A 56676-nucleotide genomic window follows, 5' to 3' on the forward strand; every position below is an offset into this window, starting at 1 on the left:
AAGCCGATCAGGGCAACGTCTTCGCCTTTCGCCACGCTGTTGGTGATCTCGTCGAGAATGACGTTCAGCACTTGGCCTGCCTTGTCCTTGGACAGGTCAGCGTTATCGGCGATGGCAGCGGCCAGGTCAGGTTTGCGCATAAAAGGGGTCTCCCTGATAGAAAAAATAAGCGTAACGCTTATGAGTGCGATTGAAAACGAACGAGTGTTTTAATTTTATCGCTCAAGCGCGATACGGGGGCTCGAGCGTCTCCGGGTTACGATTTAGCCTAGCAGCGCGGGCACCGCTCTGGAAAGCTCCACTTTCCTTTTGACCGCCTCGCCTGTCAACGCAAACCCGACTAATTGACCATCTTTATCGTCGGCAAGTGCGGTCAACGTATCGCCGTCACCCTCGACGCGCCACTGGGCGACCGGCGCGACCGGCGGATAGGCCACCACGGGTAGAAGCGGCGTTTTGACCACCACCGGCCAGGCGCCGAGGCGTACGCGGGTCGGCTGGCCGGTGAGGGTGGCGGCCAGCGCCTTGACGCTGGCCTGAAGCGGCGGGACGTACATGGCGTTGACGCCGTCGATGCACGCCGCATCGCCCAGGGCGTAGATGCCGGCATGGGAGGTCGCAAGCGTCCGGTCGACCCGAATGCCGCTCTCGCTGACACTGATGCCCGCCTCGCGCGCCAGCGCGCTTCGCGGCGCAAGCCCGGTGGCCATCAGCACCACATCGACGTGATGGGTGTCGTCGCTGTCCAGGCTCAAAACGATATCGTCGTGCTCGCCGGCGGCGATGCGGCTCACCGTGCGACCCAGCGCAAGTTCGATGCCGCCGGCCTCGAACGCGCGGCCCAGCGCCTGGCCAAGCGTTGCCGGCAGAAGGCGGGGCAGCGGCGTGGTCTCCGGGGCGATCAGCGTGACCTGGTGGCCGCCGACAAGCAGGTCGTTGGCGAATTCGCAGCCCACGAGCCCCGCGCCGACAACGGCGACGCGCGCGGGTTCTGGCGCCAGGGCGGTGTAAAAGCGACGGTAATCGTCCAAATCGTTGACGCTGAAAAAGCGCTCGGCGAGCCCCGCGGGAATGTCGAAGGCGTTTCGCGGGCCGGCACCGGTGGCCAGCACCAGCGTCTCGAAGCCCACATACTCGCCGTCTTCAAGGGTGACCCGGCGGCGGTCGCCATCGAGGGCGACGACCCGGGTGTTCGGCCAGAGCGTGGCGTCGAGCTCATTGGCAACGCTGGCGGCGCTTTTTTTGGCGAGCTTCTCCGGTGTCAGGCGCTTGCCAAAGCCCGTCGAGAGCAGCGGCTTGCTGTACTCATCGGCGCTGCCGACGCTTACCAGGGTAATCGAGCGGGTATCACCGAGCCTTCGCAGCTCGCGGGCAAGGCCGATGCCGGCCATGCCGGTACCGATGATGAGAAGATCCACCGGCGCATCGGCGTGAGAGAAAGAGTCGGCCATGCCTTCACCAGACGTTGAAATTCGGGGGCTCGAAACGCGGATGTTCTCGAGAAAAGCGCGTTGGGCCATCATGTTACACTAGCGCGAACGACTTGACCGCTCTGGAGATCGCGTGGCAATACACACTCAGCCGTTAGCGCTTTTTCCGCGCTGGCAACCCGTCGCGGCGTTTCGCCCGGCCATGAGCGCGCCCTGGTGGCAGTGGGTCGCCTCCACCGATTCGCTGACCGCACGGCTGGTCGCGGCGGGCGGGCGCCGCGCGTTTCGGGTACGGCTGCTGCGCCAGGGCGTCGGCGTACCCGAACGCGACGAAGCCCAGGCGCTTGGCCTTGCGCCGCGCCGGCTTGTTTGGTGTCGCGAGGTGGCGCTGTGCATCGATGACACCCCTTGGGTGGTGGCGCGCTCGGTGGCGCCGCTGGCGCAGCTCAAGGGGCTGCATCTCGAGCGTTTGGGTGAGCGTTCGCTGGGGAGCTGGCTGTTTCGCCAGCCAGATCTCGTGCGCGGCGCGCTTTACGCCACCGGCCAGCGTCCGGCGTTCGCTCATCGCCAGGCGCCAGAGCTTCCGAGCGTCTGGGCGCGGCGCTCGATCTTCTACCACGGCGGGCTGTCGCTTTTGGTGCAGGAAGCGTTTTTATCGACCCTGGCGGATGAACCCGATCTGGCTTCGCGCTAAGCTGGGCGCGCGATTTATCCTCGAGAGGTAAGCATGGACCGTTCTCTGCTGCGCCCGACCGGCTGGTCCCGGGCGCGTGATTTCATCACGCTGATGCGCCTCGATCGGCCCATCGGCACCTGGCTTTTGATGTGGCCGACGCTCTGGGCGCTGTGGATCGCCGCCGAGGGCGTGCCAGGACGCGGGGTGCTATTGATCTTTATCGCCGGCGTCTACTCCATGCGCGCGGCAGGATGCGTGGTGAACGACTACGCCGATCGCCACTTCGACGGCCACGTCAAACGTACCAAAAACCGGCCGCTGGCGACCGGGCGCATCGGGGAAGCCGAAGCCAAGGTGCTGTTCATCGCGCTGGTGGCGGTGTCGTTCATTCTGGTGCTGTTGACCAACTGGTTTACCGTGTTGCTGTCGGTGGGCGGGCTTTTGCTTGCCGCCGCGTATCCTTTCATGAAGCGCTATACCCACTTCCCCCAGGTGGTGCTCGGTGCGGCGTTCTCCTGGGCGATCCCCATGGCCTTTGGCGCGGTTCTGGGTCACGTGCCGCTCGAGGCGTGGGTACTATTTCTGGCCAACGTGCTGTGGACCGTCGCCTATGACACCCAGTACGCCATGGTGGACCGCGACGACGACTTGAAGATCGGCATCAAATCCACCGCAGTGCTGTTTGGCCAGGCCGACCGGCTGATCATTGGCCTGCTGCAGGCGGCCACGCTGTTACTGCTGGCCTGGGTGGGGTGGGCTATAAGTCTGGGAGGCTTTTTCTGGCTGGGCCTTGTGGCCATGGCGGCCACCTTCGTGCATCAGCAGCGCCTGATCGTTCACCGCGAGCGCGAGGCCTGCTTTCAGGCGTTTTTGAACAATCACTGGTCGGGGCTTGTGCTCTTCGCCGGGCTCGCCTTGAGCTTTTGGCCGGTGGCGGGCTAAGGTGGCAAAAGCGGGTGTCATAAAACTGTCACTCGCTCATGGTGTGATTGTCACCGATATGTCATCGACCACTTTGCCTGGACACCGTGAGGCCCGCCCATGACCGCCAAAACCGTTTTGATCGTCGACGATGAGGCGCCGATTCGCGAGATGATCGCGGTGGCGCTGGAGATGGCGGACTATCGCGTGCTCGAAGCCGATAACGCCCAGGATGCCCACGCGCTGGTGGTCGACAACCAGCCGGATCTGCTGCTGCTCGACTGGATGATGCCCGGTACCAGCGGCATCGAGTTGGCCCGTCGCCTCAAGCGCGAAGAGGCCACCGCCGAGCTTCCGATCATCATGCTCACTGCCAAGGGCGAGGAAGACAACAAGATCCAGGGGCTCGAGGCGGGTGCCGACGACTACATCACCAAGCCGTTCTCTCCCAGAGAGCTGGTCGCGCGCCTGAAAGCGGTGCTGCGGCGTACCACGCCGCGCGGCATGGAGGACCCGGTGGAAATCAACGGCCTGCTGCTCGACCCGGTAAGCCACCGGGTCAGCGCTCACGGCAAGGCGTTGGACATGGGGCCGACGGAATATCGACTGCTGCAATTTTTCATGACCCACCAGGAGCGCGCCTATACCCGCAGCCAGCTGCTGGATCAGGTATGGGGCGGCAACGTCTACGTCGAGGAGCGCACCGTGGACGTTCACATTCGTCGCCTGCGCAAGGCCCTGGGCGATGCTCATCAGAACCTGATTCAGACGGTGCGCGGCACCGGCTATCGCTTCTCCGCCCGGAGCTAGCGCGTGCACCTGTGGAGCCGGGAACTCTGGCGTATCGCCTGGCTTGCCACGCTCGGGGTGATCATGGGCTGGCTGTTTGGCGCGCCGGGGTTGGGCCTCGCCGCCGGGCTCGGCGTGTGTCTTTTCTACCACTTGCGCCAGCTGCGCGCGCTTTATCTATGGCTAACGCTTACGCCGAGCGAGGAGCCACCCGCCGGGCCCGGGCTCTGGGGCGAGCTTCTGGACCGGCTCTACCGCTACCAGAAAAGTCAGCGCATCACTCAGGGCCGCCTCAGAGCCACGCTTGCGCGTATTCAGGAGTCGTCGGAGGCGATGCGCGACAGCGTGGTCATGCTCGACCGTCACGGCGACCTGGAGTGGTGGAACAGCGCCGCCACAAAGATGATGGGGCTTCAAACCGCCCATGACCGCGGCCAGCACATCACCAATTTGTTGCGCGACCCCGCGTTTGTGCGCTACTTCTCGTCCCGCGAATACAGTGAGCCTCTAACGCTCACCTCACCCATCGACGAACGGCGCATTCTCGAGTATCAGATCACGCTTTACGGCGACGATGAGCGGCTCTTGATGGCACGTGATATCACCCGGCTGCACCGGCTGGAGCAGATGCGCCAGGATTTCGTCGCCAACGTCTCCCATGAGCTTCGCACGCCCTTGACCGTGCTCTCCGGTTATCTGGAAACCTACAGCGATCTGAGCGATCAACTGCCGCCAAGACTTGGCCGCAGCGTCGCTCAGATGCAGGCGCAAACCCTGCGCATGCAGAATCTGGTCGACGATTTGCTGCTGCTTTCGCGCCTCGAGATTGATCAGGGCGGCAAGGATCACCAGCCGTTGGCACTGGGGCCGCTATTGGAAAGCGTGTGTCAGGACGCCCGGGCGCTGTCCGGTCAGCAGCACGAAACGCCCCAGCAGATCGCGCTCGAGATCGAAAGCGACGCGCGGCTGATCGGCAGCGAGCAGGAGCTACGAAGCGCGGTGTCCAACCTGGTGTTCAACGCCGTGCGCTACGCCCCGGGGGGAAGTACGATTACGCTGCGCTACGCCGAGCTTGCCGAAGGCGGCGCCTGTATCGAGGTCAAGGACAACGGTCACGGCATCGACCCGGTACACATTCCACGGCTGACCGAACGCTTTTATCGCGTCGATAAAGGGCGCAGCACGGCCACCGGCGGTACCGGCCTTGGGCTTGCCATCGTCAAGCATGTGCTGATTCGCCACGACGGGCGGCTTTCAATCGAAAGTCGCCCGGGCTTTGGCGCTACCTTCCGCTGTATTTTCCCCGCCGCCCGCTTAAGCTGATCCTCTTTGAAACAACACCTGTACAAGTGTGTCAATATGGCATGTAAGAGTGGTACAGGAATGCTCATGTGTCATTTTTAGCCACTTTCAGAGCGCCTATACAGCCACATGAAACGCATTGTACAGGTTTTGTAATGTTTTATGTTATTGATTTTAAAGTAATTTAATTTTTTATTGGATTTATGGCACAGCCTCTGCAAAGATTTAAGTAAGAAAGACAGCTGCTTCAAAGTAGTCCGCCGCAAGGCACTCTTTCTTACTTTAAGCGGTACCACAGCAATTCAGGAGGTGGAATATGATGTCCAAGGAGCTACTCAAGAAAGCGGGTGTCGTAGGTATTGCGTTTGGTCTGTTGGCAAGCCCGATGGCCTTTGCACAAACCACCGAGCATCCGTCTATCGAAGAGAACCAGGATAGCATGGTCGAGCAGGATGAAACGCAAGATCATGGCGTCAATATGAACACCAATGAGAGCCCTGACTATACCCAGGAAGAGCTCACGACTGATCACCATACTCAAGGCCCGAACGATGAAACGATCGGCGAGCCGGACTCTACGGGCACCGCTCCGGATTCGATAGGCGATACCGATGAAGGCGCCGAAATGTCGCCGGAAGAAGTGGTCGAGAAAAACTCTGAGTCATAAGTAGTAGCTTTAAGTAACATTTGTTTGCAATTTCGGTACAAAGTATTACGCTTACGGAGTGAGCAAAAGAAGGGGCAAGGATGTCCCATTGCACGGATGCTCACCGATTCAAGGAATGAATCAAGCGAAGATCAAAACGTTTGTCAGGGTAGATTCCATGGTTGGAGACCCGCACAAGGATTGGAAGCTTACGTTACGTATCGAAATCGCTAAACGAGATCCAGACCCCGCCCTTTGCGGGGTCTAATTTTTTGTGGGTGCTACTTTCTTGTCGTAAGTATCGATAAGCGTGTGACGCTCTAAAAACCTTGAAACGTGTGACTGTCAGCCGCTTTCAACGGGCAGGCAGCCGTTCAAGATCACGGTAGTGAGCGTCCCACATCAACACTGCCCCGGCGACTGCTCCCGGTAGCAGGAAAAGATTGGCCAGCGGTATCCAGGTGATCAGCGTGACCAGACCCCCGTAGCTCATGCTGGGCCACCAGCGTTCGCCCAGCCGTCGGCGCATCTCCTTGAAGCTAACCTTGTTGTTATCCATCGGATAGTCCAGATAGGTGATCGCCATCACCCAAGCCGAAAACAGCGCCCATAAAAGAGGAGCCGCCAGATTGAGCCCGGGGATCCAGCTGAAGACGAACAGAAGCGCAACCCTGGGCAGGATGTAGCGCAGCTTTACGAGCTCGCGACCTACTGCGTCGAGCGCCGTTTTAGCCAGGCCGCGATCATCCAGCGGTTCTACCCCGGTGGCGGTGCGCTCCACGCGCGCGGCGAGAAACCCATAAAACGGCGCGGCGATAAAATGAGTCACCAGCGTGAACGTAAAAAAGATTGCCACCAGCAGGCTCAAAACGAACAGCGGCCAAAGCAGCCAGTCGAGCCAATCAAGCCAGCTGGGAATGCTCGCCATGGCGTGGTCCAGCCAGCCGGAAAAACGCCGTGCGGTGAAACTCACAAGGCCGATGTAGACGATAAGGTTGATGAGAATGGGGAGAAAGACGTAGCGCCGTTGCCCCTTTTGATACACCAGGCGCAGCCCCTGGCTCAGTGCGGAAACCGCAGTCAGCATGGTTGATCCTTTCGCAATACGCCCGACGAAAAGCGTGGGTGAAGAAGCCGGGCGTATTGCAGGATCAACGCGCTAAAAGGTCAAGGCTTTTTTAGCATCTGCTGGTCGACGCTGTCCGGCGCGCTGTGGCGAATATCGAGCCCCTTGACGAGGTAGACCACGTACTCGGCCAGGTTGTTGGCGTGATCGCCGACACGCTCCAGCGCCCGCAGCACCCACATGATGCTGAGCACCGGTGTGATCGAGCGCGAATCTTCCATCATGAAGGTCATCAGCGAGCGCATGGCGCTACCGTACTCGTCATCCACGGATTCGTCCTCGCGCACCACCTGCATGGCAAGCTCGGTGTCGAAGCGGGCAAAGGCGGTGAGCGCATCGCGCAGCATCTTGCGCACGTGCTCGCTGATGTGGCGCACCTCTACCAGGCCCCGCACGTTACTGGCGTTTTCTGAAAGTAGCAGCGCGTTGCGGGCGATCTTGCTCGCCTCGTCGCCGATACGCTCGAGATCCGAGGTGGCACGAATGACCGCCAGCACCAGGCGCAGATCCGACGCCGCCGGCTGGCGCCGGGCGAGCACGCGGGTGCACTCCTCGTCGATCTTCAGCTGCAGATCGTTGACTTGGCGGTCGTTGTCACGCACTTCCTCGGCCAAGTGGCTGTCGTTTTCCAGCAGCGCATGCACGGCGTTCTGGACCTGCTTTTCCACCAGTCCGCCCATGGCCATCAGGTGAGTTTTCAGCTCTTCGAGCTCCTGATTGAACTGGCGCGAAATATGCTGGCTATGGGTATCGCTTGTAATATCCATCGAGCCCTCCTGAGGGTCGGGTGGGTCAAATGACCCGGCCGGTAATGTAGTTTTCGGTACGCGGTCGTTGGGGGTTGGTGAAAACCTGGTCGGTCGGGCCGTATTCAACGAGCTCGCCGCTGTGCAAAAAGGCGGTGTAATCGGATACCCGCGCGGCTTGCTGCATGTTGTGGGTCACCAGGATCAGCGTCAGCTCGTTTTTGAGATTGCGTATCAGCTCCTCGATCTTGAGCGTGGAGATCGGGTCCAGCGCCGAGGCCGGCTCGTCGAGCAGCAGCACCTCCGGCTTGACCGCCAACGTGCGCGCGATCACCAGCCGCTGCTGCTGGCCGCCGGAGAGCTGCCACGCCGAGCGGTGCAGCTGATCCTTGACTTCGTCCCACAGCGCCGCGGCGGTGAGCGCCCATTCGATGATGTCGTCGCGCTGGCGCTTGGGCAGGCGCCGCTCCAGACGCAGGCCGAACGCCACGTTCTCGTAGATCGACATCGGGAAGGGGTTGGGGCTTTGAAATACCATGCCGACCCGGCGGCGAAGCTGGCTGACGTTGAGATTCGGCGCGTAAATGTCATCGCCTTCCAGCTGAATGCGGCCCTGGTGCGCCGCGTTTTCGTTGAGATCGTGCAGCCGATTGAACGCGCGCAAAAGCGACGACTTGCCACAGCCCGACGGCCCGATGAACGCAGTCACCCGGTGGCGCGGCACCTCGAGGGTGAGCGCCTTGAGCGCCGGCTTGTGACCGTAGGCCAGGCTAAACGCCTCGACGTTCAGGCAGCGCTGCTCGACGGGAAAGGTGACCACCGGCGGCGCGTCGTTCAGGGGCGCGTTCATGACTCTCCTCGCTGTCGGCGTAAATAATGACGCAGGAATATGGCAGTTAAGTTAAGCACCAGCACGATCAGCACCAGCAATAGCGCCGTGGCGTAGACCAGCGGAATCGCCGCCTCGACGTCGTCGCCGTGAAAGGCACTATCGAATAGATGATAGCCAAGGTGCATGAACTTGCGCTCAAGGTGCAGGTAAGGAAACTCCCCGTCCAGCGGCATTTGCGGGGCGAGCTTGGCCACGCCCACCAGCATCAGCGGCGCCACCTCACCGGCGGCGCGAGCCACCGCGAGGATCACACCGGTCAGCATGGCGGGGGTCGCCATGGGCAGCACGATGCGCGTGAGCATCTCCAGGCGCGTGGCGCCCAGCGCCACGGCGCCTTCGCGCTGGGCGTCGGGAATGCGCGCAAGCCCCTCTTCGGTCGCCACGATCACGACTGGCAGGGTCAGCAGTGCCAGCGTCAGCGACGCCCATAAAAGCCCGCCGGTGCCGAAGGTCGGCGAGGGCAATGCGTCGTCGAAAAACCACTGATCGAGCGAGCCGCCCACCCCATACACGAACACCCCCAAGCCAAACACGCCGTAGACGATCGAGGGAACGCCGGCGAGGTTGCGCACGCCGATGCGCACCAGCCGGGTCAAGCGGTTCTGGTGAGCGATCTCGTTGAGATAAACCGCCGCCAGCACGCCAAAGGGCGTCACGATCACCGACATCAATATGACCATCAACAGCGTGCCGAAAATCGCCGGCCACACGCCGCCGCCGGTATTGGCCGCGCGCGGGCCTTCGCTGAGAAAGCGCCACACGCCCTGACCCCAGATCGCAATTTTTTCCCCTATCGAGAGCGCATTCGGTGCCACGAAGGTGTTCACCCCGGACAGCGGCTGAACGAGCCCGCGCCCGCCTGGTGAGAGCAGCACCAGTTCGCCCTCGCGCTCAGAAGGCGGTAGCGCAAGCACCTGGCTAATGCGATCAAAAGCCGCGGCGCCGGTGAGACGCTCGCCGTCGAGCTCCAGCGCGATGAGCCGGCCGATGAAGTCCCCCCAGGGGCTACGCTCCAGACGAATCACGTCTGTCGGGGTCGCAACGCTTACGATCTCGTCAAGGCCTATCCAGCGCCAGTCGGCGCCGGTCAGTTCCCGGTTGCCGGTGAAATAAAGCCGCTCGGTGGCATTGCCGGTGGGCATCGGCGCCTCGCGCAGTGGCTGGCCGATCAGCTGCTCGCCGGAGCCCAGCGTGACCTCCTCGAGGGTTGCCGGCCAGAAATGGCCCAACCCCTTGACGGTGAGAAGTGTCAGCAGCGTGGCCAGCATGAACAGCGACAGCGCCACGCACCCGGCGCAAAGCCAGGCCCAGAGCGCGTCGCCGGGCCATCGGCGGCGGTGAGTAGGGCGCGACATCAGGCGCCTCCCAGCCGCTGATAGCGGCGGCGCAGGCGCTGGCGGACGACCTCGGCCAGAGTGTTGACCAAAAAGGTGAAGAGAAACAGGACCAGCGCCGCGAAGATCAGAAGATGGTAGGTTTGCCCATCCGGCGGCGCCTCGGGAAGCTCGATGGCGATCGCTGCGGAAAACGAGCGCAGCCCCTCAAAAAGGCTTGCGCTCATCAGCGCGGCGTTGCTGCTCGCCATCAGCACGATCATGGTTTCGCCCACGGCGCGCCCGGCGCCGATCATCACCGCCGAGAAAATGCCCGGCCCGGCCATGGGTAGCGCCACTTTCCAAAGCGCCTGCCAGCGGCTGGCGCCGAGCGCCTGGGCGCCTTCCATCAGTGGCCTGGGAATATCGTAAAGCGCGTCCTCGGCCAGCGAATAAACGCTCGGAATGATCGCAAAGCCCATCGCCAGCCCGACGATTAGCGTGTTGCGAGTGGTGTAGTCGATGCCAAAGCGCCGATCCAGAAACGTGGCCAGGTCACTACCCAGCCACTGCTGCTCCAAAAGCGGCGCCGCCCAAAGCGCCAGCGCCGCCATGGCGGCAATCCAGGGCAGCAGCCAAAGCCCCGCGCTTTCAAGCGACAGCGTCCGGCGCAGCGCCTTCGGCGCCAGGTGCCAAAGAATGCCAGCAAGACCCGCCGACAGCGGCAGCCACAATAACAGCGCAAGGGTGCTGGCGAGATGACGCTCGACCCAGGGCGCCAGCACCAGCCCGGCCACGAACCCGATCACCACGCCGGGTACCGCTTCCATCAGCTCAAGACTCGGCTTGATGCGCGCGCGCAGTCGGTCGGTCATGAACAGCGCCGAAAAAATCGCCGCGCCCAGCGCCACCGGCACCGCCAGTACCAGCGCGGCGATGGCTGCCTTGAGCGTGCCCCAGGCCAGGGGGGACAGCGTTTCCAGCGAAAGTGACTCGAAGCGGGTCAGAAGCGGCAGCGTCTCCCACACCAGAAACACGCCGATGGCGAGAATCGCCAGCAGCACGCCGATGCCCGCCGCGGTGATCAAGCCGGTGGCGATTCGATCCTTGAGCGTTCGAAGTGACGAGGGGGCCGGGGAAGGTGGCGTCATAACGACATCATAAAAGGGGGCAAGAGGGTATCGGTATGCCAACCAGGCATCCAACGTTGACTAGCGTAGGTCATTTTCATGTCAGTTTTGTGACACCTCGAGCGCCTCGTCCGCCAAGGGCACGAACCCCGCCGCGCGCACGATCTGCTGGCCCTCATCGGACAGGATCAGTTCGATGAAGGCGCGCTCGGCGGGGGGCAGCGGCGTGTCCGGCGCCGCGTTCACATACAGGTATAAATTGCGCGCCAGCGGGTACTCGCCGCTTTGAATCGTCTCCGGGGTGGGGGCGATGGCCTCACCTTCGGCGTTGACCAGGGCCAACGCGCGAACCATCGGCGTCAGGTGGTGATAGCCGCTGTAGCCCACCGCGTTCGGCGCGCTGCCTACCGCGGCGATGACCGCCGATGAGCCGGGGTACTCGCTGATGTCCGCGCGAAAGCGCCCGCCACACAGTGCGCGCTGGCGAAACAGATCGAACGTGCCGGAGGCCTGGTTGCGCCCGTGAAGCGCTATGTGGCCAAAGGGCCATTCGAGCGGCTGGGGGAGGTCGTCCCAGCGACGAATCGGCGCCTCGCCACCGCAGGCCAGCGTGCTGGAGAAAAGGGCATCCAGGGTTTGCCGCGTGATCGCGCGCAACGGGTTGTGGCGATGCACCACCACCACCAGCGCGTCCCGAGCCACACGAAGTTCCCGGGGCGGGTAGCCGTAGCGCTGCTCGAAGCGTTCGCGCTCGGCGCGGCTCAGCGGGCGCGACATGGGCGCCAGGCGCGTGGTCCCCGCCACCAGCGCCGCCGCGGCAATGGAGGAGCCGCCGGCCTGTAGCTGCATGGTGATGCCCGGATGACGCGCGGCCAGCGCCTCTCCCCAGCGCAGCACCAGACTCGCCATGGTGTCCGAGCCGGTCGCACCCAGGGTGCCGGTGATCGGCGCCGCCCAGGCGGCAGGCGTGGCGAGCCATAAAAGCCCACCCGTGAGAAGCGCCGCGACAATCCTGGCGGGCCTGCTTCTGCAACTCTTCAAACGCACCACCTCTTGTGATTAACTGACGCCGTTGAGTAACACATCATCTTTACCCTTTCCTGTTACAAACATACGTCACCACGATATGCCACGCGACATTCGACAACAACAAGCCCCCGAAGCGACCCGACCATGACACCCCTTGAACACGATCTGGACGATGTGCCTGCCCCGCTTGGGCAGCTGACGTTGAAGCTACTGGCGTCGCGCCAGGAGACCAATCTTTATGGCGATATTCCCGGCGGCTGGCTGGTCAATCAAATGGACCAGGCCGCGGAGCTTGCCGCTGGGCGCGAGGCCTGCGGGCGCACCGCGACGGTGGCGATCGAATCGATGGATTTTTTGAGCCCGGTGCGCGTTGGTTCTACCGTCAGCGTCTACACCCAGGTCAAGGAGATCGGCCACAGCTCGATCAAGATCGACGTCGAGGTGTGGGTCAGACCGCCCCTGGGGCGCACCCTCAATGAGCGCCAGAAGGTGACCGAGGCGCGCTTCGTCGTCGTCGCCCTTGACGACAACGGCCGCATTCGCGCGGTGCATGCGACCAACGAGCTTTAACGCGTCGCTTTTACCCTGAAAAATGCAAAAAGGGCGCCCTGGGCGCCCTTTTTGTCATAACGGAGAGTCGTAAGCGCTACGCACCGATGCTGTCGCGGCCCTTGAAGTAGGCGTACTCGCCGATGTCGCTGAACGGGCGCATCAGCTGTTGGAACGCCGAGTAGGATTCGTAGACGCGGCGCGACTCTTCGTCGTTTTCGGTCTGGGTCTGAATCACCTCGCGGGTCGCCTCATAAAGCGCCTGCATGACGTCGTCCGGGAAGGTGCGAAGCTCGACGCCGTGCTCGTCGACCAGCGTTTCCAGCGCCTGGGCATTATGGAAGGCGAACTCGGTGAACATGGCCAGGTTGGAGGCCCGCGCCGCTTCGCGAATGACCGCCTGCAGATCTTCCGGCAGCTCGTTCCAGGCATCCAGGTTGATGAAGCTTTCGACCAGCGCGCAGGGCTCGTTCCACACCGTGGTGTAGTAGTAGTCCGCCACCTGGTGCAGGCCGAAGGCCAGGTCGTTGTAGGGGCCGACCCAGTCCGCGGCGTCGAGCACGCCGGTTTGCAGTGATGTGAAGATTTCCGAGCCCGGCAGGGTCACGGTGCTCACGCCGATGGCGTTCATCGCTTCGCCGGCAAGCCCGGGCAGGCGCAGACGCAAACCCTGCATGTCCTCGAGCGAGTTAATCTCTTTTTTGAACCAGCCGGCCATCTGCGGACCGGTGTTGCCCACGGCGAAGGGCTTGAGGTTATGGTTGGCGTACACCTCGTCCCACAGCTCCTGGCCGCCGCCGTGGTAGATCCAGGCGTTCATCTCGGTGGTGGTCATGCCAAACGGCACGGCGGTGAAGAACTGCGACGCCGCCACCTTGCCGCGCCAGTAGTAGGGCGTGGAGTGGCCCATTTCGGCGGTGCCGGCGGACACCGCGTCGAACACCTCGAGCGCCGGCACCAGCTCGCCGGCGCCGTGCACGCGAATACGCATGCGCCCGTTGGAGAGCTCTTCCACTCGGCGGGCAAAATCGTTGGCGCCGGTGCCCAGCGCCGGGAAGTTTTTCGGCCAGGACGTGACCATGTCCCAGGTGTAGGTTTCCTGAGCCTGGGCGGTGCTCACGAAGGGAGCGGCGGCGACACCGGCGGCCCCGAAACCGGCGGTCTTGATGAATTGACGGCGTTGCATGAAGGAATTTCTCCACAGAATCTGTTTTTTTATAGTTGCACCTGAGCGCAAGCATCCCAGCCGAGTATGCGCCAAACCGGTTTTGCTGGGCAAGTTAGCCTAAAGGGGGGTGAGCTTGGCAAAGCCCAGTACCAGCCACTTGTCGCCTTCGCCTTCGAAGCTCACCTGCACCCGCGCCCGCGCCCCCTGACCTTCGGCGTTCAAGATCATGCCCTCGCCGAATACCGGGTGGCTGACGCGCTGACCGATATGCAGCTCGGGCAGCTCGCCTGCGGACTCAATCGAGGTTTGCGCGTAGCTGGGGCGCGCTTGCGCGGTCACCGGGCGCGAGACATGGCCGCGCAGGCGCACCTCTTCCAGAAGCTGCGCCGGCAATTCGCGCAAAAAGCGCGACGGGCGTGGAAACACTTCCTTGCCGTGCAGCCGCCGCGTTTCGGCGTGGGTCAGATAGAGCTTCTGCATGGCACGGGTCACGCCCACGTAGCAGAGCCGGCGCTCCTCTTCCAGGCGCCCCGGCTCCTCCACCGACATCTTGTGCGGAAACAGCCCCTCTTCCACACCGGCGATGAACACCACCGGAAACTCGAGGCCCTTGGCGGAGTGCAGCGTCATCAGCTGCACGCTGTCCTCGAACTCCTCGGCCTCGTGGTCGCCGGCGTTGAGCGCGGCCTCGGACAGAAACGCCTCCAGCGCGGTCATGCCTTCTCCCGCTTCTGGCGTTTCAAAGGCATCGCCCTGAGTAAAGGCGCGCGCGGCGGTCACCAGTTCTTCCAGGTTTTCGACCCGCGCCTGGCCCTTCTCGCCGCGCTCGCTCTTGTGATGTTCGATGAGCCCGGTATGGGCAATCACATGATCGATGATCTCATGAAGGGTGAGGCCCGCGGCATCGTTATCGAGCTGCTCGATCAGGTTGGTGAATGCCTGCACCGCGTTGCCCGCCCGGCCCTTGAGCGTGCCGTCGCCGAGCGCGTCGTGCAGCGCCTGCCAGAGCGATACGCTTTCAAGGCGCGCGCGGTGGCGCAGGATCTCGACGGTGCGCGTGCCGATGCCGCGCGTGGGCACGTTGATCACCCGCTCGAGAGAGGCGTCGTCGTCGCGGTTGAGCAGCAGGCGCAGGTACGCCAGGGCGTTCTTGATCTCGAGACGCTCGTAGAAGCGGTGGCCGCCGTAGATGCGGTACGGCATGCCCTGGCGGATCAGCGTCTCCTCGATCAGCCGCGACTGGGCATTGGAGCGGTACAGAATCGCCACGTCGCGCCGGTTCACGCCTTCGTCGACGCGCTCCTTGATGGTATCGACGATGTAGCGCGCCTCTTCGAGATCATTGAAGCCGGCGTAGACCGAAATCGGCTCGCCTTCGACGCCGTCGGTCCACAAATTCTTGCCCATGCGCTCGCTGTTGTGGCTGATCAAGGCGTTGGCGGCGTCGAGAATCGCGCTAGTGGAGCGGTAGTTCTGCTCGAGCCGCACGGTTTTGGTCTCGGGGAACTCCTCCTCGAAGCGGCGGATGTTCTCGATCTTCGCCCCGCGCCAGCCGTAGATCGACTGGTCGTCGTCGCCCACCGCGGTCATCGGCGTCTGCAGGCCGGTCAAAAGCTTGAGCCAGGCGTACTGCAGGGTGTTGGTGTCCTGAAACTCGTCGACCAGCACGTGGCCGAAGCGCTCGCGGTAGTGGTTCAAAAGCGCCGGATTGTCGCGCAGCAGCTCCAGGCTTCGAAGCAACAGCTCGCCGAAATCGACCAGGCCGCCGCGCTCACAGGTGAACTGGTAGCGCTCATAGAGCTCGACCATCTGACCGAGATAGCCGTCACCGTCGACGTTGACCTGGTGCGGGCGAAGCCCCTCCTCCTTGCAGCCGGAGATGAAGCCCTGCACCTGGCGCGGCGGAAAGCGCTCATCGTCGACGTTGTAGTCCTTGATCAGGCGCTTGATCAGCCTGAGCTGGTCGTCGGAGTCGATGATCTGAAAGTTCTGGGGGAGCCTGGCGTCCTGCCAGTGAGTGCGCAGAAGCCGGTGGGCGATGGAGTGGAAGGTGCCCACCCAGACATGGCGCATCGAGATGCCCAACAGCGCCTCGAGGCGGGTGCGCATCTCGCGCGCGGCCTTGTTGGTGAAGGTGACGGCGAGCAGCGCGTAGGGCGAAAGGCCCTCGGCCTGCATCAGCCAGGCGATTCGATGCACCAGCACCCGGGTCTTGCCCGAGCCCGCGCCGGCGAGCACCAGAAGGTTGCCCTGGGGGGCGCTGACCGCCTCGCGCTGAGCGGGGTTGAGCTGATCGAGAATCGCCGTTACGTCATCCATGGTCGCCGCTGCCGGTTTGCAAATGGGCGGGTAGTTTAGCACAGCCCCGCCACTGGACGACCATACAGTGGCGCGAGGGCGGTTTGATCAGCCCTCTTCCGGGTAGCGCAGTGTGTTCAAGCTCTTCTTCACCGCCTTCAGCTGCTCGGCGAGCTTCGGCCCGCGCGTTTTCGCCACGCCCACCGCCAGCACGTCGATCAGCACGAGATGCGCGATGCGCGAGCTCAAGGGCGTGTAGATTTCGGTGTCTTCGTGAACGTCGATGTAGAGCGGTAGGCTCACCTCGCTTGCCAGCGGCGATTCGCTCGGGCAAAGGCCGATCACCGTAGCGCCGGCCTCGCGCGCCAGGCGCACGCTCGCCACCAGCGCCCGGGTGCGCCCGGTTTGCGAGATCGCCACCACCACGTCGCCCTCCGTAAGCGTGACCGCCGACATGTTCTGCATGTGCGGGTCGGCGTAGGCCGAGGTCGAGATTTGCAGGCGAAAGAACTTGTGCTGGGCGTCGAACGCCACCGCGCCGGAGGCGCCGAAGCCGTAGAACTCCACCCGGTTGGCCATCGCCAGCGCGTTCACCGCGCGGCCGAGCGCCTCGTTGTCGAGCCGGTCGCGCACCGATAGAAGCGTCCCCACGGTGGAGTCGAAAATGCTGTGGGAGAACTCCGCCACCGAGTCGCTATCGTTCATCGAGAACTGGGCGAACTGGCTGCCCGAGGCGAGCATCTGCGCTAGCTGAAGCTTGAAGTCCTGAAAGCCGTTGCAGCCCAGCGCCCGGCAAAAGCGCACCACCGTGGGCTCGCTGACGCCGGCCTCGGTGGCGAGATCCACGATGCGCATATGGATCACTTCGTCCGGGTTTCGCAGCACGAACCGCGCGACCTTTTGTTCGGAGCGGCGAAAGTGCTCCATGCGGCGTCTCATTTCATCGAACAGGGCGCGACTCACGGTGAGCTCCTTGAGTGTCAGGGCACGGCCTGGTGCCGTTGGCGTTTGCGACAGTATGCCTGAACCCGGTGCGCTGTGCGCTCCCGGCCCGCGGGCAAGAGGATAGCGTTTAAAGGCCGTTGGCCTCTTTCTTCCTGAGCCGTCATCATTTTGTCAAGTAGGTTATAGTAATAAGTGTCGTGCCGCACTGCATCATTGCTTTCGCCGTCACGGATGCAGGTGGACAAGTGCTTATTCACCCAAGGGAGCATCGATGATGAAAAACGTCGAACGACTGACGTCGCTTAAAAACGAGCTGCTCGATATATTCATGGGAATGGAAGTCGACGAACACACCAAACGCCGCCAGAGCGCCGCCCAGCGCAATCTGCGCGCCCGACGCGGCATCGAGCTGCATCGCGAATCACAGAAGCTGTCGCGCGCGATCGCCCCGCTGGCAGACGAGGAGTTCCCGCCCAGCGCACTCCATTAAGCTTTCAGCGATCAAAATATTGCCGCGTTAATGCGCGGCCATAAAAAAGGCCCTGCCAATGGCAGGGCCCGGGCTTGGCTACAACTTCGCCGCGGTTTAAATGAAGCCCGCCACGAAGACCACGATCACGCCAATGGGCGCGACGTATTTGGTCAGCAGGTTCCACAGGCTGTAGTCGTACACGTCCATACCGAGTTCGCGCCGCGACTCCTCCTTGTCCAGACAGAGCGAGTAGAACACGATCGCGCCAAGGCCGGTCAGCGGAAGCAGAATCTTGCCGGTGAAGGTATCCAGGAAGTCGAAGATGTTCAGCCCGAACAGCAGCACATCGCCCCACACGTTGAACGACAAGAGTGCCGCCACGCCCACCAGCCAGACGGCCAGGGCGCTTACCACCGTGGCGCCCAAACGGCCAAGCGCGGTGCGCTCTTCCAGCGTTTCCACCACCGGCTCAAGCAGCGAGATCGCCGAGGTAAGAGCGGCAAAGGTCAACAGCAAAAAGAAGCCGAGGCCCAGCAGGGTGCCGCCGACCATATTGCCAAACGCGATGGGCAGCGTGACGAAGATAAGGCCAGGACCGCTGGAGGCGTCCAGATTGGTCGCGAACACGATCGGGAAGATGGCAAGGCCGGCCAACAGCGCGATGGCGGTGTCCAGAACGATCACCGTACGCGCGGTGCCGAGCAGGTTGACGTCCTCACCCAAATAAGAGCCGTAAGCCATCATGATACCCATGCCCAGCGACAGGGTGAAAAACGCCTGACCCATGGCCGCCAGCATGACGCCGCCGTCGAGTGCGCTCCAGTCCGGTGTGAACATAAAGGCGAATGCCTGGCCGAAAGCGCCGCTGGTGGCGCCGTAACCCACCAGCACCAGCAGCAGCACGACCAGCGCCGGCATCAGAATGCGCGCGGCGGCCTCGAGCCCCTTGGTAACGCCGCGAGCGACGATGCCCACGACCAGTACCATGAAGAGCGTGTGCCAGATCAGAAGTGAGCCCGGGTTGCCCAGCAGCGCACCGAACGCCGCTTCGCTGGCCGCGGCGTCCTGGCCACTGAACGAGCCGATCACCGCACCGACCGTGTAATTGAGCGACCAGCCGCCGATGACGCTATAAAACGACAGAATCAAAAACGACGCCAATACGCCGCTGACCCCCACCATGGCCCAGCCGCGCGAGCGACCGTGGCGCTTGGCAAGATCCGCCATGGTATTGATCGGGTTTTTCTGACCGCGTCGGCCGATCATCCACTCTGCCACCAGAATCGGCAGCCCCACCAGCGCCACGCAGGCCAGGTAGACCAGTACGAACGCCGCGCCGCCGCTCTCCCCCGTGAGATACGAAAAGCGCCAGATATTCCCAAGACCTACCGCGGACCCCGCGGCGGCCAGCACGAAGCCCATCTTCGAGGACCACTGTGCGTGTGCCAGTTTTGCCATACATCACCCAGGTGTTCAGTTTTTAATATGCGTGTGTGCGTTTCGTCGAGCTCGACCTTGCCAGGGCCAGGCCGAAAGTACGCGCAATTTATAGGAACGCGGCGCACCATGCCAGCCGCTTGGGCTCAGTTTGATGAGCAAAGCATCATGAAACAACCCGTGCTAGAAAAGAGACGTTTGGGTTTCGCCGGGAAAGGCCACAAGAGGCGCCAGAGAAGCTTTTTCGTTCAAGGCGTTATAGAGCAGCCGCGCCATCTGCGGCGAGGCGCGATTATCCGCGGTATGCACAAACAAGAAAGGGGTTTTCCCCTGATTTATCCACAGGTTGATGCGTGATATCCAGGGGGCGAAGTAGCGGCTATTGATCGCTTTGTCAATATGGCCGATGAAGCGAATGACCGGCGCATTTCCCGTGGAAAGCACGTGTAGCGGGAGTTTCGGCTTTTCCTGCTGCGCGCGGGCAAGCCCCTCGTGGCCATTGGGCGGCGTAGAGAACACCGGGCGCACATCCAGCATCACGCGGTTGGCCCCAAAAGTTATCAACAATTGGTTGAGTCTCTTTTCTGCCTCTCCCTTGTGGAAAAAGAGCGGATGGCGCACCTCGACGGCGCAGGGCAGATGCGCCGGCCATCCAGCGAGCAGCGCCTCAAGCCGGGGCAGCTCATCGGGGCCGAAATCCCGCGGAAGCTGGACCATGGTGGGCCCCAACCGGTCGTGCAGCGGCGTAAACGCCTCGAGAAAGCACCATGCCTCATCCAGCCGCGTCAGACGCTGTTCGTGGGTAACGCGGGCGGGAAGCTTCAAACAGAAGCGAAAATCGCTCGGCGCCTGGCGCGCCCAGGCGGCGATGGTCTCGGCCTTCGGCGCCCCGCTATAGAAGGTGGTATTGCCCTCGACGGTCGAAAACACCGCCGCGTAGTCACTCAAAAGCTCGGTTTTGGCGTGGCGGGCGTAAAGGCTGCCCTGCCAATCCTGGTTGGCCCACATCGGCAGGCCCAGGTAGAAGGGGCGCGATGGCTGCATTGGCGCTTGTCTACTGGCCAAAACGTAATGGGGTAAAAGCGGTCGGCATGGGGAGGCTTAACTCGCGATAGAGGCGCGTATCTGCGCGGCTTTATCCTGCAACAGCGGCAGATAATCTCCGAGCAGCGTATCCATATCGATGCGCGCCGCGTTGGTGCTGATATTGATCGCACCGAGCAGGTGGCCACTTGCGTTGAAGGCGGGCACCGCCAGCGAGCGCAGCCCGGAATCCAACTCCTGGTCGGCGATGGCATAGCCCTGCTTACGAACGGTGTCGATGCGCTGCCTGAGCGCGTGTTTATCCACAACGGTCTTGTCGGTGTGGCGCGTAAGGGCAATGCGCTCGAGATACGCGTCGAGCGCCGGCTCATCAAGCTGCGCCAGCAGCACGTGGCCCATCGACGTATAAGCGGCGGGCAGGCGGGTGCCCACGGAGAGCGTGATCGCCATGAGACGATGCGGGGCAGCGGAGCGTGCCACGTAGATCACCTCGTCGCCGTCAAGCTGAGCCAGCGACGAGGACTCGCCGGTCTGCGCGGTGATATCTTCCAGGAACTGCTGGATGACGCTACGATAATTGTTCGCGGACAGAAACGCATAGCCCAGCTGCAGCACCTTCGGCGCCAGCTCGAAATAGCGCTGATGCTTTCGCACGTAGCCCAGCGCGTGCAGCGTGAGTAGAAAGCGGCGCGCCTTGGCGCGGTTCATACCGGTACGCGCGGCGACCTCGCTTAGCGTCATGCGCGAATGGACGTCGTCGAAGGCGAGAATGACGTCCAGTCCGCTGGAGAGGGCGGAGACGAAATCACGGCTATCCGGCGTGAGCGTATCTTCCTGTAAAGCGTCTTTCATAATGAATCATTGACCGATAGGCGCGCAGTTGAAACCCTGAATCTAACACGATGTTCGAATAGCGAACAATTATTCGTTCGCCTTGGGCGCTGTCCTCGCCGACAATATCGTTCTGTGTTACTTACGAGGAGCCCTTTTAATGAAACAGAAAAAAATCACCGTGCTACACGGGCCGAACCTCAATCTTCTGGGCACCCGCCAGCCCGAGATCTACGGGGCCGACACCCTGGAGGACGTGAACAACCGGCTGCGCGAAGCGGCGTTGCTGGCCGGCTGGGAGGTCGTCTGCTTTCAAAGTAACCACGAAGGCGCCTTGATTGATGCGATTCACGCCGCCCGCCAGGACGGAACGCACGCGATCATCATCAACCCGGCGGCCTATACGCACACCTCCGTGGCGATACTCGATGCGCTCAACGCCTTCGAGGGCACGGTGTTCGAGGTACACATCTCCAACGTGCACCAGCGCGAAAGCTTTCGCCACCACTCCTACGTCTCGCTGCGCGCCGATGGCGTCATCGCCGGGCTCGGCACGTACGGGTACCGGGCCGCGCTCGATGCCATCATCAAAAGCGATGGCGCCTCTTAAAGCGCCAGCGACGGGGTATGCAGCAGTAGCGCGATGATCAGGCTTAGCGTGACAAACGATGCCACCGTCGCGGTCAGCATGGCCGCCGCGCTCATATCGCCCACACCAAAACGCTGGCCGAACAGTGGATAGATGCTGATCATCGGCGCCGAGGCGAATAAAACGGCGCCGACGATGTACACCGGGTCGATGCCGGGTATCACCCAAAAGGCCGCGAGCACCGCCAGCGGGTGGATCAGCAGCTTGCCGATCACGATCAGGCTGACGTGCCGGGTCTGCCCCTTGAACCGCAACCCGAACAGCGCGCCCCCGATCACAAACAGCGCTGCCGGCCCCGCTGCTTCAGCCAGCATGTCGATCGCCTTGGCCAGCGGCGCCGGCAGCAAAAGGCCGGAGCCTGCAAAGCCCAATGCGATCGCAAGCCCGACCAGTACCGGATTTTTGACCAGATTGAGTGCGGTTTTCTTGAGCGTCGTGCCCAGCCGCCCGCTGCGTTGGCTCGCCATCTCCGCCAGAACGAGCGCGGCGGGAATGATCAGCAGGTTCTCGACCATCATGTTCAGCGCCAACAGCACCGCCGCCGGCGAGCCGATGACCATCGCCGCTACCGGGTAGCCGATGAAACCGCTGTTGGCCGCCGCCATACCAAGCGCCTGCATGGCCCCAACCGCCAGGTTCTCGCGTTCGCGCCTCAAGCTGATCAGAAGCCCCAAACCGAACACCAGCGCCGACGCCAGCCCGTAAGCCACCAGGTAGTTGAGCTGAAGAATCTCGCCCAGCGGCTGCTGATTGAAAGCGCGTATCACCAGCGCCGGCAGCGCCAGGTAGAGCACGAAAATACTCACGCCCTGCATTTGTTCAGCACTCATCAGCCGGCTACGTCTTGCGACATAGCCGGCACCGATCAATAAAAAGATAGGCGTTGTGATCGCAAGAATGGCGAGCATGGAGATCCTTTTCGGCACGTGAAGCACATGATCGTTTCACCCGTTGCCGGGCGTATCCAGCTCATTATGTGACCAAAATACGTCTTAAGAAGATGGCGGCGACGTCACCAGTCGGTCGATATAGTGCTGGCGCAGCGAAATGACGTGCGCATCGATTCGATCAGCGCTCAGCCGATCTGCGGTAAAAAAGCGAAACGCATCCACGCCCTGAAAGACGAACAGCTCGACCCCGGAAAGGACGTCGGCGCCTGCTTGAGTGGCGGCGTTTAAAAATTCGGTATGCGCGGGCACGTATACGGCGTCGAACACCCAATGGCGCTTGCTGAGTCCGGCGGTGTCGATGGGGCAGCCCGGGTGATGAAGGTGGCCGATCGGCGAGCAATTGACCACGCCTTGCCAGTTCGCCAGCTTGCGCTCGGCCTGCTCCCGGGCAACGCAGTCGGCGGTGATGCCCATGGCGTTGAGATCCTGGGCCAGGCGCTCACCGCGGTCGGCGTCGCGCTCCATGATATGAACGCAGGTGGCACCCACCTCGCCCAGCGCGCAGGCCACCGCGCGGCCTACGCCGCCGGCGCCGATCAAGAGCACCTCACCGGCAGGGCGCTCGCCAAATGAGTGGCGGTAAGCGCTGATGAAGCCGGTGTAGTCGGTGTTTTCCGCGCGTAGCCCGCCTGCCTCGAACAGCAACGTGTTGGCGGTGCCGACGCGCTTGACGCCTTCACCGCAAATATCGGCAAGCTGTGCGGCGCGCTCCTTGAACGGGAAGGTGACGTTGGTGCCGCGATATCCTTCGCGGCGCAGTGTGTCTATGGCGTCCGGAAAGTCGAAGTCCTCGACGCCGCGGCTATCCACCAGGTCGTACCGGACGGTTTCGTTCAGCGCGGCGCCAAGGCGGACGTGCAGGTCGGGCGACTGGGACTGGGCGATGCCCTCTCCTACCAAACCGAGCTTGATCATGCGGGCGTCTCTTTCGTGTCGTCAGAAGGTGTTCGTGGGGCAATGGCGTCGATCTCTGCTTCCAGGCGCTGCTGGGCGGTCACGCGGATAAAGGCATTGGGCGCCCCCAGGCCTTGGTAGCCCTCGCGCTGCACCAGCTCGAAGAAGAACGCCTTATGCGCCGGCCGGGTATAGAGCTGGTGGAAGTCGCCGCCGCTGTCCTGGTCGAACAGCACGTCATGGTCCTGCATCCATTGAAGGGTTTGGGCGCTCAGGTCGAAACGCGCGCTCAGATCGCGGTAGTAGTTACCCGGAATGGGCAGCGTCGGGGCGTTGGCCTGGCTGAGCGCGGTGCCGGTTTCGCGTATCGAGCGGGTACGCAGCGCCACATGATGGACGCCGGAGCCGCCGTACTGGCGCACGAAGCGGTTGCTGGCGGTATCCGGCGAGGCGCTGGCGTTGAGCGCCAAACGAAACCGCCCGTTATGGTTTTGCAGCACCTGACTCTGGATGAGCCCGCGCGGGTCGGTCACGTCGAATGACGGTGTGATCTCAAGTGCAAAGATGGCGCGGTACTGAAGCATCAGCGACAGGTAGTCGTGATAGGAGAGCGCCACGCTGATGTGGTCGATATCGACCAGCGCACTTTGCGGAATCGGTTTTACATCGACGGTAAACTCGCGATCCCAGGTGCGGCTGAGCTGGGAGTCGTCGATGATGTAGGAGAGGCTGCCATCGACGTTGCGCAGCGCGCTCATTCGGTGGCTCGAGCCGACGTCCTCGGGCTCGACGATATCGTAGCCCAGCTTGTCGGCGCGCTTGAACGCCTCGTAAGCGTTGTCCACCTTCAGTCCGATGGCGGTGATCGCGGTGGCGTCGCGTCCGGGCACCCGGCCGGTGAAATTCGACTCGGTGTTGAGTACCAGGTTCACGTCCCCCGCGGCCCAGCGTTCAGCGTTCAGTGTATGGTGGCGCCCTACGCAGGCGAGCCCCATCGCGGTGAGCTCGTCACGCAGCGGGTCCAGGTCCCCGGGCTCGACGGCGATCTCCAGAAACGCCACCGACTCAACCGGCTGAGGGGCGGGAATACCGCTGCCATTCTGCATGCTGCGTAAAAGGTGATAGGAGCGAAGCCCGTCGCGGGCGGTCTGGTCGCTGTGGCCCATGCGAAAGACATCGTTGAAGATCTCGTGGGAGAGCGGGCCGTCGTAGCGAGTCTCCTGGAGCATTTCCATGAACGCATCCATCTGCAGCTCCCCCTGGCCCGGAAAGCAGCGATAGTGACGGCTCCAGGAGAGGTGATCCATGGAGAGCCTGGGCGCATCGGCGGTCTGCACGAGAAAGATGTTGTCGCCCGGAATACGACCGATGGTGCCAAGCTCGGTCTGGCGCGAGAAGATGTGGAAGGTGTCCAGCACCAGCCCCACGTTTGGGTGGGCGGCGCGGCGCACCACTTCCCAGCTATCGCGATAATCATGAATGTGCCGGCCCCAGGCCAGCGCCTCGAAGGCGACGCGCAGCTGGCGCCTGGCGGCGCGCTCGCCAAGCTCACGGTAGTCGTCGGCGGCCCGGCTCAGCCCCGGCAGTGAATCCGCGCGGGTGGTACTACAGGCCATCAGCAGATCGGTGCCCAGCTCCTGCATCAGGTCGAACTTGTGCTCGGCGCGATCGAACGCCTGCTGCCGGGCACGGCCCTCGAGGCCCTCGAAATCGCGAAACGGCTGGAGCGTGACCAGCCTGAGTCCGCGCGAGCGGATCAGCTCGCCGGCCTCCCGGGGGGAGCCGGTGAAGGCGGTCAGGTCGTTCTCGAAGAGTTCGAGGCCCTCGAAGCCGGCTTCGGCGATGGCGTCGACCTTCTCTTCGAGCGAGCCGCTCAGGCACACCGTGGCGATGGACGAATACATGACAACACGCTCCTTGCAGTCGGAAAAACAGCCGTCGAACACTCGGTGGCTAAAACCCAGTCGTTAAAACCTGGTCGCTGGAACCCCGGCCGCTCATGGATCAATAGCCAAAGAGTCTTGGCAGGAAAGTGACCAGCGTCGGCACGAAGGTGATCAGCAGCAGAATCAAAAACTGGACGAGCAGCATCGGCAGAATGCGCCGGATGATCGCGCCCATGCCGACGCCGGAAACCGAATCGGCGACGAATAGGCAAAGCCCCATGGGCGGCGTGATCAGCCCCATCATCAGGTTGAAGATCACCACGATGCCAAAGTGCAGCGGGTCGATCCCCAGCGCCATGGCGATCGGGTGAAGGATGGGCACCAGCACCAGAATCGCGGCGATTCCTTCCAGGAACAGCCCGACGACCAGCAGCAGCGCAATGACCGCGAGCAGGAAGGTCCACTGGGTATCGATGCTCATCAGCGCCCACTCGGTGAGCATATTGGGAACCCGCTCGAACGTCAGCACCCAGTTGGCGGCAGCGACGGCTCCCATGATCACCATGATCACGGCGCTGTCGCGCATGGCGCGGGCGAAAATCGCCGGCAGGTGCGTGAGCTTGATGTTGCGATACAGCACCACCCCCAGAATCAGCGCGTAGACCACGGCAAAGGCCGCGGCCTCGGTTGGGGTGACGATACCCGCCAGAATCGCGCCGACTACGAACACCGGCATCAGCGCCGGCAGCAGGCCGTGCAGCAGGGCGTGGCGGCGAGACTGCTGTTGCGTCTTCGAGGCGCCAAGGTCACCGGCAAAGAAGTAGACGTAGATCGAGAGCCCGAGTGCCAGCAAAAAGCCAGGCACGATGCCGGCCAGAAAGAGCCCGGGTACCGAGACGCCGGAGACCGTCAGCGCGTAGATGATGACCGGAATGCTCGGTGGAATGATCGGGCCGATGACCGAGGAGGCCGCGGTGAGCGCGGCGGCAAAATCCCGCGGGTAACCCTCTTTCTCCATCGATGGAATGAAGACCCGCCCGAGCGCGGAGGTATCGGCGATCGCCGAGCCGGAGAGCCCGGCAAAGATCACCGAGGCCCAGATATTGACGTGGGCAAGCCCGGCCTTGAGCCGGCCGACGATAGCACTGGCCAGGTTGATGATGCGGTGGGTGATGCCCGCCTCGTTCATCAACTCACCGGCCAGGATGAACAGCGGAATCGCCAGCAGCGGAAAGGACTCCATGCCGCCGAAGAACTGCTGCGACACGATACGAATGTGATAGGGCAGATCGCCGGTGCTCATCAGTACCGTTAGCGTGCCCAGAATGGCGAAGGCGAACGGTACACCGATCAGCACCAGCGCCAACAGCAGAACGAAAATCATGGCGCCACCTCCTGGTCGGCGGGCGTGGTTAATCTCAGTGCGCCCATGATCAGGGCTGACAGGCTCAAGAGCCCGCCGCCGAGCAGCATCGAGGCTTGGTACAGCCACATCGGCATGCCGGTACTCGCCGAGGTGCGACTTCCCCTGGCGTCGATGAACTCGATGGCCGAGACCACCAGTGCGATGCCCACCGCCATCACCACCAGGTCGATCAAGATCGCCTGCCAGCGTAGCCAACGCGCCGGCAGCAACCGGCGAATGAGGTCGAAGCCGATGTGCTTGTCCTGTAGATACGCCCACGCCATACCAAACATCAGCCCGTAGATCATCAGGTAGATGGCGGTATCTTCGCCCCAGCTGATGGAGCCGCCGTAGGTGTAGCGGGCGAAGGCGTTACCCGCCACCAGGAAAAAGATCAAAATCATGGCAAGGCCGGCCAAGCCGGCGTTGAACAGGATCAGGCCACGTTGCAGCCGGGCGAGAAGAGACGACATGAGAGCACCTTCGGGCGGTAGTCAGGCACACGAAACGACGAGCGGACCGCACCGGCCCGCTCGCAAAGCGTTGTTCGACAGGGTTAAAAGCGTGCGGAAGCCTCTTCCACGGCGGAAGAGAGACGATCGATCCACGCGGCGTCATCGCCCAGCTCCTCGCTCAGGTACGCCTGCACCGGCGGCTGCGCTGCTTCGCGGAAGGCTTCGAGCTCTTCGGCGGTGGGCTGGGTAACTTCCATGCCTTCTTCTTGCAGCTTGGCGATGCCCTCGGCAGAGTTGAACTGCTGGATGACGCGACCGGTGTTGCCCGCCACCACGGCGGCGCGTTTCACCGCGGCCTGCTCTTCCTCGGTCAGCGACTGGAAGATTTCGTCGTTGATCAACAGGTGATCGACGCCGTAGACGTGGCCGTCCAGGGTCAGGTAGTCCTGGAACTCGTAGAAGTTGTTGCCGTAGATCACCGAAATCGGATTTTCCTGACCGTCGACCACGCCGGTGGCCAGCGCCGTCGGCACTTCGCCCCAGGCGATGCCCTGAGGTTCGGCACCCAGCGCGCTCACCATCTCGAGATACAGCGGAATGGTTTGCACACGGAATTTCAGACCCGCCATGTCCTCCGGCGAGTGGATCGCGCGCACCGAGTTGGTGAAGTGGCGAAAACCGGTTTCGCCGTAGGCCAGGGTGCGAAGGCCGGTTTGCTCCAGGCAGTGCTCGGCCAGCGCGTCGCCGAATTCGCCGTCCATGACCGACCACGCCACCGGAGCGGACGGGAAGGTGTAGGGAATGTCCGTCACGGCCACCGCCGGGCAGAAGTTGGCGTAGGCACCGGACACCATGGCAATACTGATGGTGCCGTCCTGGGCGCCTTCGATCAGTTCGGTTTCGCCACCAAGTGAGCCCGCCGGATAGAGCTCGACGGTCAGGTCCGTCTCGGCTTCCACCAGGTTTTTGAAGACTTGGCCGGCCGCGCCTTTCTTGGAGGTGGTCCAATCATCCGGGTCGACGTGGGCGAAGCGTAGCGTCTGAGCGCTCGCCTGGGCGGTGGCGGTCAGCACGGCGGTGGCGACGGCGGCGGTCAGCGCGCGTTTGAGAATGGTGTGGTTTAGGCGTGATGACATTGTTATTGTCCTCTATTTTAAGCGGTGAGCGGTCTCGAAAGCCGCATGACGTGACGTTTTCAAGGGTTTCGTAGTGTCTCCAAAAACAATGTACGAAATGGTACGTTCAGTCAATATGCGGCATACTAGACCAAAGGCTACCATCACAACAAAAGGCACTCTCATGGCACGTTCTGCAACCAACTCCGTATCTGCCAAGCCTCAGCGGCAGCGAAAAAACGATCCCGCATCGGTGCGCGCCGATATCATGGCGGTGGCGACACGTGAGTTTTCTGAAAAGGGGTTTTCCGGTGCACGCATCGACGAAATCGCCGACAAGACCCGTGCCTCCAAGCGAATGATCTATTACTACTTCACAGATAAGGAAACGCTTTATCTGCACACCCTGGAAGCGGCCTATCAAAAAGTTCGTCTTCAGGAGGCCGAACTCGACCTTGACCATTTACCCCCACTCGAGGCGCTAAGCCGGTTGGTACGATTCACCTTCAATCACCATACGAGAAATCCTGATTTCATTCGTCTGGTCATGATCGAGAACATTCATCACGGCCGGTTTCTGGCTCAGTCCGACCTCATTCAATCGCTTAACGCAGGAGTGATTGATGTGCTTTCGCGCGTCTATGGTCGTGGCGTGGAGGCGGGGTGTTTTCGTGCCGGTCTGGACCCGCGCGAGCTGCATTGGCTGATTAGCGCGCTGTCCTTTTTCAATGTTTCCAACCAATACACGTTTTCGAAAATTTTTGATTGGCAGCAGGATTCGCCGGAAAACCAGAAGAAGCTCGAAGACCACGTCAACGACATGGTGTTGCGCTATGTGCGCCCGGGCGATGAGTAGCCTTGAAGCGTAGGGTAGCCCAGGGTCACTGATTGCAAACGCCCATGGCGCTCATTAACGTAAGGTTCGAATACCGAGCATATGCACAGGTATGCTCGGCTCCCGTCTCGAAGATCATCATCACTGTTTTGGGTAGCAACGCTCACTGGAGGCTTTTCCCTCATGCCCGCTGACTTTTTCAAGCACCCCTTCATGAGTCGCACGGCACTGGCTGCCTGCGACGAGAACGCCGTGGTGGACGCCATGCTGGCCTTCGAGCTGGCGCTGGCCGAGGTTCAGGAGCAGGGGGGTGCGCTTGCCGAGGGTACGAGCCGGCGCCTGCGCGAACAGCTTCAAGGCGCTACCTTCGATACCGCCGAGATCGCCCAGGGGATCGCCACCGGCGGCAACGTGGCCATTCCCTTCGTCAAGCAGGCACGAGCGCTGCTCGACGACGAGCTCAAGAGCGCCTGGCACAAGGGCGCCACCAGCCAGGACGTGGTCGATTCGGCGCTGATGCTGCTGTTAAAGCCCCGCTTGCACGCTCTGGACGCGTGGCTTCTGCGCTGCCGTTCGGCGGCCATCGACCTCATGCAGACCCATGCCGAGATCCCCATGGTTGGGCGCACCCTCATGCAGCAGGCGCTGCCGATCACCTTCGGCGTCAAGGTGGCCCACTGGGCGGTAGGGCTCGAGCAGGCGCGGCGGCGCTTGAGGGAAATCGAGCTGCCCATTCAGTTCGGCGGCGCGGTGGGTGTGCATTCCGGGTGGGACGCAGAGGGCCTTGCGTGGATGGACGCGCTGGCAACCCGGCTGGGCCTGGCTTCGCCGGTGCTGCCCTGGCATACCGACCGCTATCCGGTGCATACGCTCGTCACCGCGCTCGACGCCGTGGCCACTGCTACCGACAAGATCGCCCTGGATATTTCCCTGATGACCCAGACCGAAATCGGCGAGGTGGCCGAGCCCGCTGCGCCCGGCATGGGCGAATCCTCGTCGATGCCCCACAAGCGCAATCCGGTGCGCTGTGCGCTGATTCGCAGTGCCGCGCGCCAGGTCCATGGCCATACGAGCGTGGTAATCAACGCCGCTGCCCAGCCTCTCGAGCGGGGGCTGGGCGAATGGCACGCCGAATGGGCGCCGCTGACCGAGAGCGCGCTGCTGGTGGAGGGGGCGCTTGAGCAGGCGGCGACCCTGCTCGAGGGGCTGGAGGTTCACGCCGAGCGGATGCAGCGCAACCTGGCGGCCACCGGGGGCGGCATCATGGCGGAGCCGGTAGCGAAGCTGCTGGCACCGGCGCTGGGAACGGATAAAGCTAAATCCGTGAGCGCCGAGGCCGCGGAGCAGGCCCGCCTGAACGCGCGCCCCTACGCCGAGGTGTTGGCCGACTATCCCGAGGTCACCAACGCCGTATCCCGGCAGGCGCTGGAGAAAGCCTGCGATCCGGCTTTATACCTTGGTAGCAGTACGCGACAGGTCGAGCGCGCCAGACAGTGGCTTATCAATGTATAAGTAGTTGAATAAAAATATAATTCCCGCTGCTTTTCTTCTTGGCCAGTGTCGAGCTGGCGCTGTCGTCCCGGTCACAGGTTTGACGGTCATCGTGTAGCGCAGTAACTTGTTCGTATCAAGAATCTATGTTCGTTATGCGAACTTTGTTGTGCGGACAGTGTTTTGCAAACAGTGTTGTGCGAACAGTGTGTTCCGATGATCATCTCATCCTGAAGAGGCAGTCCTATGGCCGAATTTCTCAGCCTGCATGACGCGGTAGCGCGCTTCGTCGAAGACGGCGCTACCGTCGCCATGGAAGGCTTTACCCATCTCATCCCGTTCGCGGCGGGCCACGAAGTCATTCGTCAGCAAAAGCGCGACCTCACCCTGATTCGCATGACGCCGGACATCATCTATGACCAACTGATCGGCGCCGGCTGCGCAAAAAAAGTGATCTTCTCCTGGGGCGGTAACCCGGGCGTGGGCTCGCTGCACCGGCTGCGCGATGCGGTCGAGAAGGGCTGGCCGCACAAGGTCGAGATTCTCGAGCATAGCCACGCCGCCATGGCCTGCGCGTTCGAAGCCGGCGCGGCGGGCCTGCCGCTGGCGGTGCTGCGCGGCTATATCGGCAGCGAGTTGCCCAGCGTCAACGATCAGATCAAGTTCATCGAGTGCCCGTTCACCGGCGAGCGGCTGGCGGCGGTACCGTCGGTACGCCCGGATGTGTCGATCATTCACGCCCAGCGCGCGGACCGCCAGGGCAACGTGCTGGTCGAGGGCATCGTCGGCGTGCAGAAGGAAGCCGTGCTGGCGGCCAAACACAGCATCGTCACGGTCGAGGAGATCGTCCATGACCTCGATACCCACCCTAACGCCTGCGTGATTCCCGGCTGGGCGATCAGCGCCATTGCGGTCGCCGAGAAGGGGGCGCTGCCTTCCTATACCCACGGCTATTACGGGCGCAGCAACCGCTTCTACAAGGAGTGGGACGCTATCGCCCGTGACCGCGACACTTTCACCCAGTGGATCAAGGAAAACGTGCATCAAACAGGAGAAAACGCCTGATGAGTATCGAGTACACCTCTTCTGAAATGATGACGGTCACTGCGGCGCGCGCGCTTGAGAACGGCTCGACCTGCTTCGTGGGCATTGGCCTGCCATCGGAAGCCGCCAATCTGGCGCGCCTGACCCACGCCCCGGACGTGGTGCTGATTTATGAGTCCGGCACGCTGCAGACCAAACCCAACGTGCTGCCGCTCTCCATCGGCGATGGCGAGCTTGCCGAAACCGCGCTGACCACCGTCGCGGTGCCGGAGATGTTTCGCTACTGGCTGCAGGGCGGCAAGATCGACGTTGGCTTTCTGGGCACCGCCCAGATCGACAAGTACTGCAACCTCAACACCACGCTGATCGGCGACTACCGCGAGCCCAAGGTACGCCTGCCCGGCGGCGGCGGCGCCCCGGAAATCGCGACCAATGCCGGCGAAGTGTTCATTACGCTCAAGCACTCCAACCGTGCGTTCGTGGAGCAGGTCGATTTCGTCACCACACTCGGCTTTGGCCGGGACGGCAAGGGCCGCGATGACGTGCCCAACATCGGCAAGGGCCCGACCCGCGTGATTTCTGATCTGTGCGTGATGAAGCCCGACCCGGAGACCAAAGAGCTGGTGGTGGTGTCGCTGCACCCGGGTGTGACCCGCGAGCAGGTCCAGGAGGCCACCGGCTGGGAGATTCGCTTCGCCGAGCAGCTGGAAAGCACCCCGGAGCCCGACGAGAACGAGCTGACCATTCTGCGCGAGCTGAAAGCGCGCACCGATCGCGCCCACGCCGGCCAGTAAGGAGCCCCCCATGAGCGATGTCTATTTGTGTTACCCCCGCCGCACGGCGGTCGGCCGCTTTGGTGGGACGCTCGCCCCGGTACGCCCGGACGATATGGCCGCGACGATTTTCAAGGCGGTTCTTGCCGAGGCGCCACAGCTCGACCCGGCGGCCATCGAGGAAGTCTTCATGGGCTGCGCCAACCAGGCCGGCGAAGACAACCGCAACGTGGCGCGCATGGCGTCGCTTTTAGCGGGTATTCCCACCAGCGTGCCCGGCACCACCATGAACCGTCTGTGCGGTTCGGGCATGGACGCCGTGGGCACCGCGTTTCGCGCCATCAAGGCGGGCGAAATGGCGTTGGCACTTGCCGGCGGCGTGGAGTCGATGTCCCGGGCGCCCTATGTGATGGGCAAGGCCGACAGCGCCTACTCGCGCGGCCAAAAAATCGAGGACACCACCATCGGCTGGCGCTTCGTCAATCCGATCATGAAAAAGTCCTTCGGCATCGACTCCATGCCGGAGACCGCGGAAAACGTCGCCGAGCAGTTCAATATTTCGCGCGAGGACCAGGACGCCTTTGCGCTGCGCTCCCAGCAGAAGGCCGCCGCTGCGCAAAAGGCCGGGCGCTTTACGCGCGAGATCACCGCCATCGAGATTCCCCGCCGCAAGCAGGAACCGCTGGTGTTCGATACCGACGAGCATCCGCGGGAAACCACGCTGGAGAAGCTCGCGGGGCTCCCCACGCCGTTTCGTGACGGCGGCAGCGTCACCGCCGGCAATGCTTCTGGCGTCAACGACGGCGCCGCCGCCATGCTGGTGGCAAGCGAGGAGGCGGTGAAGCGTCACGGTCTTGAGCCGATGGCGAAGATCATCGGCATGGCCACCGCCGGGGTCGAGCCGTGCATCATGGGTTACGGCCCGGTGCCCGCGGTCAAAAAGCTTCTGGAGCGCACCGGCGTGTCGCTCGACGACATCGACGTGTTCGAGTTCAACGAAGCCTTCGCTGCTCAGGCGCTCGCCTGTATGCGCGATCTGGGGCTTGCGGATGACGACCCGCGGGTCAACCCCAACGGCGGCGCAATTGCGCTTGGCCACCCGCTCGGCATGTCCGGCGCGAGGCTGTTGCTCACCGCCGCCTTTGAGCTACAGCAAAGCGGCAAGCGCTACGCCCTGTGCACCATGTGTGTGGGTGTTGGCCAGGGTATCGCCACGCTGATCGAACGCGCCTGACGGAGGTTTTCATGGCATATCTGGAGTTCAACGGCCGCAGCGTCGCCTATCGGCTGCTCGGCGCCCAGACCAACCCGCTGGTGGTACTGGCGCATCCGCTGGGCATGAGTCAGGCGGTGTGGGACGACGTTCTTCCGGCGCTTCTGCCGCGCTACCGCGTGCTGACCTGGGATCTGCCCGGTCACGGCGCAAGCCAGGGCATGAGCGGCGAGCGCGTCACGCCGGCGGATCTCGCCAATGAGGCGCTGGCGCTGGTGGATCAGGCGGGAGACGCACACTTTCACTTCGTGGGCACGTCCATCGGCGGAGTGATCGGTCAGCAGTTGATCGAGGCGCACGGCGACCGGCTACTGTCGGCCACGCTCACCAATACCGGCGCGGTCATCGGCAATCCCGAGCTCTGGAACACCCGTGCCGCGCGGGTGCGTGATGAAGGGCTTGCGGCGATGGCCGAGGAGATCGTGCCACGCTGGTTCGGCCCCCGTGCGTTCGAGGCAAGCCCTGCGCTGAAAGCGGGGTGGTGCGTGCAGATGGGGCGCGGTGACGATGAGTCCTACGCTCAGCTCTGCGAAATGCTCGGCCGCGATACCTTCACCGGGAAGCTTTCCGGCAAGGGAGTGAAGGTTCAACTGCTTGGCGGTAGCGACGATCTGGCTACGCCGCCCGAGACGCTTCAGGGGCTGGCCTCCGAGCTCGACGGCGCGCCGCTCGAGGTGTTCGACAATGTTGGCCACGTGCCCTCCGTCGAGGCCCCGGCGCGCCTGGCGCAGACGCTTTTGAGCGTCATGGCGGCTGAACTTGGTGACGTGGCCAACCGGGGCGTGAGCTACGCCACGGGCCTGACCACGCGCAAGCAGGTGCTGGGCGAGGAGCACGTCGAGCGCTCCACCAAAAACGCCAACAGCCTGGACGCGCCTTTCCAGCAGATGATCACCCGCCTGGCCTGGGGTGAGCTCTGGAGCAACGAGGACCTGACCCGGCGCGAGCGCAGCCTGATCACCACCGGCATTTTGGCGGCGCTTGGCCGTGAAGAGCTGACGCTGCACTTGAAGACCGCCCAGCGCATCGGGTTATCCGAGGCCGAGCTTCGCCAGGTGCTGATGCACGTGGCGATCTACGCCGGTGTCCCTGCCGCCAACCACGCCTTTGCGCTGGCCAAGGAGCTGGGCTGGGGGGAATAATCGCCGGGATGACGACGTATCACCAATAACAATGCATGCACTCAGCGTGTGCTTTCACCGGAGCCATACCATGACCCCAGTTCAGCTATTCATCGATGGTCAATCGTGCCCCGCCTCAGAGGGCGCTACCTTCGATCGCTGTAATCCGCTTAGCGGTGACGCAGTGTCTCGGACAGCGGCGGCGTCGCCTGCCGACGCCAACCGCGCCGTGGAAGCGGCCGAGCGCGCGTTCCCGGCCTGGTCGCAAACGGGCCCGGGCGAGCGGCGCGCCAAACTCAACAAGGCCGCCGACCTGATGGAGGCGCGCCAGCAAGCGTTTATCGACGCCATGGTGGATGAAACCGGGGCGACGCCGGGCTGGGCCGGATTCAACGTGATGGTAGCGGCCAACGTACTGCGTGAGTCGGCGTCGTTGACGACGCAGATCCAGGGCGACGTGATTCCTTCCAACGTGCCGGGGAGCATGGCGATGGGCGTGCGCGTTCCCTGCGGCGTGGTGGTCGGCATCGCGCCCTGGAACGCGCCCATCATTCTCGGTACCCGGGCGCTGGCCGGGCCACTGGCCTGCGGTAACAGCGTCATCCTGAAAGCCTCGGAGATGTGCCCTAAAACCCACGCGCTGATTGGGGAGGTGCTACATGAGGCGGGCCTGGGTGACGGTGTGGTCAACGTCATCCACAACGACCCGACACAGGCGGCGGCCGTGGTCAGCACGCTGATCGAGCATCCAGCGGTGCGGCGCGTCAACTTTACCGGCTCTACCCACGTCGGGCGGATTATCGCCGAGCAGGCCGCCAGGCACTTGAAGCCCGTGCTGCTGGAGTTGGGGGGGAAAGCACCGTTTCTGGTGCTCGACGATGCGGACATCGATGCGGCGGTCGAGGCGGCGGCCTTTGGCGCCTTCTTCAATCAGGGCCAGATCTGCATGTCCACCGAGCGCCTGATCGTCGATGAGGCCGTGGCCGACGAGTTCGCAGAGAAGCTCGCGGCGAAGGCGAAGACCCTGCGTGCCGGCGACCCGCGCGAAGAGGGTAACGCCCTGGGCACGCTCATCGCGCCGGCCGCTGGCGACAAACTCAACGGGCTGATCGACGACGCCACTGGCAAGGGCGCGCGGCTCGCCTGTGGCGGCAAGGCGGAAGGTGTGGTCATGCAGCCGACGCTGCTCGATGGCGTGACCGCCGAAATGCGGCTGTACGCCGAGGAGTCCTTCGGCCCGTTGGTCGCGATGATGCGCGTCAAGGGTGAAGAGGAGGCCATCCGCATCGCCAACGACAGCGAGTACGGCCTATCCGGCGCGGTGTTTACGCGTGATAGCGCCCGCGGACTGCGCGTGGCCGGCCAGATCGTCACCGGCATCTGTCATATCAACGCGCCCACGGTACACGACGAGCCCCAGATGCCGTTTGGCGGCGTCAAAAACAGCGGCTACGGCCGGTTCGGTGGCAAGGCGGTAATCGAGGAGTTCACCGACCTGCGCTGGCTGACGCTTCAGACCGGCCCGCGCCACTATCCCATTTAAGGCCGGCGCCTTGGCCCGCCTTCAATCACGACCCCGAAAGCGGCGCCTGGTGCGCCGCTTTTTTGGGTCCGCACCGCGCCAAGGCTACGCTCGCTGCGCGGCAGTGACGGCGTCGGTCACGGTCGCGCAGAACCAGCGCTGGGACGCCGCGCTACGGGGTTGAGCGTGCCAGTGCAGCGCCACCTCGAAGCCTGGCACCGTGAAGGGCAGTTCGTGGACCTTGAGCCTGGCATCCGCGAAACGTGCGGCGATCTGCAGCGGCAGGATCGCGATGAGGTCGCTGCCCTGAAGGACCTGAGGGAGCACCGAGAAGTGCGAAAGCGATAGGCTCACCTTGCGTTCGATGCCGCGCTGCGTCAGCACCTCTTCGACCAGGCCGTGGCCCGATGAGGAAGCGATCGATACATGCCTGCCATGAATGAATCGCTCGAGGCTCAAGTCGTCGACTGCGCCGCCTTGCCGGTCGAGCAGGCAAACATAGCGGTCTTCAAGCAGCACGTGCTTGTCGATACCCGCGCCGCCGAGCGTCCGGCTACAGATCACCGCATTGACCTTCCCGGTCGTCAGCCACTCTCGCGCCTTGTCGATCTCCAGCGGTACGACCTCGAGCTCAGCCTGGGGCGCCTGAGCGTAGAAGGATTTCAAAATGGCAGGCAGCAATGACATTTCACCCAGGTCGGTCAGCGCCAGGCGAAAGCGGAGCTTACAGCGCTCGGGCGTAAAGTGACGGCTGCCGTCGATGGTGTCGCTGATCTGCCGCAAGGCCTCTTTCAGCGACGGATAGAGCTGGCGCGCCACCGTGGTGGGCTCCATTCCCCGGGCGGTGCGCACGAACAGCCGGTCGTCGAACAGCTCGCGGAGCCGATTCAAGGCGTAGCTGACCGACGGCTGGGTAACGTAAAGCTGCTCGGCGGTTTGGGTCACGCTGCCGGTTTCATACAGCATTACCAGGGTGCGTATCAGATTCAGATCGACCTGCGCCATTGCCTATAAACCTCATCTATTTTTATAAAAAATAATATTGATTTGATTGATTATAGGTGAGCCCGTTAGCGTGAATGAAACAAATTCAATCAGGAGCAGACGATGCCCAGCGTCCACGCGATTAGCTATGAACTCTTGCGCCGGCAGGGGATCACCAAAATCTTTGGTAATCCAGGATCCAACGAGCTGCCGTTTCTCAAGGGTATGCCGGCGGATTTCGAGTACATTCTGGGTCTGCACGAAGGCGTGGTGACCGGCATGGCGGACGGCTACGCGCTGGCAAGTGGCAAGCCTGCCTTCGTCAATTTGCACGCGGCCGCGGGGTCTGGCAACGCCATGGGAGCGCTGACCAACGCCTGGTACTCTCACTCGCCGCTGGTGCTCACCGCCGGGCAGCAGGCGCGTTCGATGATCGGCGTGGAGTCGATGCTCGCCAACGTCGACGCGCCGCAACTCCCCCGGCCACTGGTCAAGTGGAGCTATGAACCGGCCTGCGCGGAAGACACGCCTCGAGCGTTGAGCCAGGCGATTCACAGCGCGAACGCTCGGCCCCGGGGGCCGGTTTACGTCTCGATTCCCCACGACGACTGGCAGCGTGAGACCGGCGATGACGCCCGGCATCTGCTGGCGCGTGAGCTACATCAGGCCAGCGCACCGCAGGTAGCGCAGGTCGAGCAGTTGGCCCTGCGCCTTCAGTCAGCGAACAACCCGGTGTTGGTACTCGGCCCGGAGGTAGACGCCGAGCAGGCCAATGCCCTGGCCGTTGCGCTTGCCGAGCGTCTGAAAATGCCGGTGTGGGTGGCGCCGTCTGCGTCGCGCTGCCCGTTTCCCAATCGTCATCCCTGCTTTCGCGGCGTTCTGCCCGCGGCGATCGCCGGAATCACCGAGCAGCTCGAGGGTCATGATCTGGTCGTCGTCGTCGGCGCGCCGGTATTTCGCTATCACAAGTACGCGCCGGGGCATTACCTGCCGGATGGGGCCCGCCTGATACACGTTACCTCCGACGCGGACGAAGCCGCTCGGGCACCCATGGGCGAGGCATACGTAGGCAGTGTGCACGCGATGCTCGAGGCACTCTTGCCGCATTTGCAGCCCAGCGAGCGGCCAATGCCCGAGGCGCTGCCCGCGCCTGGCGGCGTTGCTGACGAAGAGAGCCGAATGGCGCCGGCCAACGTATTCGAGGCCGTGAACGCGCTGGCGCCAAAGGATGCCATCTACGTCAAGGAGGCCACCTCGACGGTAGAGATCTTCTGGGAGCGGGTCGAGATGCGCCATCCCGGCAGCTACTTCTTTCCCGCCGCCGGCGGGCTCGGGTTTGGTTTGCCGGCCGCGGTGGGGGGCCAGCTCGCCAGGCCCGAGCGTCAGGTGATCGCTCTGGTAGGGGATGGTTCTGCCAACTACGCCATTACGGCGCTCTGGAGCGCCGCGCAGTACCGCGTCCCGGTGATCTTCATCATCCTCAAAAACGGCACCTACGGCGCACTGCGCGGCTTTGCCAGGCACATGCAGGCGGAGGATGCGCCGGGGCTCGATGTACCCGATATCGACTTCTGCGCGCTGGCCAAAGGCTACGGCGTGGAGACCGTGTGCGCCAGCAATCGGGAGCGTCTGGAGGCCGCGCTGACGAAGGGCCTAGCCATGGATGCACCGTTACTGATCGAGGTGCCCACCCTGCAGACCTAGCGGCGGGCGCCGCCACGCTTTTGCGACACGCCGATCACGGCTATCGCCCTACAACGACAAAAAGAGGATGACCTCATGAAACGCGCCATCTCACAAGGCCTCATCGTAACGCTGGCCGCCACCGCGTCGCTTGCCGCTCACGCCGAGACACTGCGCCTGTCTCACTTCTGGCCGTCGGCCTCCGCCGTTCACAAGGAGATCTTCGAGGTCTGGGCCGACAGCGTCGAAGAAGCCTCCCAGGGGGAGCTCGACGTTCAGATATTTCCCTCGGGTACGCTGAGCAAGCCCGATCACGCCTACCAGGGTGCGGTCGATGGCATTTCCGACATCGCCGCCTCGCTTCAGGGTTACACGTCCGGGCGCTTTCCACTCTCCGAGATCGTGCAACTACCGGGCATCTCCAGTAGTGCCACTCAAGGCTCCTGTATTCTGCAAACGATGTTCGACGAGGGGCTGATCGACAGCGAGTACGAGGACGTCAAGGTGTTGTTTTTATTCACCACGGGCCCGGCGTATCTGCATACGCGCAGCACCGAGATTCAGTCGCCGTCGGATCTGGCGGGGCTGCGCATTCGCCGCCCAAGCGACGTCGCCGGCGAAATGCTCTCGAGTTTGGGCGCCGACCCGATCGGCATGCCGGCGCCGGATATCTACACCTCGCTTCAGCGCGGCGTGATGGATGGTTTGAGCTTCCCCTGGGAGGCGATGCGCGTGTTCGGGATCAATGAGCTGGTCGACTATCATCTGGAGGTACCCTACTACTCTGGTGCGGTCATGGCGGTGATGAATCGCGATGCGTTTGAGGCGCTCTCCGACGAGGCGCGCGCGGTGATCGACCAGCACAGCGGCATGGCGTGGTCGCAGGTGGCTGGCGAGGTGTATCACCGCCTGGACGCGGTGGGGCGCGATGAAGCGCTGGAACAGGGCGACACCATCCATACCGTCGAGGACCCTCTCAGTGACCCGGCGTGGGCGGGCCCGCTGGAGGAGGGCACCGAGCGCTATCTGACGCGGCTCGAGGAGCGCGGGCTGGACAACGCTCGCGAGGTTCATGAGCGCGCGCTGAGCCTGCGTGACGAGTGCGGCGAGTAACGCCACGGTTTTCATGCGCGCGTGAATCGGCGAAGGTAGTGCTTTCGTTTCGCGGATAGAGCGCCATGCTGAACGCCCGTATCAAACTGCGCCACCTGACGGCGTTTCTCGAAGTCGCCAAGCGGCGCAGTTTTGCTCGCGCCGCCGAGGCGCTTTCGATCAGCCAGCCAGGCATCTCCAAGGCGATTCGCGAGCTCGAAGAGATTCTCGAGACGCCGCTGTTCGAACGGGGGCCCCAGGGCGTATCGCTTAGCCAGGCGGGGCTGACACTACTGCGCCACGCCGGGCCCGCTCTGCGAGCGCTCGATGAAGGCGTGGGTGCCATTGGCGACGGTCATCGCGGTACGCGCTGGCTGCGGGTGGGAGCGCTCTCTACCGTCGAAAGCCGTTTGCTGCCGCTGGCGATCCAGCGCTTTCATGCCGCGCCACCGCTTGGCATCGGGGAGGTGTGCGTATCGGTCGTGACCGGGGCCAGCGCCTATCTGCTGTCGCGCCTGCGGTTGGGCGAGTTGGACATGGTGGTGGGCCGGATGACCGAGGCGCGGGAAATCGGCGATCTTTACTTCGAGCATCTCTACTACGAGCCACTGGTGATCGTTGCCCGCCGTGCTCATCCGTTGGCACGGGTGGCGCCGGTCGCCGCCGACCAACTCGTCGACTACCCCTGGGTGTTGCCGCCGCCCCAAACCACGCTGCGCCAGCAGGTGGACAGCTTCTGCGTGCGCCACGCCATCACGTTGCCGCCGCTGTTGCTTGAAACGCTGTCGCTGCCGGTCAGCCACCGCTATACGCTGGAAAGCGACGCGCTCTGGATCGCCCCGCGCGAGGCGGTGATCGGCGAGCTCGACAAGGGCGAACTCGTCGAGGTCGCGCTGCCTTTTGAGGCCCACGGCGGGTCGGTAGGGGTCTGCACCAACGCGAGCATGAAGGCCTCGATGAGCCGCGATGCGTTTTGCGAAACACTGCGTCAGGTCGCGGCACAGCGCATTCAACCAAGGTCTTAGTGCTCATAACCCATGGGTTATGAGCGGCCATGACTCTTCAATTGGCAAGCGAGAGGCAACGCGCCACACTCGCGGTTTACCGGCGCACGCCTGGCCGGTGCTTATAATGCCATCAAGAGCCTCTCCCATGACCCAGCACTATAACCGCTTCGTGACCCGTGACCGCACCTGGCATCCCCCGGCCTATGCCCCCGGCTACAAGACATCGGTGGCGCGCTCGCCCCAGCAGGCGCTGATGAGCCTGCAACAGCCCACCGCCTCGGAGCTGACCGGACCGGACTTTCGCCACCTGCGCATGGGCCGTTTCGACAACGACCTGCTGATGAACTTCACCCAGGGCGAAGGTCTGCCCCAGGGCGAGCGAATCATCATGTACGGCCGCGTGGTCGATCAGTTCGGCAAGCCCATACCCCATACACTGGTGGAAATGTGGCAGGCCAACGCCGGCGGGCGCTACCGCCACAAAAAGGATGCCTACCTGGCGCCGCTGGACCCGCACTTCGGCGGCGTGGGGCGCTGTTTGACCGACGATCAGGGCTTTTACCGTTTTCGTACCATCAAACCTGGCCCTTACCCCTGGCCCAACGACGTCAACAGCTGGCGCCCGGCGCACATTCACGTTTCCGTCATGGGGCCCTCGATCTCGACGCGCCTGATCACCCAGATGTATTTCGAAGGCGACCCGCTGATTCCCCTTTGCCCGATCGTGCATACGCTGAAAGACCCGGACGCCGTGGAGACGATGGTCGGGCGCCTGGATATGGCTCAGAGCCGGCCGATGGACTGCCTCGCGTATCGTTTCGATATCGTGGTGCGCGGTGAACTCCAAACCTATTTCGAAAACCAGTAAGGCAGGGGAGAACCATATGAAACAGCCCAACACCCAGCCGACCAGCGAGCTGATGCTGCGCGAGACCGCCTCGCAAACCGCCGGGCCCTACGTCCATATCGGTCTGGCGCCGGCCGCCGCTGGTAATCCGGAACGCGACGAAGAGATCTGGAACGAGATGGCCGGGCCCAATGCCAGGGGTGAACATATCGAAATCGTCGGCACCGTCATCGACGGCAACAATGACCTGGTTCGCGACGCGTTTCTGGAAGCCTGGCAGGCCGACGCCGATGGTCATTATCAAATGTATTACGATTTACGTAATGATTTTAACGGGTTTGGCCGTACCGCCACGATCGCCGAACAGGGCGGTGAGTGGTCGTTCAAGACCATCAAGCCCGGCGCAGTGAGCCACCCAAACGGCCAGCCGATGGCACCGCACATCAACCTGGCGATCTTCGCCCGCGGTATCAATATTCACCTGCAAACGCGCCTGTACTTCGACGATGAGGTTGAGGCCAACGCGGCCTGCCCGGTGCTCTCCCGCGTCGAGTCCGATATCCGCCGCCAGACGCTGATCGCCAGGCGCGAAGAGCGTGATGGCGCCGTCCGCTACCGCTTCGATATCCATCTGCAGGGGCCGGGCGAAACGGTCTTTTTCGATTTTTGAGCCTTGTTCAGCATGCTATGAAAAAGCGCCGGGGCTTTGCCCCGGCGCTTTCGTATCAGCCGGCTCCTTAAAGCCGCCTCGTTTGCTCGGTTTTTTATTGAGTGTCAGGCGTCGCTCACCGCGCACTCTGCCTTGAGGCTCATGGCCGTATCGTAAATCTCTTGCGCATTACCGCCGACCTCGTTGAGATAGCGGTCGATGGTTTCCTGCAGCACCGGGCCCCAGTCGGGGTCGGTGAGCGCATCATCGATCTCGATGAACGTGTGGCCCGCCTCGACGGCCTCCTGGCGACCTTCGGCAATCAGCGTGTCGTAGACCTCGGCGGCGCGCATCGACCATGCCATGCCGCTGTGTTCATCGATCACCTGGCGAAGCTCTACCGGCAGGGCATCGTAGTTACGCTGGTTCATAACGGCAAACAGCGAGAGATCGTAAAGCGGTACTTCGGTGTGGTAGTTCGCCAGCTCGCTGAGGCGGAAGGTCTTCATGCCTTCCCAATTGAAGCTCAGCCCGTCGACGACTCCGCGCTGCATGGCAGTGAAGACGTCTGGCGCCGGCATACCGACGGCCTGGGCCCCCAGCCGCTCCATCATGTCACCGACCACCGAGGTGGGCCGGCGCAGCCGCAGGCCGGCCAGGTCCTCGGGCTTTTCGATCTGGCGCTCTTTGGTGTGCAGGTAACCCGGGCCGGTGGTAAAGAAAAACAGTGGCCGGGTGTCGGCATACTCGTCCTCCAGGTAGCCCTGGTCATAGAGCGACTGCAGAATACAGGCGCCTTCGCGGGCGCTCGAGGAGACACCGGGCAGCTCGACGATCTGCGTCAAGGGGAAGCGTCCGGACGTATAACCCTGGGCCGAGGCGCCGATATCGGCAATGCCGCGGGCAGTGCTGTCATACGTCTGGGCAGACTTGGCGAGCGTTTGGCTGGGAAACACCTCCACGTCGAGCTCGCCGCCGGACGCTTCGCTGACGCTGTCGGCCCAGGCCTGAAAGAGCGCGCTGTCGACCATCGAGCCGCCGGGCCAAACGTGGGCCAGGCGCAGCGTGGTCTGGGCCTGGGCGGCGGCGGGTAAGAAAACGAGCGCGCTCATCAGCGCGGCACGTGTCACGGTCGTCGGGATTTTTTTCATTATAGTTATCCTTTTGCTTTCTCGAGCAGGATCCGGGTTGATGAAAACTTAAAGGTCCAATACGAGTACGCTGCTTTTAGCACGTGAACAGCACGGCGTGAACTGGTCGTTGGCCGCGTGCTCGTGCTCTTCCAGATACAGGTCGCGGTGATCCGGCTCGCCTTCGAGCACGCGGGTCAGGCAGGTGCCGCACACGCCCTGCTCACAAGAGACCATGATCTCGATACCGTTTTCGGCCAGTACCTGGTGGACGGTCTTGTCCGCCGGCACGGTGAAGCTTGCACCGCTGCTGGCGATGCGCACCTCGAAGCTACCGTCGTCGTCACTCGAGATGTCGGCGCCGCTGAAGTACTCGGTATGCACCTGATCCTCCGGCCAGCCGCTAGACTTGCAGGTGGTCATGACCGCATCGATGAAACCCTTGGGGCCGCATACGTAAACGTGGGTATCGGCCCTGGGGTGGCCGAGCAGCGCTTCGAGGTTCAGGTGCTGGCTGGCGTCGCCGTCGTCGAAGTGAAAGTGCACGCGTTCGGCGAAACTCGAGTCCTTTAGGCGTTGATAAAATGCCGTGCGCTCCTGGGAGCGGGTACAGTAGTGCAGCTCGAATCCAGCGTCGGTATGCGCCAGACGTTCGGCCATGCATAAAAGCGGCGTAATACCGATACCGCCGGCCAGCAGCAGCGTGTGCTCGGCGGGCTCGAGCGGAAAGTGATTTTTCGGCGCGCTGATTGGCACCAGATCGCCGACCTGGAGCTCATCGTGCATGGCGTGGGAGCCGCCGCGTGAATTGGCATCGCGCAGCACACCGATCAGATAACGGTCACGGTCCTCCGAGTGGTTGCAAAGCGAGTACTGGCGCACCAGCCCTTCCTTGACGCGCACATCGATATGCGCGCCGGCGCTGAACGCCGGCAGCTCCCGCCCGTGAGGGTCGGCAAGCTCGAAGGTAACGATATCGCGCGCCTCGACGTGGCGCGCCTTGACCTCCACGATCATCGAGGGGGCGGTGTGGGTCATACGCTCGCCTCCGTGCCTGCGGCTTCGCGCTCCTCGGAAAGAATGCGGTCGATGATCCGGCGTGCCTGTACGCCGCCGCCGTCGATGTTGAGCTTCAGAAGCTGGCGGTCCGGGTACCTGAGCAGATTGCGCTGTTGCGCCTCGAGCATCTCCAGATCCTCCTCGAAAATCTTGCCCTGGCCTTCGCGGATCTTGTCGGTCAGCGCCTGATCCTCGGGTTTGAAGTTGCGCGCCATGCCCCAGAAGTACCAGATCGAGGTATCCGACTCCGGTGTAATGAAGTCGACCACGATACTCGACGCCTTCTTGTCTGCCGGCGCCTTGGCCCCGCCATTACCGGCATGAGCGACGCCCACTTCGATCAGCACGTGGCTTGGCGGGGTGAAGCGACAGATCTGCCAGCGGTCCACCGGGACATCGTCGGCCAGGCCGTTGCCGCGCAGCGCCGCTTGCCAAAACGGCGGGGCCGGAATGTTCTCCATCTCGCGGCGGGTGACGACTTCATCGCCGTTGACGTTGGTATCCGGCGCGGCCTCTTCGATCTCCGGCTGGCCGATACTGGAGGCGTGAACGTAGGTCTCGTGAGTCAGATCCATCAGGTTGTCGATCATCAGCCGGTATTCGCAGCCAATATGATAGAGTCCGCCGCCATAGGCCCACTCTGGGTTATCCGCCCACTCGAGCACGGGAATGAGGCTCGTGTCCGCCTTGTCAGAATCGCCTGGCCAGATCCAGATAAACCCGTAGCGCTCCTCGACCGGATACGTCCGGACGCTGGGAAAGCCGCGTACGCGCTGGCCGGGCATGCTGTCGCACTTGCCGCTACAGTTCATTTCCAGGCCGTGATAACCGCACACCAGCTTACCGTCGCGCACGAACCCCAATGAGAGCGGCGCACCACGGTGAGGGCAGAAATCCTCCATGGCGGTGACCCGGCCTTCGTCACCGCGAAAGAAAACCAGCTGCTTATTGCAAATGGTTCGCCCGAGGGGCTTTTCAGAAATCTCGTCAGGTGTGCACGCAACGTACCAGGTGTTCTGGGGATAGGGGGCTTGATGAGTCACGGTGGTATCCTTTTAGGTATTATGATTTTTTTATAATTGGATCCAAAGTAAAGAGCGTGACCGTTTTATTCGTCAACCTATACTTTTGGTTTAGCTCTCATTGCGCGCAGCGATAAATGATTGATACAGGAGCGGTAATGGGCAATAACGATAAAAGCGTAGCCAGCCGATTGCGTAAGCTGATTGAGGATGGCTTCTATCCCCAGGGCGAGAGATTGGGTGAAGAAGCCGTGGCCAATCGCTTGGGTGTCTCCAGAACGCCTGTCAGGCTCGCATTTCGAAGCCTGGAGCAGGAGGGGCTTCTAAAGCGCGCGGGCAAGCGTGGTTATATGGTGCGGGAATTCACTAATGCGGACATCTACTGCGCCGTAGAAGTGCGTGGCGCGCTGGAGGGCTTGGCCGCCAAGCGCGTCGCAGAGCGCGGTATGGCCGACGATCTGCGCGGCGATTTGCTTTTTTGGATCCAAAAAGGTCAGGGCGTGCTGGAGAAGGGGTTTCTTGAGGACGAGGATGTCGAGCGCTGGATCGAGCTCAATTACCGTTTTCACGAGCGGATCGTGAGTGCTGCCGGTAGCGCCGTCATTGGCGATGCCATTGCTCGTAACAACCATCTACCCTTTGCAGCGGCCGCTTCTATCGTGATTGATGATAATGACCTGATAAAGGAGTTTCGAAAGCTACAGTTGGCTCAATTACATCACGAGCTTATCTTTCAGGCACTGGACAATGGCGAAGGTGCACGGGCTGAAATGCTGATGCGCGAGCACGCTCTGATTGGCCTTCGCTATCAGGAGCTTTTTTGATTTTATTTGAAGATCAATCATTTCGATCAGTCTGTATTAACTCTGGGTAATATTTAAATATATCGAGACTTCAGGTGTTTATCGATTGATACATGGCTTAAAGGCGCCCTTTGATCTCTTTTTAGTAATTGACGTTAACGATCGTTCGTTATTAAAGGCGCCAAAAGAACGATCGATGTTCGACTGGTGAATTGAAAAAGGAGTCTCTCATCGAAAATACCGCCCATCTGTTGGCAAGAATAAGCTTTCGCCAAATCCGTTGTTTCATTGCAGTGGCGCAAAATGGCAGTTTCATGGCGGCAGCGAACGTGCTCGGCATAACGCAGCCCGCTGTCTCTCGCTCAATTCGAGAGATCGAATCGATACTTAATGTCTCCCTGTTCGATCGATCGTTACGCGGCGCGGTACTCACGCCACACGGTCGAAAACTTTTCGATGCCGCCGAGGCTGGTATAGCGCTAATGGCGGAAGGTGTACGGGCGACCCAGGATATTAGCGGTAGCCGTGAGCTACTGCGCATTGGGGCGCTACCCAATGTCTGCGGCTTGGTATTACCCGCTATTATCGAAGATTTTCAGCATGTTTACCCACACACCACTATTCGTATCGTTTCAGGCGCCAACGCAGACCTTTTAGCGCGGCTGCGCCAGGGGGGGCTGGATCTGGTCATTGGCAGACTGTCGGATACCGTTTCCATGAAGGGCCTGACTTTTCAGCATCTCTACGACGAGGAGATCGTCTTTGCCATGGGGGCGCAGCACGTGCTGGCGCAACCGGGTGCCAATGTTGAGCTTCGAACGGTGTTGGAAATGCCCATGCTGGCGCCAATTCCAGGGACTGTCATTCGTCAGGAGTTGGAGCGTTTTCTCTTTCGTAGCGGGGTAGTGGCGCCTAATTTTGCTCTGGAGTCCATCGATGCGGGATTTATCAACAAGATCATACGCGCTTCAAATCATGTGGTGGTGACGGTTGAGGCACTAGTGACGGAGGCGCGTACCAGTGGAGACGTGGTGGTGCTGCCAATCCGCGATGATGCCTTACGCGGTCCGGTGGGACTAACCATGCTGCCTGATACGCAGCCGGGGCCGGCCTTGCGTATGCTGATGCAAATGTTTCGTGAGAACCTGCCGGGCGCTTCGCAACATACCAAAAATGATATGAAAATGATGGATAAAGAATAAGCTACTGGCTATTGAATGTTTTACCCTCATGGTTCAGCGCTTCATTCTGAGCTGGAGACAATAAAATGCTTAAAACAATGAAATCGATCAGCCTGGTAGTAGCCCTTGCTGGGGGAGCACTATCGGCGCACGCCGAAACACTTAGCATCGAGGGAGGCGGCAGCGCCTCATTGACTGGCATTGTGCCCCAGGCCTGGGCCCAGTTCACACCTGCTGCCGGATATGACCTTCAAGTATCTTTAGGACAGGCGCTAACACGCTCAGCGATCAAGGTTGGAGCGGGCCGACTGGATCTGGCCGTGGTGCCGCCCCCGGCATTCAATGCAATGCAGCGGGGTGTCGGGCCCTATGCCAATACCGCCGAACAAGCGCAGTCCTTCGCGGACAACCTGCGCATGCTTTTCACTTTCCCGGGTGGATCGTTTCACCCCATCGTTTGGGCGGATAGCGGTATCGATAGCTGGGATGATATGGCAGGTAAGCGTATTTACGTGGGCCCCCCCGCCGGTGCGGCGGCCAACCAGGCGCGCGGTATGATCCATGAAGCGTCCGGTGGACTAGAGGATGGCAGTGATTACGAAGGCGTCCGACTGCCCTGGGAGAGTGCTAGCCAAGCGTTTCAGGATGGTCAGTTTGACATGTATATCATGTCGGCGGCCGTGGGCCAGCAGTCGGTTCAGGAGTTGAGCCTGCAACGTGACATTCGCATTCTTGGCGTACCGGATGAGGTGGTCGACAGTGAAGGCTGGCGCAATTACCTCGAAGATCAAGCGGTGCGCACCGAAGTAGTGCCTGCAGGTACCTACCAGGGTCAGGTTAATGGCGACATGGATCAAAACATCATGGTGACGGTGATGATGCTGGGCGCTAACAAGAATATGTCGGATGAAACCGCTTATGCGCTGACCAAGTCGTTCTTTGATAATCTCGATAACATGCAGTCTGCCAATGCCCTATTGGCTCGCCTGGACGCAGATGACCCTTTCGCAGGTGCGAACATGCCGGTTCACCCCGGCGCAGCGCGCTACTACGAAGAGCAAGGCATCACCATTCCTGAGCACCTGGTAGCCGATTGAGCCATTCCCTGATCCCGGAACGGATCGGGGATCCTCTGCTTTGCTGTGAAGGATTCAGGCCTATTCAGGCCGGGAGATCATCCAATGACAACCCTTTTTTCACGCAGCTTAAAAATGCTGCAGTGGACGAGTTTTGCCGTGGGCCTCGCTATTGCCCTGGTAGGACTGGCGAATGTTCTGCCCACTTATGGCGTGCTCCCGCGGGTGGGGCCTTTTGAACTCGACTGGTTCCGTCCCTTGTTTTACTGGCTGTGCTTTCTGAACTTTCTGATATGGGACGCCCAACGTCTGGCTCAGCAGGAACGTCTAACGGTTTTGCATGTGGCTCTCTATACCGTGGCGCTGGCTCTAATGAGTTGGGTTTGCTGGGACTATTACCAGATCTCGATGATTCTGAAGGATAGTTTCATGTTCTTCTCGGCCAGAGAAGCGTGGATGGCTGCCATCCCGGCGGTACTATCCATTATTGCTTGCTGGCGGCTGTGGGGCGGGCCCATCGCCATTCTTGGAGCCATTGTATTTGGCTATCTGGTGACCGGTCCTTATTGGCCGGGCGTCTTTGAAACCATCATCGGCGACATGAACGAATTTGTGGCGCAGAATATCTGGTATGACGCCAGCCAGGGCATTCTTGGCAACATCATGGGGATCGTGCTTTCCACTGTATTACCCTTCATCATTCTTGGGGCAGTGCTGGAAGGCTGTGGCGCAGGTGCCTCAATGATTCGCATCTCCTTTCACTTGATGCGCCGGTTTCGCGGCGGCCCGGCCTACGCCGCTATCTTCGCCTCGGCACTGTTTGGAACCGTTTCCGGCAGCGCTGTAGCTAACGTGGTAGGCACCGGCGTCGTCACTATTCCCATGATTCGCCGGCGTGGATTTTCCGGCAACTTTGCTGGTGCGGTAGAAGCCTCTGCCTCCACCGGCGGACAAATCTTGCCGCCCATCATGGGGGCCGCTGCGCTTGTTATGGCGGATATCGTCGGGGTTAGTTATCTCACCGTGATCCTCGCTGTAGTGATTCCCGCTATCGCTTACTACGCGAGCCTGTTTCTTACCGTATTTTTTGAAGCCGAAAAACTGGGTATCGTCGCCCGCGAAGATGAAGAAGCCAACATCGAAAAACCGATGGGGCAGGACTGGGTCAATCTGGCACTGGTATTTGGGCCCATTGCGCTGATCGTCTGGTTGCTGATCAGCGGCCTCTCTCCGGCAGGAGCTTCCATTGCGGCAATCCTTGCGCTGGTGCCCATGAGCTTCATCAACCCGGACGTTCGTCGCGCGCCATGGAAGTTGATTGTCGCTTTGGCAGACGGTGGCAAGACGGTGGCGCAGCTCGCCATTGCAATTTCCATCGTTGGTATCGTGGTGTCGACGCTCAATGCGACCGGCATGCCGACCAAGTTTGCCGTGCTCTTGTCGGCAGCCGCGAACAGCTCGCTTATCGCTGCCTTACTCATTGCCGCTGGCGGGTGCATCGTGTTGGGTATGGGCATGCCGACCCTGCCTGCTTACATCGCGATTGTGGCGGTGATGGGGCCGACGCTCACCGGCTTTGGGGTTGATCTATTGACCGCCCACCTGTTTGTCTTTTTCTTCGGCGTGGCTTCGGTGATTACACCGCCCGTGGCCATTGCGGCTTACGCGGCTGCTTCGATTTCCAAGGGGACCCCCATTGGCACGGCGGTCGAGGCGACGCGGGTAGGGGCGATGATCTTCATCATTCCGTTTGCCTTTGTCTACAACCCGGCACTGCTGCTAGGCAGTGAAGCGGCGGCAGCGGCGTCGTTTGGCTTCGTGTTCTTTTCACTGCTGACGCTGGCGGTATCCCTGTATCAAGCAGCCAGCGCGCTGATCGGCTTTGACAAGCGACCACTACCGATCTGGGAGCGGTTACTGCGCATTATATGTGCAATGGTTTTGCTGTCGCCCTATATATGGGCCGGAGCGATTGCTTTGATACTGAGCGTTGCGCTCATTATCTGGCGACGCATGGCCACTCGCAATTCTCGTGCAAACTCTACTTCTGCGAGGCTCACTGATGTCTGATCGACCCAATTTCATTCTTTTCATCACCGATCAGCATCGCGCTGATTTCCTTGGATGCTATGGCCATCCGTTAGTGCGTACGCCCAATATCGACACGATGGCGGCGCAAGGTACGACCTTTGATCGTTTCTATGTCGCAAGCCCTGTGTGCATGCCCAATCGCGCCAGCCTGATGACCGGGCGTCTGCCTTCCGGGCATGGTGTGCGCTACAACGGTATTCCGCTTTCTCAACGCAATGTTACCTTCGTCGAGCTATTGCGCGACGCCGGCTATGAAACGGCGCTGATCGGCAAGAGTCATTTGCAGACGTTTACCGGCATTGCGCCGTTACAGCAGCCTGATGAGGCTCGCCCTGGCTACCATAAGGCAAAGGGTGAGTTGGGCGAGGCAGTGCGTCATGACTTTGCTTCCCCCCTCTACCATGTCGAGGAGCCTGATTTTTGGGCGGGTGAGATGCCCAGGGTGCCAACACCTTTTTATGGCTTCGATCATGTGGAGCTGGTAACGGGACACGGCGACCAGGTGGGGGGCGACTATACCCAGTGGATGCTCGAGCGCAAGCCCGAGGCGAGCCGATTGATGGGGCAAAAAAATCAGCTTCCGCACGACTACTCCTGCCCGCAAGCGGTACGTACCGCCGTACCGGCAGAACTATACTCGACTTCCTACATTGCTGAACGCGCCAGTGCATGGATCGATGCGCGTAAGGATAGCGATCGTCCCTTCTTTTTGATGGTGAGCTGGCCTGACCCTCACCACCCCTTCAACCCGCCAGGCGAGTACTGGGACATGTACTCACCGGATGATATGCCGTTGCCGGCGGCCTTCAAGGCCAGCGACTGGACTCCGCCGCCGCACGTGGCTGGCGTATTGGAAACCCGTCAAGCGGGCAAGGCCAACCTTCAAGGCATGAACGCTATTGGTTGTTCGGCCAGAGAAGCGCAGGAAGCGCAGGCGTTGACCTGTGGCATGATCACGATGATCGATGACGCAGTCGGTCGGGTACAGCAGGCGCTGACCGATTCAGGAAGAGCCGATGAGACGGTCACCATATTCACTTCTGACCACGGCGACCATCTGGGCGATCATCGGTTGCTGTTCAAGGGAGCCGAGCAATATGAACAGATTACCCGTGTGCCTTTTATCTGGGCCGATCCTGAAGGCGAGCGGGGCGTACGTAGTGAGCGGCTGGGCCAAACATTGGATATCGGCGCAACGATTCTGGAGCGAGCCCGCATCGAGCCGGCCTGGGGAATGCAGGGGCGTGATTTGACCGATGCCTCGACAGCACCGGATTCCTTGCTCATCCAGTATGCGCATCAGGCGCCCATGAATGGCCTGGGGGTATGTCCCAATATTCACTCGCTTCGAGATAAACGGTATCGATTATCGGTATTCCAGGGGCTGGAATGGGGAGAGCTCTATGATCTTGAGAGCGATCCTGGTGAGTTTCATAACCTATGGAGCGCTCCGGAAGCGTCGGCGCTCAAGACTCGGCTGCTGGAAAAATTACTTCAAACTGAGCTGGCGCACAGCGAAACGGTACCTGCGCCGGTCGCTCGCGCTTAGTAATGCGGAGAAGCGGGAATGGATGGATTCTAAATATAGACCAAGGTCGATTAGCTTTGGGGGCGACTAGTGGATTAAGGTTGACTCCATAAGACGAACTAATATTCGTTATGCGAACAACCGTGTTCTACCTAAAGAACGGGAGCTCCTCATGAAAGCTGTTTTCGCCCGGTGTGCGCTTGCCGCCACCATCGCTGGCCTTTCCATCGCTTCCGCCCAGGCAGCCACCACGCTGCGTATGGCTCACTTCTGGCCCGGCGCCTCTGGAGTCAACGAGGATATTCTACAGGCCTGGGCCGATACCATCGCCGAAGAGTCGGGCGGTGACTTGACCGTACAAATGTTCCCTTCGGGTACACTCGCCAAGCCGGATTCCATCTACGAAGCGGCGGCTAATGGCATTACCGACATCGGCGCAACCGCTCAGGGCTACACGGCGGGGCGTTTTCCGCTTTCCCAGATCGTCGAGCTTCCGGGCGTGGCGAGTTCGGCAACCCAGGGCGCGTGCGTACTGCAAACCCTTTATGACGAAGGCCACCTGGACAGCGAGTACGAGGATACGCGGCCGCTGTTCATGTTCACCACCGGCCCCGGCGGCATCCATACCACCGGCACCGATGTGCAGACACCGGCAGATCTCGAAGGACTTCGCATTCGCCGCCCGACCGCCGTGGCGGGTGAAATGCTCGAGAACATGGGCGCAAGCCCTGTCGGTATGCCGGCGCCGGACATCTATACGTCGATGCAGCGCGGCGTCATCGACGGTTTGAGCTTTCCCTGGGAGGGGCTTGGCAGCTTTCGTATCAACGAGCTGGTGAGCTATCACACCGAGGTGCCGTTCTACACACTGATTTTCGTCGCGACCATGAACCAGCGCGCCTACGATCGTTTGACGCCGGAGCAGCAGGCGGTGATCGACGACAACTCCGGCATGAAGTGGGCCGAGAAGGCTGGCGAGGTCTTTGATCGTCTCGATGTGGAAGGCAAGCAGGAAGCGGTCGACGCCGGGCACACGATTCGCGAAATCGAAAATCCGCTCGAGGACCCGGACTGGCAGGGACCGCTGGAGGAAGGTATCGAAACCTACCTGAGCCAGCTCGAAGAGCGCGGCCTCGATCAGGCGCGGGACGTTTATCAGGCCGCGCTGAGCGCCAGCGCAGCCTGCGAAAGCCCCCAGGAGTAATCGATGCAGCGTTCTCTGGAGAAGGCCAGCCACTGGCTGGCCTTTTGTTGTCGCGTGGTCGCCGGTGTGGCGCTAGTGGCGCTTCTAATGGTCACGATCGCCGATGTCAGTACCCGTTATCTCTATCGCTTGACCGACGGCGCGTTTGCGCTACGCGTGAGCGGCAGCGTCGAGCTGGTGAGCTACCTCATGCTGTGTTCGCTGCTGGCGGCCATGGCGGCCAACGTCGAAAAAAGCCAGGTGGTGGTCGAGGCGTTTTCGCATCGATTGCCCCAGTGGGTGAAAAATCGCCTTCACGGCGTCTATCTGCTGGGTTTTGCCGCGTTGGGACTGGTGCTGTTTACCGGGCTTCTGGATTCGGCGGCGGCGGCCTCGCGTCACGGTGAAGTAACCCAGGATCTGCGCCTGCCCATGGGACCCATTTACTACGCGGCGGCGGCCATGAGCCTGCTGCTCGGCATTCGCAGCGCCCTGCATGCGCTGCTGGGTGCGCTCTTTGGTGTCGATGTGGAGGTGGCCGATGGGGAGTGAAATGATCGGGGCCATCGGTCTTGGCCTGCTGCTGGTACTGATGGTGCTCAGAGTGCCCGTCGCGCTGACCATGCTGATCATCGGCGTGGGCGGCTTTGCGCAGATCATCAGCTGGGACGCCGCCATCGCGCAGCTCAAAACGGTGCCCATCGAGGTGCTGTCGAACTACAGTTTCAGCGCCGTTCCCATGTTCATCCTGATGGGCGTGCTGGCGGCACACTCGGGCATGGCGGGCAAGCTGTTTGACGCCACGCGCACGATCTGCGGCGGCTGGAAAGGGGGCCTGGCGATTGCCGCGGTTGGCTCCTGCGGAGTGTTTTCGGCGATTTCAGGCTCGTCGCTGGCCACCGCCAGCACCATGACCCGCGTGGCGCTACCGGAAATGGAGCGTTACGGCTACAACCGGGGCCTGGCCACCGGAGCGCTGGCCGCGGGCGGCACGCTGGGTATCATGATTCCGCCGAGTATCGCGCTTCTGATTTACGCCATTTTGACCGAGCAGTCGGTCGGCGACATGTTCATGGCGGGGCTGATTCCGGGCCTGATGGGGCTGGTCATGTACGCGCTGACGGTAACGGTCGTCATGCGCCTACGCCCAGACCTGGCCGTGGCCGGCGAGCGGACGTCCTGGCGGGCGAAGTTTTCCTCGATATCCGGTCTCGTGCCTTTCTTCGCCGTTTTTCTGGTGATGATTCTGGGTATCTATTTCGGCCTGTTCACACCCACAGAGGGCGCTAGCGTCGGGGCGTTCGCCACGCTTCTCTACGCGCTTTACAAGGGCATGCGCGGGGCCGGTCTCTGGCGCAGCCTGCAGGAGACGCTGGCGCTGTCGTCGGTGGTGTTCTTCATGCTGGTCGGCGCCGAGACACTGGGCTACTTCATCTCGGTATCGCGCATCTCGTTTTCCATCAGCGACTTTCTCTACGGCATGGACCTGGCGCCCATCGTGGTGGTGCTGTGCATCCTGCTGCTCTACTTCGTGCTCGGCATGTTCATGGATTCCATCGCCATGCTGGTGATCACCGTTCCAGTGGTCTATCCGATCATCCAGGCGTTGGGGATCGATCCGGTCTGGTTCGGGGTCATCACGGTATTGACGGTCGAGCTTGGCCTGATCACCCCACCGGTGGGCATGAACGTGTTCGTGATCAAGGCCATGGCGCCGCACGTCGGGCTTGGCGAGATCTTCAAGGGCGTGGCGCCGTTCATCGTGTCGGACTTCGTTCGGCTGGCGCTGCTGATCATTTTCCCGATTCTAAGCACGTTCTTTTTGCTCTAGCCTTATCTGCTCTCATCCTTACTGGCTCCGGGCCTCGTTTGCGCTGGAAAAATACGGCGCGAGGTGGCCCTTGAGTCGGGCCCGGTCGGCCGGGTCGTCGATGCGGCTGTTGGTCAGCATGTTGTCGAACAGCGCCTGGCGCTTTTCCCGCGACGAGGGCAGCGCCTTCACGTGAGTATCGATCCAGATCAGCTGATTGCTTTCGTCGACCATCAGGTTGTCCAGGTGCAGGTCGCGGTGGTAGTAGCCCGCCTCGGCCAGCGCCGCGACCTGAGAGGCCAGGGTATCGATGAAGCGGGCGCGGCTTGTGTCATCGAGGGTGGCATAGTAGTCGCTTCCCGCCTGGCACCGGCTCATGTGCTCCATGGCATAGAGCGAACCCAGCGGGTTCAAGAAGTTGAGCGCCACACCGTAGCAGCGCACGTTGACAGTGCGCTGGCCCAGCTTTTTCAAAATACGCCGGCTCTGGTACTCCTTGTGGGCGTCATAGGAGCCGGTCAAGCGCTTGGAGATGATGTCGCGCCCCAGCCAGCGCCAGAAATCCTCGCGGGGCGAGTATTTATCGTGCACGAGCTTGAACAGCGTGTCGGTCTTCTCCTGAAGGAAAAAGCGACTGCTGCTCTTGTCATCCAGGTGAGGCATGGGCGTCAAGCCGTGCAGATTCAGCACCGGATTTACCGGCGCGCGGTTGAGCAGGTACCAGCCAGGCCGCTTTAAAAAAAAGAATCGCTGTAATTTTTTATACATACGCAAGCCTTAAGCTACCGAGTGAGTACCCATAGGGTATCGTGGGAGATGACGGTCCCTGAATTATGGCACTACTCTGCGCGCTCTGAAAATTGGCGCTGCCGAAACGCGCGCGGAGCCAGCGACGTATTACGCTTGAAAAACCGGGTGAAGTAGGCCGGCTCGGAGAAACCAAGGCCGTCGGCGATCTCGGCGATGGTCATGTTGGTATAAGTAAGCTGGCGTTTGGCCTCTAACAACACCCGCTCGTGGAGTATCTGCAGGGCGCTCAGGCCCTCCTGCTGACGGCACAAAAGGTTGAGGTGTGCGCGGCTGAGCCCAACCTCGCCGGCCAGCGCCTCGATGCCGGGCTGCTCCCTGAAGCGCTGCTCGACCAACGCGTGGAACCGTTCAAGGTGCTGGCGGCCCTTTTCGCGTGGTTTGGGCACCAAACGCTGGGGCGTGGGTTTGCGCGGCAGTACCAGGCGTTCGAGCTCGATGGCCAGTGCCTGGGCCAGCACCTCCAGAAGCTGTCGCCGCCCCGGTGCCGGATGGCGATACTCACGGTCGATCTGCTCGACGAGCGTGACGATCTGCGCTCTATTTCCGGCGGTTTCGAGGGTGTAA

The 56676-nt window shown here is 61.9% G+C and carries 54 protein-coding genes (2 of these 54 running past the window's edge); 28 read left to right on the forward strand and 26 right to left on the reverse strand.

Annotated features, from left to right (window positions below):
- Together RN347_RS00260 and RN347_RS00265 are read right to left on the reverse strand one after the other, a co-directional pair.
- Positions 1-140, reverse strand: partial view of an HU family DNA-binding protein gene (locus RN347_RS00260; protein WP_252107991.1) — the 5' portion only. The gene continues 133 nt to the left of window position 1, outside the view; 140 of the gene's 273 nt are visible here — the first part of the coding sequence; its start codon is at positions 138-140; its stop codon lies beyond the left edge, outside the window.
- A 123-nt stretch (positions 141-263) separates the two neighbouring features.
- Positions 264-1451 (reverse strand): FAD-dependent oxidoreductase, encoded by a 1188-nt coding sequence (locus RN347_RS00265; RefSeq protein WP_311959199.1) that lies wholly within the window; start codon positions 1449-1451, stop codon positions 264-266.
- Between the two features lie 112 nt (positions 1452-1563).
- On the opposite strand from RN347_RS00265, the gene RN347_RS00270 reads away from it, so the two are divergent.
- The 5 genes from RN347_RS00270 (at position 1564) to RN347_RS00290 (ending at position 5785) form a co-directional block, all read left to right on the forward strand.
- Positions 1564-2124 (forward strand): chorismate lyase, encoded by a 561-nt coding sequence (locus tag RN347_RS00270; protein ID WP_311959201.1) that lies wholly within the window; start codon positions 1564-1566, stop codon positions 2122-2124.
- A gap of 33 nt (positions 2125-2157) precedes the next feature.
- A complete protein-coding gene (gene ubiA / locus RN347_RS00275; RefSeq protein WP_263585620.1) occupies positions 2158-3048 on the forward strand; it encodes a 4-hydroxybenzoate octaprenyltransferase in 891 nt (296 codons plus the stop codon).
- Between the two features lie 99 nt (positions 3049-3147).
- Positions 3148-3837 carry a phosphate regulon transcriptional regulator PhoB gene (gene phoB, locus RN347_RS00280; protein ID WP_263585619.1) on the forward strand — a complete coding sequence of 230 codons (690 nt, stop codon included), beginning with the start codon at positions 3148-3150 and terminating at the stop codon, positions 3835-3837.
- A gap of 3 nt (positions 3838-3840) precedes the next feature.
- Positions 3841-5139, forward strand: a complete 1299-nt coding sequence (phoR, locus tag RN347_RS00285) for a phosphate regulon sensor histidine kinase PhoR (protein WP_263585618.1) — start codon at positions 3841-3843, stop codon at positions 5137-5139.
- Positions 5140-5434: 295 nt separating this feature from the next.
- Positions 5435-5785 (forward strand): hypothetical protein, encoded by a 351-nt coding sequence (locus RN347_RS00290; protein ID WP_311959204.1) that lies wholly within the window; start codon positions 5435-5437, stop codon positions 5783-5785.
- Between the two features lie 334 nt (positions 5786-6119).
- On the opposite strand, the gene cysZ is transcribed toward RN347_RS00290, so the two are convergent.
- The 6 genes from cysZ to RN347_RS00320 form a co-directional block, all read right to left on the reverse strand.
- The gene (gene cysZ / locus RN347_RS00295) at positions 6120-6851 is read right to left on the reverse strand and encodes a sulfate transporter CysZ (RefSeq protein ID WP_263585616.1); all 732 of its coding nucleotides are present in this window, start codon (positions 6849-6851) and stop codon (positions 6120-6122) included.
- Between the two features lie 80 nt (positions 6852-6931).
- Positions 6932-7657 (reverse strand): phosphate signaling complex protein PhoU, encoded by a 726-nt coding sequence (gene phoU / locus RN347_RS00300; protein ID WP_263585615.1) that lies wholly within the window; start codon positions 7655-7657, stop codon positions 6932-6934.
- 25 nt (positions 7658-7682) lie between these two features.
- Complete coding sequence (gene pstB / locus RN347_RS00305) at positions 7683-8486, reverse strand: phosphate ABC transporter ATP-binding protein PstB (protein WP_311959216.1); 804 nt, start codon at positions 8484-8486, stop codon at positions 7683-7685.
- The gene (gene pstA / locus RN347_RS00310; protein WP_311959218.1) at positions 8483-9883 is read right to left on the reverse strand and encodes a phosphate ABC transporter permease PstA; all 1401 of its coding nucleotides are present in this window, start codon (positions 9881-9883) and stop codon (positions 8483-8485) included. Before pstA ends, pstB begins: the two co-directional genes overlap by 4 nt.
- Positions 9883-10992 carry an ABC transporter permease subunit gene (locus RN347_RS00315; protein WP_311959220.1) on the reverse strand — a complete coding sequence of 370 codons (1110 nt, stop codon included), beginning with the start codon at positions 10990-10992 and terminating at the stop codon, positions 9883-9885. Before RN347_RS00315 ends, pstA begins: the two co-directional genes overlap by 1 nt.
- An 81-nt stretch (positions 10993-11073) precedes the next feature.
- Complete coding sequence (locus RN347_RS00320) at positions 11074-12012, reverse strand: PstS family phosphate ABC transporter substrate-binding protein (RefSeq protein WP_311959223.1); 939 nt, start codon at positions 12010-12012, stop codon at positions 11074-11076.
- Between the two features lie 132 nt (positions 12013-12144).
- Here RN347_RS00320 and RN347_RS00325 point away from each other — a divergent pair, with 132 nt between their 5' ends.
- Positions 12145-12570, forward strand: a complete 426-nt coding sequence (locus tag RN347_RS00325; protein WP_311959225.1) for an acyl-CoA thioesterase — start codon at positions 12145-12147, stop codon at positions 12568-12570.
- 76 nt (positions 12571-12646) lie between these two features.
- Here RN347_RS00325 and RN347_RS00330 read toward each other — a convergent pair whose 3' ends face one another.
- From RN347_RS00330 to hexR, 3 genes are all read right to left on the reverse strand, one after another.
- Complete coding sequence (locus RN347_RS00330) at positions 12647-13735, reverse strand: TRAP transporter substrate-binding protein (protein ID WP_263585609.1); 1089 nt, start codon at positions 13733-13735, stop codon at positions 12647-12649.
- 99 nt (positions 13736-13834) lie between these two features.
- Entirely contained in the window at positions 13835-16036 is a 2202-nt protein-coding gene (uvrD, locus tag RN347_RS00335; RefSeq protein WP_311959228.1) for a DNA helicase II, read from the reverse strand.
- A gap of 87 nt (positions 16037-16123) precedes the next feature.
- The gene (gene hexR, locus RN347_RS00340) at positions 16124-16978 is read right to left on the reverse strand and encodes a transcriptional regulator HexR (RefSeq protein ID WP_263585607.1); all 855 of its coding nucleotides are present in this window, start codon (positions 16976-16978) and stop codon (positions 16124-16126) included.
- 256 nt (positions 16979-17234) lie between these two features.
- Between hexR and RN347_RS00345 the strand changes: the two genes are divergently transcribed.
- On the forward strand, positions 17235-17450 hold the full coding sequence (locus RN347_RS00345; protein WP_263585606.1) for a PA3496 family putative envelope integrity protein: 216 nt from the start codon (positions 17235-17237) through the stop codon (positions 17448-17450).
- A gap of 96 nt (positions 17451-17546) precedes the next feature.
- Here RN347_RS00345 and RN347_RS00350 read toward each other — a convergent pair whose 3' ends face one another.
- From RN347_RS00350 to RN347_RS00360, 3 genes are all read right to left on the reverse strand, one after another.
- The gene (locus tag RN347_RS00350; RefSeq protein ID WP_311959230.1) at positions 17547-18890 is read right to left on the reverse strand and encodes a sodium-dependent transporter; all 1344 of its coding nucleotides are present in this window, start codon (positions 18888-18890) and stop codon (positions 17547-17549) included.
- A 162-nt stretch (positions 18891-19052) separates the two neighbouring features.
- Positions 19053-19913, reverse strand: a complete 861-nt coding sequence (locus RN347_RS00355; RefSeq protein WP_311959232.1) for a DUF72 domain-containing protein — start codon at positions 19911-19913, stop codon at positions 19053-19055.
- Between the two features lie 57 nt (positions 19914-19970).
- Complete coding sequence (locus tag RN347_RS00360) at positions 19971-20765, reverse strand: IclR family transcriptional regulator C-terminal domain-containing protein (RefSeq protein ID WP_263585603.1); 795 nt, start codon at positions 20763-20765, stop codon at positions 19971-19973.
- 139 nt (positions 20766-20904) lie between these two features.
- Between RN347_RS00360 and aroQ the strand changes: the two genes are divergently transcribed.
- On the forward strand, positions 20905-21354 hold the full coding sequence (gene aroQ / locus RN347_RS00365; protein ID WP_263585602.1) for a type II 3-dehydroquinate dehydratase: 450 nt from the start codon (positions 20905-20907) through the stop codon (positions 21352-21354).
- On the opposite strand, the gene RN347_RS00370 is transcribed toward aroQ, so the two are convergent.
- The 6 genes from RN347_RS00370 to RN347_RS00395 form a co-directional block, all read right to left on the reverse strand.
- Entirely contained in the window at positions 21351-22301 is a 951-nt protein-coding gene (locus tag RN347_RS00370; protein WP_311959238.1) for an AEC family transporter, read from the reverse strand. The genes aroQ and RN347_RS00370 overlap by 4 nt on opposite strands.
- A gap of 84 nt (positions 22302-22385) precedes the next feature.
- Positions 22386-23258: a shikimate dehydrogenase gene (locus tag RN347_RS00375; RefSeq protein WP_263585600.1), complete on the reverse strand. Its 873-nt coding sequence runs from the start codon at positions 23256-23258 to the stop codon at positions 22386-22388.
- Positions 23255-25141 carry a bifunctional sugar phosphate isomerase/epimerase/4-hydroxyphenylpyruvate dioxygenase family protein gene (locus RN347_RS00380; RefSeq protein ID WP_263585599.1) on the reverse strand — a complete coding sequence of 629 codons (1887 nt, stop codon included), beginning with the start codon at positions 25139-25141 and terminating at the stop codon, positions 23255-23257. The genes RN347_RS00375 and RN347_RS00380 overlap by 4 nt, the downstream gene beginning before the upstream one ends.
- Positions 25142-25241: 100 nt before the next feature.
- Complete coding sequence (locus RN347_RS00385; RefSeq protein WP_252108025.1) at positions 25242-26507, reverse strand: TRAP transporter large permease; 1266 nt, start codon at positions 26505-26507, stop codon at positions 25242-25244.
- Positions 26504-27001 carry a TRAP transporter small permease gene (locus RN347_RS00390; protein ID WP_263585598.1) on the reverse strand — a complete coding sequence of 166 codons (498 nt, stop codon included), beginning with the start codon at positions 26999-27001 and terminating at the stop codon, positions 26504-26506. The genes RN347_RS00385 and RN347_RS00390 overlap by 4 nt, the downstream gene beginning before the upstream one ends.
- 83 nt (positions 27002-27084) lie before the next feature.
- Entirely contained in the window at positions 27085-28119 is a 1035-nt protein-coding gene (locus RN347_RS00395) for a DctP family TRAP transporter solute-binding subunit (protein WP_311959244.1), read from the reverse strand.
- A gap of 163 nt (positions 28120-28282) precedes the next feature.
- Between RN347_RS00395 and RN347_RS00400 the strand changes: the two genes are divergently transcribed.
- From RN347_RS00400 to RN347_RS00430, 7 genes are all read left to right on the forward strand, one after another.
- Entirely contained in the window at positions 28283-28954 is a 672-nt protein-coding gene (locus RN347_RS00400) for a TetR/AcrR family transcriptional regulator (RefSeq protein ID WP_263585596.1), read from the forward strand.
- A gap of 162 nt (positions 28955-29116) precedes the next feature.
- A complete protein-coding gene (locus RN347_RS00405; RefSeq protein WP_311959247.1) occupies positions 29117-30445 on the forward strand; it encodes an adenylosuccinate lyase family protein in 1329 nt (442 codons plus the stop codon).
- 225 nt (positions 30446-30670) lie between these two features.
- Positions 30671-31489 carry a CoA-transferase gene (locus tag RN347_RS00410; protein ID WP_311959249.1) on the forward strand — a complete coding sequence of 273 codons (819 nt, stop codon included), beginning with the start codon at positions 30671-30673 and terminating at the stop codon, positions 31487-31489.
- Positions 31490-31494: 5 nt separating this feature from the next.
- Positions 31495-32262, forward strand: a complete 768-nt coding sequence (locus RN347_RS00415) for a CoA-transferase subunit beta (protein ID WP_311960863.1) — start codon at positions 31495-31497, stop codon at positions 32260-32262.
- A gap of 10 nt (positions 32263-32272) precedes the next feature.
- Positions 32273-33475 (forward strand): 3-oxoadipyl-CoA thiolase, encoded by a 1203-nt coding sequence (gene pcaF, locus RN347_RS00420; protein ID WP_311959251.1) that lies wholly within the window; start codon positions 32273-32275, stop codon positions 33473-33475.
- 11 nt (positions 33476-33486) lie between these two features.
- A complete protein-coding gene (locus RN347_RS00425) occupies positions 33487-34656 on the forward strand; it encodes an alpha/beta fold hydrolase (RefSeq protein WP_311959253.1) in 1170 nt (389 codons plus the stop codon).
- Between the two features lie 70 nt (positions 34657-34726).
- Positions 34727-36178, forward strand: coding sequence for an aldehyde dehydrogenase (locus RN347_RS00430; protein WP_263585590.1), 1452 nt, complete (start codon positions 34727-34729; stop codon positions 36176-36178).
- Between the two features lie 84 nt (positions 36179-36262).
- On the opposite strand, the gene RN347_RS00435 is transcribed toward RN347_RS00430, so the two are convergent.
- Positions 36263-37162: a LysR family transcriptional regulator gene (locus tag RN347_RS00435; protein WP_311959256.1), complete on the reverse strand. Its 900-nt coding sequence runs from the start codon at positions 37160-37162 to the stop codon at positions 36263-36265.
- Between the two features lie 102 nt (positions 37163-37264).
- Here RN347_RS00435 and mdlC point away from each other — a divergent pair, with 102 nt between their 5' ends.
- From mdlC to pcaG, 5 genes are all read left to right on the forward strand, one after another.
- Complete coding sequence (mdlC, locus tag RN347_RS00440; protein WP_311959258.1) at positions 37265-38845, forward strand: benzoylformate decarboxylase; 1581 nt, start codon at positions 37265-37267, stop codon at positions 38843-38845.
- Between the two features lie 75 nt (positions 38846-38920).
- Positions 38921-39937 (forward strand): TRAP transporter substrate-binding protein, encoded by a 1017-nt coding sequence (locus RN347_RS00445; RefSeq protein WP_311959261.1) that lies wholly within the window; start codon positions 38921-38923, stop codon positions 39935-39937.
- 65 nt (positions 39938-40002) lie between these two features.
- Positions 40003-40941, forward strand: coding sequence for a pca operon transcription factor PcaQ (pcaQ, locus tag RN347_RS00450; RefSeq protein WP_311959263.1), 939 nt, complete (start codon positions 40003-40005; stop codon positions 40939-40941).
- A gap of 127 nt (positions 40942-41068) precedes the next feature.
- The gene (gene pcaH / locus RN347_RS00455; RefSeq protein ID WP_263585585.1) at positions 41069-41791 is read left to right on the forward strand and encodes a protocatechuate 3,4-dioxygenase subunit beta; all 723 of its coding nucleotides are present in this window, start codon (positions 41069-41071) and stop codon (positions 41789-41791) included.
- Between the two features lie 16 nt (positions 41792-41807).
- A complete protein-coding gene (gene pcaG / locus RN347_RS00460; RefSeq protein ID WP_311959267.1) occupies positions 41808-42440 on the forward strand; it encodes a protocatechuate 3,4-dioxygenase subunit alpha in 633 nt (210 codons plus the stop codon).
- Between the two features lie 104 nt (positions 42441-42544).
- Here pcaG and RN347_RS00465 read toward each other — a convergent pair whose 3' ends face one another.
- Genes RN347_RS00465 through RN347_RS00475 form a run of 3 tightly spaced genes read right to left on the reverse strand, consistent with a single transcriptional unit; the run spans position 42545 to position 45651 of the window.
- Entirely contained in the window at positions 42545-43570 is a 1026-nt protein-coding gene (locus tag RN347_RS00465; protein WP_263585583.1) for a TRAP transporter substrate-binding protein, read from the reverse strand.
- A 48-nt stretch (positions 43571-43618) separates the two neighbouring features.
- Complete coding sequence (locus RN347_RS00470; RefSeq protein ID WP_311959269.1) at positions 43619-44587, reverse strand: PDR/VanB family oxidoreductase; 969 nt, start codon at positions 44585-44587, stop codon at positions 43619-43621.
- Entirely contained in the window at positions 44584-45651 is a 1068-nt protein-coding gene (locus RN347_RS00475; protein ID WP_311959271.1) for an aromatic ring-hydroxylating dioxygenase subunit alpha, read from the reverse strand. The genes RN347_RS00470 and RN347_RS00475 overlap by 4 nt, the downstream gene beginning before the upstream one ends.
- A 137-nt stretch (positions 45652-45788) precedes the next feature.
- On the opposite strand from RN347_RS00475, the gene RN347_RS00480 reads away from it, so the two are divergent.
- From RN347_RS00480 to RN347_RS00515, 8 genes are all read left to right on the forward strand, one after another.
- A complete protein-coding gene (locus tag RN347_RS00480; protein ID WP_311959273.1) occupies positions 45789-46454 on the forward strand; it encodes a GntR family transcriptional regulator in 666 nt (221 codons plus the stop codon).
- Between the two features lie 191 nt (positions 46455-46645).
- Positions 46646-47635: a LysR substrate-binding domain-containing protein gene (locus RN347_RS00485; protein ID WP_311959274.1), complete on the forward strand. Its 990-nt coding sequence runs from the start codon at positions 46646-46648 to the stop codon at positions 47633-47635.
- A gap of 65 nt (positions 47636-47700) precedes the next feature.
- Positions 47701-48711, forward strand: a complete 1011-nt coding sequence (locus RN347_RS00490; protein ID WP_311959276.1) for a TAXI family TRAP transporter solute-binding subunit — start codon at positions 47701-47703, stop codon at positions 48709-48711.
- A gap of 84 nt (positions 48712-48795) precedes the next feature.
- Positions 48796-50760 (forward strand): TRAP transporter fused permease subunit, encoded by a 1965-nt coding sequence (locus RN347_RS00495; protein WP_311959278.1) that lies wholly within the window; start codon positions 48796-48798, stop codon positions 50758-50760.
- The gene (locus RN347_RS00500) at positions 50753-52330 is read left to right on the forward strand and encodes a sulfatase-like hydrolase/transferase (protein ID WP_311959280.1); all 1578 of its coding nucleotides are present in this window, start codon (positions 50753-50755) and stop codon (positions 52328-52330) included. Before RN347_RS00495 ends, RN347_RS00500 begins: the two co-directional genes overlap by 8 nt.
- A gap of 151 nt (positions 52331-52481) precedes the next feature.
- On the forward strand, positions 52482-53513 hold the full coding sequence (locus RN347_RS00505) for a TRAP transporter substrate-binding protein (protein ID WP_263585575.1): 1032 nt from the start codon (positions 52482-52484) through the stop codon (positions 53511-53513).
- 3 nt (positions 53514-53516) lie between these two features.
- Positions 53517-54044 carry a TRAP transporter small permease gene (locus tag RN347_RS00510; protein ID WP_263585574.1) on the forward strand — a complete coding sequence of 176 codons (528 nt, stop codon included), beginning with the start codon at positions 53517-53519 and terminating at the stop codon, positions 54042-54044.
- On the forward strand, positions 54034-55323 hold the full coding sequence (locus tag RN347_RS00515; RefSeq protein WP_263585573.1) for a TRAP transporter large permease: 1290 nt from the start codon (positions 54034-54036) through the stop codon (positions 55321-55323). Before RN347_RS00510 ends, RN347_RS00515 begins: the two co-directional genes overlap by 11 nt.
- An 18-nt stretch (positions 55324-55341) precedes the next feature.
- Here the strand turns inward: RN347_RS00515 and RN347_RS00520 are convergent, their stop codons facing one another.
- On the reverse strand, positions 55342-56070 hold the full coding sequence (locus RN347_RS00520; RefSeq protein ID WP_311959284.1) for a phosphotransferase: 729 nt from the start codon (positions 56068-56070) through the stop codon (positions 55342-55344).
- A gap of 71 nt (positions 56071-56141) precedes the next feature.
- Positions 56142-56676, reverse strand: partial view of a helix-turn-helix domain-containing protein gene (locus RN347_RS00525; protein WP_263585571.1) — the 3' portion only. The gene runs 368 nt beyond the window's last position; only the last 535 of its 903 coding nucleotides appear in the window; its start codon lies beyond the right edge, outside the window; it ends in the stop codon at positions 56142-56144.

The organism is Halomonas sp. PAMB 3264 (assembly GCF_031954245.1).
Classification (GTDB): domain Bacteria; phylum Pseudomonadota; class Gammaproteobacteria; order Pseudomonadales; family Halomonadaceae; genus Vreelandella.

Coding starts and splice junctions, on each gene's coding strand:
- cysZ (WP_263585616.1), bottom strand. CDS start 6,851: ATGCTGACTGCGGTTTCCGCACTGAGCCAGGGGCTGCGCCTGGTGTAT.
- pcaG (WP_311959267.1), top strand. CDS start 41,808: ATGAAACAGCCCAACACCCAGCCGACCAGCGAGCTGATGCTGCGCGAG.
- RN347_RS00370 (WP_311959238.1), bottom strand. CDS start 22,301: ATGCTCGCCATTCTTGCGATCACAACGCCTATCTTTTTATTGATCGGT.
- RN347_RS00385 (WP_252108025.1), bottom strand. CDS start 26,507: ATGATTTTCGTTCTGCTGTTGGCGCTGGTGCTGATCGGTGTACCGTTC.
- RN347_RS00515 (WP_263585573.1), top strand. CDS start 54,034: ATGGGGAGTGAAATGATCGGGGCCATCGGTCTTGGCCTGCTGCTGGTA.
- RN347_RS00495 (WP_311959278.1), top strand. CDS start 48,796: ATGACAACCCTTTTTTCACGCAGCTTAAAAATGCTGCAGTGGACGAGT.
- RN347_RS00355 (WP_311959232.1), bottom strand. CDS start 19,913: ATGCAGCCATCGCGCCCCTTCTACCTGGGCCTGCCGATGTGGGCCAAC.
- RN347_RS00425 (WP_311959253.1), top strand. CDS start 33,487: ATGGCATATCTGGAGTTCAACGGCCGCAGCGTCGCCTATCGGCTGCTC.
- mdlC (WP_311959258.1), top strand. CDS start 37,265: ATGCCCAGCGTCCACGCGATTAGCTATGAACTCTTGCGCCGGCAGGGG.
- RN347_RS00290 (WP_311959204.1), top strand. CDS start 5,435: ATGATGTCCAAGGAGCTACTCAAGAAAGCGGGTGTCGTAGGTATTGCG.
- RN347_RS00470 (WP_311959269.1), bottom strand. CDS start 44,587: ATGACCCACACCGCCCCCTCGATGATCGTGGAGGTCAAGGCGCGCCAC.
- pcaQ (WP_311959263.1), top strand. CDS start 40,003: ATGCTGAACGCCCGTATCAAACTGCGCCACCTGACGGCGTTTCTCGAA.
- RN347_RS00345 (WP_263585606.1), top strand. CDS start 17,235: ATGAAAAACGTCGAACGACTGACGTCGCTTAAAAACGAGCTGCTCGAT.
- pcaH (WP_263585585.1), top strand. CDS start 41,069: ATGACCCAGCACTATAACCGCTTCGTGACCCGTGACCGCACCTGGCAT.
- RN347_RS00490 (WP_311959276.1), top strand. CDS start 47,701: ATGCTTAAAACAATGAAATCGATCAGCCTGGTAGTAGCCCTTGCTGGG.
- RN347_RS00325 (WP_311959225.1), top strand. CDS start 12,145: ATGACACCCCTTGAACACGATCTGGACGATGTGCCTGCCCCGCTTGGG.
- RN347_RS00500 (WP_311959280.1), top strand. CDS start 50,753: ATGTCTGATCGACCCAATTTCATTCTTTTCATCACCGATCAGCATCGC.
- RN347_RS00510 (WP_263585574.1), top strand. CDS start 53,517: ATGCAGCGTTCTCTGGAGAAGGCCAGCCACTGGCTGGCCTTTTGTTGT.
- RN347_RS00315 (WP_311959220.1), bottom strand. CDS start 10,992: ATGACGCCACCTTCCCCGGCCCCCTCGTCACTTCGAACGCTCAAGGAT.
- ubiA (WP_263585620.1), top strand. CDS start 2,158: ATGGACCGTTCTCTGCTGCGCCCGACCGGCTGGTCCCGGGCGCGTGAT.
- RN347_RS00435 (WP_311959256.1), bottom strand. CDS start 37,162: ATGGCGCAGGTCGATCTGAATCTGATACGCACCCTGGTAATGCTGTAT.
- RN347_RS00465 (WP_263585583.1), bottom strand. CDS start 43,570: ATGAAAAAAATCCCGACGACCGTGACACGTGCCGCGCTGATGAGCGCG.
- uvrD (WP_311959228.1), bottom strand. CDS start 16,036: ATGGATGACGTAACGGCGATTCTCGATCAGCTCAACCCCGCTCAGCGC.
- RN347_RS00375 (WP_263585600.1), bottom strand. CDS start 23,258: ATGATCAAGCTCGGTTTGGTAGGAGAGGGCATCGCCCAGTCCCAGTCG.
- pstA (WP_311959218.1), bottom strand. CDS start 9,883: ATGTCGCGCCCTACTCACCGCCGCCGATGGCCCGGCGACGCGCTCTGG.
- RN347_RS00390 (WP_263585598.1), bottom strand. CDS start 27,001: ATGTCGTCTCTTCTCGCCCGGCTGCAACGTGGCCTGATCCTGTTCAAC.
- RN347_RS00360 (WP_263585603.1), bottom strand. CDS start 20,765: ATGAAAGACGCTTTACAGGAAGATACGCTCACGCCGGATAGCCGTGAT.
- pcaF (WP_311959251.1), top strand. CDS start 32,273: ATGAGCGATGTCTATTTGTGTTACCCCCGCCGCACGGCGGTCGGCCGC.
- RN347_RS00330 (WP_263585609.1), bottom strand. CDS start 13,735: ATGCAACGCCGTCAATTCATCAAGACCGCCGGTTTCGGGGCCGCCGGT.
- RN347_RS00405 (WP_311959247.1), top strand. CDS start 29,117: ATGCCCGCTGACTTTTTCAAGCACCCCTTCATGAGTCGCACGGCACTG.
- phoU (WP_263585615.1), bottom strand. CDS start 7,657: ATGGATATTACAAGCGATACCCATAGCCAGCATATTTCGCGCCAGTTC.
- RN347_RS00380 (WP_263585599.1), bottom strand. CDS start 25,141: ATGTATTCGTCCATCGCCACGGTGTGCCTGAGCGGCTCGCTCGAAGAG.
- RN347_RS00350 (WP_311959230.1), bottom strand. CDS start 18,890: ATGGCAAAACTGGCACACGCACAGTGGTCCTCGAAGATGGGCTTCGTG.
- RN347_RS00505 (WP_263585575.1), top strand. CDS start 52,482: ATGAAAGCTGTTTTCGCCCGGTGTGCGCTTGCCGCCACCATCGCTGGC.
- aroQ (WP_263585602.1), top strand. CDS start 20,905: ATGAAACAGAAAAAAATCACCGTGCTACACGGGCCGAACCTCAATCTT.
- pstB (WP_311959216.1), bottom strand. CDS start 8,486: ATGAACGCGCCCCTGAACGACGCGCCGCCGGTGGTCACCTTTCCCGTC.
- phoB (WP_263585619.1), top strand. CDS start 3,148: ATGACCGCCAAAACCGTTTTGATCGTCGACGATGAGGCGCCGATTCGC.
- RN347_RS00430 (WP_263585590.1), top strand. CDS start 34,727: ATGACCCCAGTTCAGCTATTCATCGATGGTCAATCGTGCCCCGCCTCA.
- RN347_RS00520 (WP_311959284.1), bottom strand. CDS start 56,070: ATGTATAAAAAATTACAGCGATTCTTTTTTTTAAAGCGGCCTGGCTGG.
- RN347_RS00400 (WP_263585596.1), top strand. CDS start 28,283: ATGGCACGTTCTGCAACCAACTCCGTATCTGCCAAGCCTCAGCGGCAG.
- RN347_RS00265 (WP_311959199.1), bottom strand. CDS start 1,451: ATGGCCGACTCTTTCTCTCACGCCGATGCGCCGGTGGATCTTCTCATC.
- RN347_RS00410 (WP_311959249.1), top strand. CDS start 30,671: ATGGCCGAATTTCTCAGCCTGCATGACGCGGTAGCGCGCTTCGTCGAA.
- RN347_RS00445 (WP_311959261.1), top strand. CDS start 38,921: ATGAAACGCGCCATCTCACAAGGCCTCATCGTAACGCTGGCCGCCACC.
- RN347_RS00395 (WP_311959244.1), bottom strand. CDS start 28,119: ATGTCATCACGCCTAAACCACACCATTCTCAAACGCGCGCTGACCGCC.
- RN347_RS00480 (WP_311959273.1), top strand. CDS start 45,789: ATGGGCAATAACGATAAAAGCGTAGCCAGCCGATTGCGTAAGCTGATT.